This is a genomic window from Pantoea pleuroti (genome assembly GCF_014156615.1).
GTDB classification, from domain to species: Bacteria; Pseudomonadota; Gammaproteobacteria; order Enterobacterales; family Enterobacteriaceae; genus Pantoea; species Pantoea agglomerans.
The window spans coordinates 1-51,986 of record NZ_SBFD01000001.1; the positions used below are offsets into that span (position 1 = coordinate 1).

The window sequence follows — 51,986 nt, forward strand, 5'->3', positions numbered from 1 at the left end:
CGTCCTGGCTAACACCATGGCGCACGCGGTTGCGGGTGCCGTACTGGCGCAGCTGGCGGGCAATAACGCAACAGCAGGTGCGGCAGGTGCTGCGGGTGGCGAGCTGATGGCCAGAGCTATCCTCAACTCAATGTATCCTGGCAAGCAGGCCAGCGACCTGACGCAGGATGAGAAGCAGGTTGTCAGCGCACTCGGCCAGCTTGCTGCGCAATTGTCGGCGGGAGTGGCTTCTGGTTCTGTTGAAGGTGGCATTCAGGGGGCGGTTGCCGGTAAGAATGCGGTTGAGAATAATACGCTGGGAAGTGATGATGATGATGAGTTCCAGTTGGAGCACGGCAATCGGCCTGTAAAAATTATTTCTTTTACTCCGAAGAGAATTGGAGTGGTGGATGATGATGGCGATGTGAAGGGAATGGGCGGCATTATTTCTGGCGGTGTAGCAAAAGCAGTAAATGCAGCCAAGGAACCGGTTCGCTTTATCGAAGGCGTTACAGTAAAAGATATAAAATCAGGGCAAACATTTACTGGAACTGTGGATTTAAAACCTACACTTGATCGAATTGCTAGTGGTGGAACGAATCCACATAAAAATGATGGTTCAGTATTCAGAAATCAACCTGATCGCGCGACAGGAGTATCTGGCTTGCCCACGCAACCTAATTGATACTATAAAGAATATGTTCATCCAACTCCGAACATATCAGGACCAGGGCCTCTACGAATTATTGTTGGACAAAATGGTGAGGCTTATTATACAAATGATCATTATAAAACGTTCATAAAAGTCAGGTGATTACGTAATGAGTGTGTTTAAATATGAAGATAAATCAGTGTGTTATGGAAAGGGCGCTGTATTTTTAGCCAGGATCGATCCAAACATCGCTGACACTGACGAGTTGCTAAGATCCCTCTATTATTTACTTTGGTTTCCCGGGTATTTTGGCTTCAACTGGAACGCCCTCTATGATTGTTTACGCGATCTGGATTGGATTAGTGAAAATAAAGTAATGATTGTACATGAGTCTTTGCCCGGCATTCCCGACTCTGATTTACGTATATATTTAGAAGTTTTAAAAGATTGCATCCTAGATTGGGTTAATGATGAAAAACATCAACTTGAAGTTTATTTCAATGAAAAAGATCAGGGTGAAATAGAAAGATTACTACCATCTTCTAATATTATCAACTAACTCTGACGCCCCGCATATGATCTTAGGCCAGATCATGTGGAGTTGAGTGCGGTTACCTTTATTAGTAGATAAATAAAACCAGCAATAGAAACATAGATATAGATGGTCGTGATATACGTACAGAGTCTGATTCCATCGCATTCTGGCTGAGTTGATGGACTTTGGTCAATATTACGGCAGAAATGGGGATGCTCTCTGCGAACGCCTGAGTAAAGATGTTGTAAACCAATAAAAAAACCAGGTATCACTCAAAATTATTAAGAAAATTCCTAGGGAGGGTTTTGATAGAATAATCAAGGGTTCGAATAGTAAGGTGGCATGATATAAAATTTTCCTGGTAAGTTAAATTTGATACCGGCTTAAATAACCTCTTTTTAATATTTAGTCTATGCGTTGAACAACTTTACTCACTTCTCCTGAATCTAAAAGATAAAAGCCTCATGCTTTAACCGCAGGCTTTTATCTTTCAATGGCATCACGCTTAGTGCATTAACTGACTCACCAGACCGGTAAGATCGGCTTTTTTATCCACGACGCCCGCCGTAGACGCTTTATCCACCAGCTGCGGCAGATATTTCGCCAGCAGATTCAGTGCATCGCTGGTGTTGATGCCCATCCGCGCAGCCAGCTGCTCAATCGCCTCAGAGTTAATCATCTTCTGCACCAGGTCGCTGCTCAGCGCAATGTTCTGCTCATCGCCCAGCCAGGAGTTAACCACCTCACTGTACTCGCCGCTCTGCAGGTGACTCACAATAGTATGTAAACCACCTTGCTGCTCAACCCACTCCAGCACACCTTTCACTTTCTGGCTGGTCTGATTATTCAGGCCGCACATGGCCAGTACTGTTTCCAGTAAACTCATTCTGTTATCCCCTTTAACGTAATCTGTTAAGACTGTTTACACGCTCTGATTTTATGAATGACAAACAGCACAATAATTGAACCCACGGTGGCAATGCCAATGCTGTAAATATTGAAGCCATCGACCTTGCCAAAACCCAGAGCGGTACTGACTACACCGCCAATCAGCGCACCGATAATACCCAGAATAATGGTCATGAAAATGCCCATATGTTCTTTGCCTGGCATAATACATCTGGCGATAATTCCGGCAAGTAATCCGAATACAACCCATGACAATATACCCATCATTAATATCCTCTGTTTTATATTAATTACAGCAACGTTTAGCAGTGGTTTAACCCATGAATTAAAAGCGGGTGTATCGTACGCCGCGTAGTGTTTGCCTGGCAATCCTGTTTTCTTTATTAAACTAAACGTATCAGAAACGATAGGGGAGTAAATATGAGCATTCTGGATAATATTAAAAATATAGGCGATGAGTTGTTACATGCTGTAGATAAAAATGTTGAAGATAAGTCTGTAACCGCCGCAGAGAGTAATCGTACATATACGGTTAAATCAGGCGACACGCTCAGCGCCATCGCAAAGCAGTTTTACAATGATGCGTCCCAGTATATGAAAATCTTTGAGGCGAATAAAAACCTTCTCAGCAGCCCGGATAAAATAGCACCGGGTCAGGTACTGACCATTCCTGATTAATAATTCGTCAATAGTATGAGCCAGCTGGCGCAAATATTGCCCGGCTGGTTTTTTATTTAAAGCCAGCTTGTCATTACACCATTACAGGATTGCGCCAGACAGCCTGCGTTGATTCAGACTTAACGGTGGTCTCGGTAATAGCAGCCGCAGACGAGCTGAGATGAACAGTCAGACAGGAAGAGAATACTGGGATCGCTGAAAAGCAAAAAAACCGCTCAGGTTTCCCTGAGCGGGTTTTTCTAATCTGGCTCCTCTGACTGGACTCGAACCAGTGACATACGGATTAACAGTCCGCCGTTCTACCGACTGAACTACAGAGGAATCGTGTGAACGAGGCGAATATTAACGGCGTCGCTCTAAGGTGTCAACAGCAAAAAATACATTATCATTCAACTGGCTAGCTTTAACGCAAAGCGATCGTGATTTAAGCAGTTTGCGCAGTGTCAGCGGCGATTCTGGGCAGGGGATCCTGCTGGTAAAACTGGCGCAGATGCTGATACATGGCGGGAAAGCGTTCGGCCAGCAGTACCGGAGCCGTAAAGAAATATTCAGAGAGCACGGCGAAGCACTCAGCGGGATCGCTGGCGGCGTAGGGATCGATCGTGGCGGCCTGCTCACCCACCAGTTCAACTTCACTCTCAATCTCCGCCATCGCGGCACGCAAATCCTTCTCCCAGAGTGCGACGTCACGCAGCGACATGACCGGAATACCGCTGGTGTAACCGCTGCCGCGGGCATCCAGCTTGTGCGCAACCTCGTGGATCACCAGATTAAAGCCGGAGAGATCGAACGAGTCCTGAATATCGAGCCAGTTGAGGACTACCGGCCCCTGCGTCCAGCTCTGCCCGGCGTGAACCGCGGGCGCGCTGTGAACCAGCCCATCGTCATCCTGCCACTGATCGTCGACCTCGAACGGCTCGGGATAGATCAGCACATCGTGGAAACCGTCCAGCCACTCCAGGCCCAGTTTCAGTACCGGCAGGCAGAACAGCAGGGCGATCCGCACACTGCGCAGTTCATCCAGCTGAACACCGTCGAGCGGCACCAGTTTTTTCTGTTGCAGAAAGCGCTGCGCCAGCTCAACCAGCGTCTGCTGTTCAGCCTCATCCAGCTGGCTGAATATCGGCTGCGCCAGCCCATGCTGCCATGGCAGCGCGGCCAGGGTGGCGTCGTTATGCGTTTTCCAGGGCCATTTAAACATCGCAACTCCCGCACAGAACCGGACTATTTCGCTATCCTGACGCGGCAGACATAAAAATGCCAGCATCGAAACACCATGCTGGCACTGTTCATCTGGCGACAGGGCTAAGGGCCGTCTATTCAACCCGTTAGCACGGTCGTTGTCTGTGATTCAGCCCGCAAAGCGTGGGGCCGGGGCGTCAGTTGCGCTCAATACGATGAAACTCAATCACCCACACCCAGGGATTCACTTCCCAGCTGGTCGCACCATACTGTTTTTCCCAGGCTTTACGGTACGCCTCTTTGGGCGATTCAGAATTGACGTTCATGGTGAAGAAGTTGTTGAGGAAGTGCGAATCGGTCTGCACGCCTTCCGCCATAATGTCATCTTCACTGATGTCCTGAATTTTCTCGGCGCGCACGCCGGTAATTTCCAGATTGATGCGGCTGGCCCAGCGCGGCATATGAATGGCGGTTTGCCAGCCAAACTGCTCTGCTTCCGGCGTGCTCAGTGCATGCTGGCCCAGCTCGTTGCTGTCTGCACGATACTGGCAATATTCTGGCTGGCGGAAGGGCGTCGGGTCGCGTTCATAGTCGGCCAGATACTGCTCGGGTACCATCGGGCCACGCCAGGTTTCACGCACCCAGAGCACGTCACCCGGTTTACCGTAAGGACACTGATAGCTGATGTCCGTCATCGACATCATTTTATAACCATGCAGATGATTAGCACTCACATCGAAAGCGTGGACGCCCTCGTGATGATCCTGTCCCGGACCGAAAGCCTGAGTTTTCATAATGCGCCGGGTTTGCGTTTGCTGGCCAACCAACAGGGCACGAACACGCTGTTCGGAAAAAAGAATCGGCCGTTCTTTCATGGATTACCTCTTTTTATTAGTAGAACCCGGTTACTGCTGTAAAAGTCCATTTGCTTCACATCTGAGAGTTATCATAAAAGCTTTAAATCATTTTGCTTAATAATTTGTAGGCTGACTGTCACTGTATAATTGTCACTTTAGTAGTTAAAAACCAGCAAAATGCAAAAAGCGCACCAAAGCTTATCACGCAACTGGCAAAAAGCGACGAATAGCCCGGATACAGTACGTTATAACCGTAAAAATAGGAACCTTTTCAGACTTTTTCACCTGTCATAACGTGCAGTTTTACACTTAATCGCGTGACAAAAAAACGCTGAGCATGGGGCAGGAAGTTGGTTAAGATCGAACCAAACATTACGCCTGTTAAACTAATTTTCTTAGCAGCAATTCACTGAGGAAAGACTGAAAACAGCCGAAATTGCGGTTATTGTGTAACAGAGATGCTATACAGATGATCCAGATCTCATTTTTCTGCCCGGAATTGCTGGCAGCGCTGCTCTTTTCAACAGCACTGTAAAAAAAGTGTCATTAGCCAGTCGCTATGATGGCTTGCCGTTTGCGCACTGATCGCGACAGAAAAACTGCTGTCGATCACTACAGGGAGATAGATTATGTCACTTACACTCTGGCAATCTCGCTATGAAAGCTGGTTTCAGGCGAACTGGATCCACGACGACGGCGCGCACGATATCGCCCATCTGCGGCGTGTATGGATGAGCGCACAGCGAATCATGAACGGCACGCCCGCTGATCCGCTGGTGGTGCTGACCGCCTGCTATTTTCACGATGTGGTGAATCTGCCGAAGAACCATCCGGAACGTCATCTCGCCTCTACCTATGCCGCGACGGAAACCCAGCGCATTCTGCAGCAGGACTTTCTCGATTTCCCGGCTGAAAAGATTGATGCCGTGATGCATGCCGTTAAAACCCACAGTTTCAGCGCCGGCATACCGCCTCAGACGCTGGAAGCTAAAATTGTACAGGATGCTGATCGGCTGGAGTCGCTGGGCGCGATCGGGCTGGCGCGGGTCTTCTATACCGCCGGTGCGCTGAATCGGCCATTATTCGACAGCCAGGACCCGCTGGGTAAAGATCGCGAACTGAATGATGTTAAGTGGACGCTGGATCATTTCCAGAAGAAGCTGCTGCGTCTGCCGGAAACCATGCACACCGAAACCGGCCGCATGCTGGCTGAACATAACGCCGATTTCCTGGTGCGCTATATGGCGAAGCTTTATGCCGAACTACAGGGCAATCTGGTGGGTATGGATGAGGGTGTGCTGCGGGACTTCACACCTTTACAAACCGAATATTAAATTTTTGTGACAGTATGTTAATCGAAACGGTCATCCGGTAGCTTGTAGCAATAACAAAAAGGAGCTGCCCGATGACTGAAACTGTTAATTTAACAATTAAAATTGATCCTGAGCTGAAAGAAACGATTAAACAGCTGGCGCTGGAAAATCAGATTTCGATGAGCCAGGAGATTGTGCAACGTTTGCAGGCCAGTCTGGAAACGCATCCACATCCGGCGATTGATAACCAGGATATCACTGAAGAGGGGACTGAGGGATCCAGTGCCGCTGACGTGAAGACCGACGCATTAAGTGCAACAGAGCTGAAGCAGATTCGCCTGCTGCTGAAGAAGCAGAGCAAGAAGAAGAAATAAAACAGAAACCCGTCGCCAGACGGGTTTTTTTCGTTTCACGGTGCTTACGACTTCAGCTGACGGATATGCGGCAGTAACAGCTGAGCCACCGCTGCAAACACCGGCACTACCACCGAGTTACCAAACTGCTTATAAGCCTGGGTATCCGAAACCGGAATGCGGAACGGCTCGCGGCCTGGCACATCAAAGCCCATCAGACGGGCGCACTCGCGCGGGGAAAGGCGGCGGGGCCGACGCGCCATGTTATCGGCATCCTGAAACTCCGCTTCGCCCAGCGCACTGTCCCAGCCGCGATCGATCAGAATCTCTGAGCCATCTTTGTAGTAACGTGCTGACAGCGTACGCACGCAGCAGTCAGGATTACGCGGATCGTTGAGGCCAAAGCCAAAGCCATTGCCTTTGGCTTTATGTTTTTTCGCGTACTGGTAGAGATAGCGCCAGAGCACCGGTGACAGGATATATTTGTCATCCGGCGCACTCTCCAGCAGGCTCTGCAGGCTGGGTACCTGCGCCGGGTAAAAACGTCGGATATCGCGCAGTGTAAAATCCTGCTTTTTCAGATCACGGCGAATACCCACCAGCACAATGCGTTCGCGATGCTGCGGCAGGAAGTGACGCGCATCGATCACTTTGGCATCCGGGCTGCTGGCACCCGCATCCGCAACGTCATACCCCAGCTCATCCAGCGTCTCCATGATAATAGCGAAGGTGCGGCCCTTGTCATGACTCTTGAGGTTTTTCACATTCTCCAGCACAAAGAACGGCGGCTTCTTGGCAGCCAGAATACGGGCCACATCGAAAAACAGTGTGCCCTGTACCTGACACTCAAAGCCATGTGCCCGACCCAGCGCATTTTTCTTGCTGACGCCCGCCAGCGAAAAGGGCTGGCAGGGAAAACCGGCCAACAGCACCTGATGATCGGGGATTGCCGCATCAATCGCGCGGTATATCGCCTCATCGTCGGTCAGACCTTCCGGCTGGGTGACCTGACGGATATCGGTATTGAAGTGATGCTCCAGCGGATCGCTGTAGTGGTTGGCTTTGTAAGTGCGGACCGCCTCTTTATTCCATTCACTGGTGAATACGCACTTGCCGCCGATCGCCTCGAACCCCTTACGAATGCCGCCAATACCGGCAAAGAGATCGATAAAACGAAATTCAGGATTATCATAATGGGCGGGACGGGATGGCAGCAGCCCCTGTAACAGCGACAGTTCCGCCTCACACAACGGTGGCAGGGCGGTTTTACCCTGACGAATCCGGTTCAGGAGTGCCGGCGTCCAGCAGGAAAATCCTGCCTGCTGCAGGCGGGCCGTGAGATCACGAACCGAATAGATTGCCAGCACCTGCTGAAAGAGTTCAGACGCATCAGCAGATGAAAGTGCAGCAGAGAGTGGTTCAGCGAGGGCGGCGGGATGCATGCGTTTTTCCTTAACAGTAAGGTGCCTATGCTATCACTCCAGACGCTGTGAGGAAATTGCCTGGATGTGCCCTGTGCCAGCCCCCCGGAATGTTCTGTTTTTGCGGCACACTGTGTGAAGTCGTCGTGCGGCAGCTTTCGCTTTTCGTGGCGCAGGCTAAAGTTGAAGGACCAGCAAAAAAGGAGAGGTTATGGCTGATGTTCACTCCAGCGAAATACGCAGCAAAAATATGCGTGCCATTCGCGCTCAGGATACGGCCATTGAGCAACGTATTGCGCTGCTGCTGAAAGATCGGGGCTTCAGCTTCCGCGTGCAGGATAAAAACCTGCCGGGACGGCCCGATTTCGTTCTGACAGAACATCAGGCAATTATTTTTGTTCATGGCTGCTTCTGGCATCGTCATCACTGCTATCTGTTTAAACTGCCGGCGACGCGCACAGAATTCTGGACCGGAAAAATCAACAGCAACGTTGAACGTGACCGGCGTTATGTGCGCCAGCTGCAGGAGAGCGGCTGGAAAGTGCTGATCATCTGGGAGTGTGCGCTACGTGGCAAACTGCGCCTGACGGATCAGGATCTGCTGGAGCGGCTGGAGGAGTGGCTGCTGGCGATGCCGGAGAGTGCCGAAGTCGATCATCAGGGCATTCATCATTACAACGCCGATTGCTAATCACAGACATAATTGGTTAGATCTGCGCTTTCTCCGTGGCCAGGAGCCTGAAATGAGCAGCATAAAACTGACGGTAAAACGCCTTTACCAGATTCGTGACGAGCGGATGGTGAATACCAAAGCGACCGCGCGGGTTTACTGCGGCGACAGGCTTGTCGCCACGGAGGAGATCACCGGCATGACCGAAAGCCCGGTCAGCAAATATCTGCATGCTGAAGGAGCAGCAGGCGAGACGGTGCGGGTAGAGTGGGATTGTGAGGGCATCGCCGAGATGACCGTTACGGAAATTGAGCGCTGCCCATGTTGTCAACATAACGAACCAGACTAAGGATAAGATTTTGGCGGGAACCAGTTTACTGACTTTACTTGATGATATTGCAACACTTCTGGACGATATTTCCGTCATGGGGAAAGTGGCGGCGAAAAAGACCGCTGGCGTACTGGGCGACGATCTGTCGCTGAATGCGCAGCAGGTCAGCGGCGTGAAAGCCAACCGTGAACTGCCGGTAGTATGGGGCGTTGCCAAAGGATCGTTTCTTAACAAACTGATCCTGGTACCACTGGCGCTGATTATCTCCGCGTTTGCGCCCTGGCTGATTACGCCGCTGCTGATGATTGGCGGTGCCTATCTCTGCTACGAAGGCGTGGAGAAGGTGATGCACAGTCTGCAGCATGACAAGCAGAGCAAATCACCGGAAGCGCGTCAGCAGCGACTCGATTCGCTGGCGAATCAGAATGCGGCAGAGTTTGAGAAGAAGAAGATCAAAGGCGCGGTGCGCACCGATTTTATTCTGTCAGCCGAAATTGTCGCGATTACCTTAGGCATCGTGTCGGAATCGCCGCTGCTCAACCAGGTGATTATCCTGGCGGGCATCGCAATTCTGGTTACGGTGGGCGTTTACGGCATCGTGGCGGCCATCGTCAAAATTGATGACTTCGGATTCTGGCTGCGTGAAAAACCGTCCCGCCTTGCGCAGGGGTTGGGTAGCGTGCTGCTGGCTGCCGCGCCCTGGCTGATGAAGATCCTCTCGGTGGTCGGCACCATCGCCATGTTCCTGGTCGGCGGCGGTATTGTGGTACACGGCATCGCACCGCTGCATCATCTGATCGAGGAAGTCAGCAGTGGCTTCAGCGGCTGGATCGCTATGCTGCTCAGCAACGGCGCCAACCTGGTGCTCGGCTTTATCATTGGGTCGATCGTGCTGTTAGTGGTCAACCTTATTGCCAGAGTGCGCGGAAAATCGGTATAAAGCGCACTGTGATTTACGGTCAGGAGAATGACGATGAACGACGACATGTTTGAATTTGATATCGACGCACAACTGGAGCAGGCTGAAGCGAAAGCAGAGAAAAAAGCCAGCGAAGTGCCGGATGATCTCGGCGACGAAGCCGATTGCGAAGGCTGTAAAATCTGACGTCAGCGTCAATACTTCATCAAAGCGGATAAGTTTTTTTATCCGCTTTTTTTATTTTCCGCATATCCAGCTGATTAATTCCGAATTTGCCCTTTTTTTGCGTGCCGTAACAGGCAGGAACGTTATTCGCCTGCTATAAAGAAAATAATCACTCAGGTTAATAACACTCAGGTTAATAAAAGGAGCGCATCATGGTTTTCGCAATCAGTGAAGAAGTGCAGCATAAGGAAGAGGGGCAGACGATGGTGGTGACCGGCTACGCGAGTGGCATGGTGGAGTGCCGCTGGTATGATGGCTATGCCGTGCGCAGCGAAGCCTTTCGCAGCGATGAACTCTGCGCTTTGAATCCCGCGCAGCAACTGGCGGGCTGACAGCATCAGGCCTGTGGGTTCTGCGACCCGCCAGGCCCGGTTTCTGCTTTTTCTGGCCCGGCACACTCCCTGTGCCGCCCTGTTTTCAGACGTTTCCGTCGTTATCCTCTTCAACCGCCTGATAGATACGCTGCAGCACATCCGGGAAGGCGGACTGGACGCGACTCCAGCTCGGTATAAACGGTTTATCGTTAGGACGCTCAATAAACGCCTGACCCGCTTCCAGAATCGACTGGGTAAACATCTCTACCGCTGCCTCTTCCACATGCTGATCAAACTTCAGCCCGTTCATAGCCGCCTCGTGGTTATAAGTCTCCATCATATCCAGCGCATTACGATAATAGGTCGCTTTCAGCACCCGGAACGAGTCGCTGGTCAGCGGCACACCCATGGTGGCGAGCTTACGCAGCAGTGACTGGACGATATCGCTGCTCATGCGCTTCAGGCCGCCGGTGCCGTCATCTTCAGCCAGCGGCTGATGCTTGTGATCGTAGTTATCGGCGATCTCAACCTGGCACGACTGGCGGGTGGTGTAGTTACGATAAATCTCCGACAGCACGCCAATCTCCAGCCCCCAGTCGCCGGGGATTTTAATCCCGTTCAGCACATGCGTCCGCATGGCGAACTCCCCGGAGAGCGGATAGCGGAAGCTCGACAGATATTCCAGATATTCTGAATGGCCATAAACTTTCTGCAGCGATCGCAGCAGCGGACCCACCAGCAGACGTCCCACGCGGCCATTAAGCTTGCCGTCCGCGACGCGCGCATAGAACCCCTTACAGAACTCATACTGAAACGCCGGGTTCGCCACCGGGTAGAGCAGGCGTGCCAGCATTCCGCGCTCATAGGTGACGATATCGCAGTCATGCAGTGCCACACAGCTGGTACGGTCTGACGCCAGCGTATAGCCGGTGCAGAACCAGACGTTGCGACCTTTGCCGGGATTGGTGGGTGACAGACCCTCTTTATCCAGCTCGGCATCAATCGCCTTCAGACGCGGGCCATCGTTCCACAGAATGCGATGCCGTTGGGGCAGACGGGAGAAAAACTCGCGGGCAAACAGGAACTGGTCGCGGTCAGCACGATCCAGCCCAATCACAATTTCATCCAGATAGGGCACTTTAGCCAGTTCATCGACGATTTTCGTCAGCGCCGGGCCTTCAAGTTCGGAAAACAGCGATGGCAGGATCAGCCCCATTTTGCGTTTGCGGGCAAAGCGTACCATCTCTTTTTCCAGCGACTCCACGCTACGGTGGGTGAGGTTGTGAAAGTTGGTGATTACGCCATTCTGATAAAAGTCACTCATCGCATCATCCTTTTAATGCCCGTGGGCAGCTTATTGAGGTTGAGTCAAAAAATAGTCAAGTCCTTCACGCCAGCCCTCTGGGCCATGGTGAGCCGTGTGATAGATGTGCTGCTGATCGGAGCGGCTGAGTGTCACCGGTGTTTTACTGTAGCCCTTAATCACGACCGCATAATCAACCGCATCCAGCATCGGCGCATCGTTAGGGCCGTCACCCAGTCCGATGGTCACGCGTGCCTCACCGGGTGAATGCGCCAGCAGCCAGCGCAGGGCTTCGCCTTTGCCGCTGCCCGCAGGCATCACATGCCAGAAACGCCCGCCCTGGGTCAGCGCCAGGCTCTCTGCACGCAGTGCGTCATGGAACTGGTCAAACGCCTCGTCACTGTCGCGCCAGACAATCACTTCTGACGCATCGCGCTGACGCGACAGTTCTGCATCCGCCTCGCTCAGGCCGGTCATCGAGGCCACTTCCGGATCAGAGAAGTCATGGAAGCCGGTAAAACGGTACGCTGTTTTCAAGGCAGCCAGCCGCTGGCAGATAGCGTCATAGGTCAGCGTGTTATCAGGCAGGCGGATCCGCTGCTGATCGTGCGTTTGCACCACGGCACCGTTTTCAGCAATAAACGGTGAACCGCTGATGCCAAGCCTTTTTTGCAGCGGAATAATCTCGGCTGCGGTTTTACTGGAACAGATCACCAGCGGAACAGCGTACTGCCTGAGCGTGGTGAGCCATTCGGTGGCCGCATCCCAGCGATAGGTATGATGGTCAAGTAATGAACCATCCAGATCGGTAATTATCATTAACGGCTGGTGGAGATCGGGCATTAACGGGCTCCTTTCATCACATTCGCGACTAAAGCGGCGATTTTTCAATATTATAGTTGAATATGGCTCACACTTTTTTTCCTGCCACGCTGGCTGGAAATCCAGGATAATTCTTAAAACGAAACCGCAGTAAACGTGGGTATGCAAGAAGTGTGCAGGGCTAAGTGACTGGCGGGCGCGATGTTTTTGGTAACAGCCGCTCCATAATTACCCGATCGGTTGCAGAAACGTGCATATCTGATGCTTGTTTCGGCGTCGGGAAAGGGTAATCTGCAGGGGTGTTAAGAATTCCCTGGTGTAACGAATTGAATTTTTACCCGGCCTTCCCGCCGGGTTTTTTTTGAAATCGATTTCAGCGGTTCGCTTCATAGGCGCGATAATCACAAATATCAATTTCAAACGCCTCCGCCAGTTCGCTATAGGAGTGGAAAACCCGGCCTTCTACTTCCAGCCGTGGTGTCTGATCCTGCTCCATATACTCCCGTACCTCTCCCGACGTTCTGGCCTGAATTGCCGCCAGTAAACCCTCGACATCAATCTGCAGATCGGATGGCTGAGCATCGCCGTGCTGTTTTTCGTCTGTCATTTTCTGACTCCTGAGAGCAAACAGAGTAATCAGTATAGAACGCAGGGCAGAAAGGCGGGAGCGGAGAGATCGCAGGTAAAAAAAAGCCCGCGCTGCGCGGGCAAAATCCTTGTTACTTTCAGGTTGTGGCTGCACCTATGGGGGTGATGCAGTGAGAAGAGTTTAAAGGCCTGACGCGTAAGAAGTCTTGCGGTGAAATGTTAAGGAATTGCAAAAGTTTCTCCTTACTCAGATTTACCTGACTTTTCGACTAAACAGAGCAGATTCAGCTATAGTTGATGATAAAGCTGATTTTTATCAATACCTAAAGGAATGGTTATGGACATCTTACGAATTATTATCGCTATTCTGCTGCCACCACTGGGCGTGTTTATGCAGGTCGGTTTTGGCGGCGCCTTCTGGCTGAATATCCTGCTGACACTCTGTGGTTATATCCCTGGTATTATCCACGCCGTCTGGGTCATTGCCCGCCGCTAACGCGCTGCATCGCCACGGTTCTTCGTTTAGACTGTACTCAGTCAATAATCAGGAGAACCGAAATGAAGGTAAATGACCGCGTCAGCGTCAAAACCGATGGCGGCCCGCGTCGTGTTGGCACCATTCTGGCTATGGAGCCGTTCAATGAAGGCACCATGTTCCTGGTGGCGCTGGAAGATTATCCGCTGGGCATCTGGTTTTTTAACGAGACCCATCAGCCGGATGGCATTTTCGTCGAGCCTTACCAGGAAGCCTGAGCCTGACGCGCAATAAAAAAGCCGCCTTCCCGTTTGCCGGAAAGGCGGCTTTTGGCTGTCGGAGATTACGCGACTGACATCAGCCGCTGACGTTTAACCGCTATGACTTCAGAAGGTTTCCCAGTTATCGCTGCCGCCCGCCAGTGCCGGACGGGGTGCCAGAGCCGGTGTCTTTAACGGTGAAGAGACGCGTGTAGCCACACCTGCGGTTGCAGGGGTGTCCTGCAGGCGGAATGCCGCGACCGCCTGCGTCAGTTTACCCGCCTGATCTTCCAGCGAGGCCGCTGCAGCGGAGGCTTCTTCCACCAGCGAGGCGTTCTGCTGGGTGACGTTATCCATTTCGGTGACCGCCTGGCTCACCTGCTGAATACCGCGGCTCTGCTCGTCCGACGCCGCCGCGATCTCCGACATAATATCGGTAACGCGCCGTACGGCTTCAACAATCTCACCCATGGTGCTACCGGCTGCGCCAACCTGATGCGAACCGTCATTGATCAGCGTAACGGACTCTGCAATCAGCGATTCAATCTCTTTCGCCGCCTGCGCACTGCGCTGGGCCAGATTACGCACTTCGCTGGCCACCACCGCAAAGCCACGACCCTGCTCACCGGCACGCGCCGCTTCTACCGCCGCATTCAGCGCCAGGATGTTGGTCTGAAACGCAATGCTGTTAATGACGTTGGTGATCTCAGCGATTTTTTTCGAGCTGCCGGAAATATTGGTCATGGTTTTCACGACGCTGTTCACCAGCTCGCCGCCGCTGCGCGCTTTACCCGAGGCATCCGCGGCCAGCTGGCTGGCGTGATGCGCATTCTCGGCGTTCTGCTTCACCGTAGCGGTAAGCTGTTCCATGCTGGCTGCGGTCTGCTCCAGTGCCGCAGCCTGCTGCTCGGTGCGTGAAGAGAGATCGGTGTTACCGGCTGAAATTTCGCTGGAGCCCTGATAAATCGCGACGGCGCCTTCACGCACCGTACCAACGGTGGTTACCAGCGCCTGCTGCATCAGTTGCAGGTTATGGATGAGCGTACCAATCTCGCTGCGGCCATGGGGCAGGGGAGCGGAGGTCAGATCACCCTGCGCAATGCGTTCGATACGCAGCACCGACTGACGCAGCGGACTAATCACCACGCGGCGCAGGAAGACAAAGGTCAACAGCACCAGCACCAGGGCGGCACTGAATGCCACGGCCATGGAGATAAAGCCGATGCGCGACTGTTGATCGGCCTGGGCGGTAATGGCATTGGCGCGATCAGTTCGGATCTTGATCGCCTTCAGCAACACCGCGTTATAGTCGTCATCCAGCTTGCGGGTGACATCGGTCTCCTGAGCGATGATGCCCTCAAAGCTGCCCTGTTTACCGGATTCAATCATCGGTATCAGGCCTTTAGTAATGTAATCGTTGAAGCGAGCCTGCAGCGTGGCATCCAGTTCCATATCCGCGGGCGTCTTTACTTCACGTGCCTGATAAATCGCGAAGCCATCTTTTGCCTGCTGGATCCGTTTTTCGGCGGCGGCAATATTGGCGCGAAACTCATCCATTTCACCAATACGCGCGGCGGCACCGGCCTGAATAATGGTCAGGCGCGCAGTACGCAGGTGGTTTGAACTGTTAGAGAGGCCCATACGAACCTGGATTTCGTCCGTGGCATCATCGAGGGAGTGATTGCCGGAAATCAGAAAGTAACTGGCGACACCAATACAGAGTGCGAACAGCAGCAAAATGCCGCCGAAGATCAGGCTAAACAGCGGCACCAGGCGGAGATTCTGCCAGATGCCTGCGCTTTTCTGTCCATTATTATCTCGTGCAGTGTTCATATCCTTGCTCTCTTGAGGCTGTTGTTATAAGGCATAACATCGGCAAAAGAGCGTAAAGGCTTAGCAGTAAGAGTGAGACCTGGATCGCAATTCCGGGCAAAAAAAAACCGGCCAGAGAGGCCGGTTCTTCAGATGTTATGCTCAGCGGATATTAACGTAAATACCTGAAGTCACATTATCCGTTAAACGCACCACATGATAAATAACCTGCTTATTATGGGTTTTGATTTTGCGTTTAATATTACCTTTGTGTGACGATACCGTTTTGGCCTTAATTTGCATTTTATCTGAGATCTGGATGGTGTCATGACCTGACATCCACATCTTCAGCATGTTTGACTCAGTCTGGCTCAGCGTTAATGGATGTACGTCCATGCCCGATGAGATGCGCGCAGACTGGTTAAGCTTCTTCTGCAAATAGGTGCTGAGTAAGGAGTCCAGGGTAGAAGTTTTCATCGATTTTGATGTAATAATCAGGTTCTTACGAACGTAGAGATATTCCTCAAAATGGATGTTGCTAATCGCCATGAATATAAAGAACAGCGTATCAGGGTGCTGCGTAATAATGCTGCGGATACGTTCGCTGGAATCGGATTCATGAATGAAACAATCTTCATTAATAAAGACGACACCAGGGTTTAATTGCTCACATTTTTGCTGTAGTTGCTCAATATCGGAGACAGAAGAGATGTTTTTCTTCTTAACTCCTTTTAAAGACATATAGTCTGATAATCCCAGGCGTGTGTAGTTGCAGGAATCCATAATAATAGTTGGCATAATAGCGACCCTCACCAATTTGTTATCCGTTTAAATCAACGATGAATACGCGTTGCGGTACGAGAGAGATTTCTTAGGTACTTTTTTATTCTGCTCGTGCAGTTTGGCAACGGGCAAACGCCCGTAAAAGTCTTCATCCCTGACCCGTTCTGCAAAAAATTTGTGCTGCCGTGACGTCACACACTCTCCGGCCTTGGCGGGGAATGCCAGTGAAATGTCGGAGGTTAAGTAAGACTCATTTTTTGGGAGCCAGGTCACTATCCCTGAAAACACAGGGTTTTCTGATAGGACAATTCTCAAAAACATTTGTTTTACGAAAGTGTGATGTCTCAGCGTGCGTTGACAATGCCGGAAAAAACATTTTTTAACAAGAAAAATCACCTAAAGATTTTTTTCTTGTAAATTCAGTGTCTTGTCGATTTTGCCTGCACATTCACAGTCTGACAGCTTCTGTGAACCACCCAACTAAAATACGCGAAGCCCGGTTTAATAAGAATTATTTTCAGACTCTCCGCACGTTTATCAGAATTTCCTTAGTTGCATTCTGGAAAACATGGTTCGGAAAATGCACGGATGGTTTTGCGATACTTAAGTATCGTTATGCAAAGATAGTTAGAAACTTAATGTTCAGGGGCGGGATAGTTCTGTCAGGAACACGGCGAGTAAATCAAATACTTCACCGAACAAATGCTCACAGAACGGGGCTAGCAGAGGCATCAGCAAGCTGATGGTTAAAATTCCGACTGATAAGGTAATCGGGAAGCCAATTGCGAAGATTGATAACTGTGGTGAAACACGGTTTAACAAACCCAGTACCAGATTTACCATGAGTAACAAAACGATTAAGGGCAGCGCTAACATCATGCCATTAAGGAAAATTAATCCGCCAGATTTCACCAGTGCCATAAATGCATTGGCATTTAGCGGCTGACCGCCAATCGGCAGCGTATGAAAACTGTCCGCCAGCAGCGAGATCAGCCACAGGTGTCCGTTAAAGGTCAGGAACAGCAACATCGCCAGCATGTCGAGAAAACGGGCCAGCACCGGCATGTTAAGACGGCTGCCAGGATCAAAAAAGGTGGCGAACGAGATGCCCATCTGTAAACCAATCACTTCCCCGGCAAGGCGCACGGCAGCAAAAGCGAACTGCATGGTGAAGCCGAGTGCAATACCAATCAGCATCTGCTGAATCAGCAGCAGGAAGCCTTCAGGGGAAAACAGGGTGACATTGACCGCAGGTAACAACGGCATCAGCAGCCAGGTGATCATCACCGCCAGACCGATTTTGACACGTTTGCTGACGGATCGTTCATTGAGGATCGGTGCGGTGGCGAATAACGCCATGATGCGCACCAGAGGCCAGAAGAACTGGCTGACCCACTGAACCAGCTGGCTGCTGTCGAGAGTAATCATCAGCCGATGATGTAAGGCAGGTTGGTAAAGACGGTGCGGATATAGTCCAGCAGCAGATTCAGCATCCACGGGCCGGCAATGATACCGGTGGTGGCAACCGCCAGAATCTTAGGAATAAAGGATAAGGTCTGTTCGTTGACCTGGGTCGCGGCCTGGATCAGGCTGATCAGCAAACCGCTGACCAGTGCGGCCAGCAGCAGCGGGGCGGCCAGCATCAGGGCGACGCGCATCGCTTCCTGTCCCATTACCATTACTGATTCGGGTGTCATGTGTTGCTCCGGTAAGAAAAGGGGGATCAGGAGTAGAAGCTTTGCGCCAGTGAACCGACCAGCAGTTGCCAGCCGTCGACCAGAACAAACAGCATCAGTTTAAACGGCAGCGCGATGGACGCTGGCGGGACCATCATCATCCCCAGCGCCATCAGCACGCTGGCAACCACCAGGTCGATGATCAGGAACGGGATAAAGACGGTAAAGCCAATCTGGAAAGCCGTCTTCAGCTCGCTGGTGACATAGGCGGGCAGCAGAATACGCATTGGCACCGCTTCAGGACCGGCAATCGGGGCGGTATTCGCCAGACGGGCAAACAGGGCTAAATCCGCTTCACGGGTCTGACGCAGCATAAACTCGCGCAGCGGCTGGGCACCTTTATCAATCGCCACTTCCATGCTGATCTTGTCCTGGCTGAACGGCAGATAGGCATCCTGATAAATTTTGTCGAAGGTCGGTGCCATAATAAAGAAGGTCAGAAACAGGGACAGTCCGAGCAGCACCTGGTTAGGAGGCGCAGAGGGCGTGCCCAGGGCGTTACGCAGTAAACCAAACACAATGATGATACGGGTGAAGCTGGTCATCATCAGCAGCACGGCCGGAATAAAGGTCAGCGCAGTGATAAAGACCAGCGTCTGTACCGGCAGTGACCAGCTCTGACCGCCATTCGGCAGCGAGTGACTCACCAGGCCCGGCAGCTGGGCATGGGCAACCGGTGCCAGTAACAGCAGTGGCAATAAAGGAAGCAGTCGACGCATCATTGTGGTTTTCCGGGACGTTTAACCAGGTTCTGTAAAAGCTGACGAAAATCCTGTGGCGCACTGTTAACCGGCGTCACAGAGACCGGTTCACCCGGCGGCAGAGTGTGCAGATGAGTAATCTGCTGTGCGGTGACGCCCAGTACCAGACGGGCATCAGCGGTATCGACAATCACCACCCGCTCACGCTGGCCCACTGAGACGCTGGCTGTGAGTTTAAGCTCCTGGCCGCTGACCTTTTTCGGCGCGAAGCCGACACGGCGTGCCAGCCAGGCGCAGGCCAGAATCAATAAGATAATCACGGCTAACACGCTGCTGACCTGGGCCAGCATGGAGCCGGTCGAGATCGCCTGAGCGTGCGGTGCAGCCGGTTGCAGCGTTTGATTCTGGCTATTCATAATGTAACTCTTTAGCGACTCAGACGACGCATACGTTCAGATGGGGTGATGATGTCAGTGATGCGTACGCCATATTTGTCGTTCACCACTACCACTTCACCCTGAGCAATCAGGTAACCGTTGATCAGGATATCCAGCGGCTCACCCGCCAGGCCATCCAGTGCCACCACTGAACCCTGCGCCAGACGCAGCAGCTCTTTGATGGTCATTTTGGTGCGACCCAGTTCCACGGTGAGTTTCACCGGGATATCCATAATCAGATCGATATCCTGCAGCGATCCAGCGACGTTGCCGCTGTCGAATGATTTAAAGACTTCGTCGGTCTGCGGCGCACTGCCGCTGCCGACCTGCTCATTCATCGCTTCAGCCCACAGATCGTCCGCAGAGATATCGTCAGACGGTTTATTACTGTCAGTCATGGGGCTGTTCCTCGTTCAGCGAATTCAAAATCGGGTTAATCAGGTGTTCGACACGGAGCGCGTACTGACCATTCATCGTGCCATATTGGCTGGTTAAGACCGGGACGCTATCGACATGGGCGATAATGCGTTCCGGCTTCTCAATCGGCAGCACATCACCGGGTTTCAGCTGCAAAATCCGTGACAGACGCAGTGAGGTTTCGGCAAAGTGAGCGATCAGTTCCAGCTCAGAGTGCTGCACCTGTTTGACCAGGTTATCGCGCCAGTGGTTATCTTCCTGACGTGAGTTTTCGAGCGGTGGATTCACCAGCAGCTCGCGCAGCGGTTCAATCATTGAAAACGGGATACAGATATTAAACTCACCCACCAGGTTACCAATCTCCACCTGGAACGGCGTGTTAACCACGATGTCGTTCGGTGAAGTGGTGATGTTGGTGAACTTTACCTGCATCTCTGAACGTACATACTCGACGTCCAGTGGATAAATGGCCTTCCATGCGTCGCTGTAACCATCCAGCGCCAGCTTCAGCATGCGGCGAATAACGCGCTGCTCGGTATGGGTAAACTCACGGCCTTCGACTTTAGTCGGAAAACGTCCGTCGCCACCAAACAGGTTGTCGACAGCGATAAACACCAGGCTCGGTGAGAACACCACCAGCGCAGTGCCGCGCAGCGGCTTCAGGTGGATCAGGTTCAGGTTGGTTGGCACCGGCAGATTGCGGGCAAACTCGTGATACGGCTGAATCTTGATCGCCCCGACGCTGATATCCGGGCTACGGCGCAGCAGGTTAAACAGCGCCATACGGAAACTACGGGCAAAACGCTCATTAATAATCTCCAGCGCCTGCAGACGCTCGCGAACCACACGACGCTGGGTATTCGGATCGTAAGGACGAATATCGCCTTCCGGTCCGTTTTGTTTCTTTTCTTCTTCCGCACTGCCGCTGTCGCCGTTTAAAAGGGCGTCAATTTCAGCCTGGGAGAGAATGCTATCGCCCATTGATTCACCTCAAAATGAAGGCAGTAAACAGCACATCGTTTACAGCCTGCGGAGGTTGACCTTTTACCAGCGGGGGTGTCAGCGCCTGTTTGATTTGTTCAACAAGCGCCTGCTTTCCTTGCTCTGTCGCCAGCGCCGCAGCGCTCTGACGCGAGAGCAGCAGCAGCAAACGGCTGCGCACCTCAGGCAGATAGTCGTTCATCCGACGCCGGGTATCCTCATCGGGCAGACGCAGGGTAAAGCCTACGTAAAGCACGCGGTCAGGATCGTTGTCGGGATTGACCAGGTTAACCGTAAATGTATCAAGTGCAAAAAAGACCGGAGCGGGAGGCGGTTCAACTTTCGCCACCTCAGGCTTATCGCCCTCATGTTTGTTCATCATTCGCCAGACTGCATAGCCTGCCACGCTGCAAGCGGCCAGCGTCAAAATGAGCAGCACTGGTATTAAGAGTTTACGTTTGCTGCCTTTTTTTGCTTTCGCGTTATCAGACATGGTGCAGTTACTTCCTGTGAATTATGGGCAAGCCTCTCGGCTCACGAGACAGATTATCCGCGTCTTAAGTCAAACCAATGGGTAGAAAAGACGCGGGTTTTACGCTTACCTTCAGCGTTTGCCGCTGTCAGGCGAAAGTGTCGACGGCGCTGTTGCCGCTAACGCGAGCCTGAAGGGCGGCGGGAACGGCGATCGGCGTAATGTCGGTGTCACTGTCCTGGGTGAGGGAGAAGCGGCCATGTTGTCCATCGCGGCGCGCCTCCTGCTGCTGCTGGAATTGCTGGCCCTGCGCGGAACTGTCACTGCTCACCTGACTCTCGCCCAGGTTGATACCGCTCTCTGCCAGCGCGTTGCGCAGCTGCGGTATCGCGGCTTCCAGTGCTGCTCTGACGTGACTATGGCTGGAAACCAGATTAATTTGTGCCTGGTCGTTATCCAGTTTCAGGCTGATCTGGATAGCGCCAAGGTCTTCCGGATGTAAACGCAACTCCGCGTTCTGCTGGCCGTTGCGACTGAACATCACAATCTGCTGACTCAGCGCCTGCTGCCACTCGTCGCTACCCAGCTGTGAGTTCAGCATCGGCGTTGACGGCGTGCTGGTGGTCGCGGAGGCGGTCACCGGCGCGGGCAGGCTGCTGGCGGTAGCGATTGGCGTAGCGTTGACCGCGTTATCGCTGGCTTTAATCGCAGCCTGATCATCCTGCTTAACCATGTTGCTCAGCGCCTGCTGGAAACTGCTGTCGAGCGTCAGGCCGCTGCTGGTCGCACTCTGCGCGGCGTTGTTGCTCTGGCTGGCGGCAGCTGTGACGGCAGGTTTGCTCTGTGCGTCGCTTCTGGCGTCAGACTTTTCATCTTCGCCCGGTGCGTGGCTCTGCTGCGCGCTGTTCAGCAGTTGCGTCAGCGAGGTCTGGCCTTTCCGACCGGTATCGGTCTGGGCGATCGCGTCGCCCGCTTCACTGCTTACCGGGGTCGACGTGGTGGCTGTGACAGGCGCCACACCTGGTAACATGGCGAACAGCGCCTGCATATTCTGCATATCGCTGGCGCTTAAGGGTGCAACGTCCGGCTTGTCTTTATCATCGGCTGATTTTGACCCACCTTTAATATTTTCCGGCTTAAACAGAGCGGTCAGCGCAGCAGGATTTTCCAGTGCTGCCATCAGTGCATTCAGCGGGGCTTTCGGGCGGGCATCATCGGCAGTTTCTGCTTTGACGTCAGCGGATTGCGCCGCTTTTCCCTGCTGTTTAGCCAGGCCGAGTAACTGGTTTCCCAGTGCGGTCAGAAAGTCCTGCGGCAGGGCATCGGCACCCGCAGCAAGGTCAGTTGAGACTGAGGGTTCTGCGTCGGTTTTTACCGTCGCTTTCATAGCAATGTTTGGCAGCGTAATCATTCACCTCTCCTCGATGCGGCCCGTTGGGCAAATTCGTCCATCCGTTTCTGATCGAGACGGTTTTCCTGTCGTAATGCATTTTCCGCTGCGCGCGTAATCAGCGTCTGATAGGCGTTCAGCCGTTGCTGTTTGTCACGCCAGTTGATCAGCGCCTGTTCCAGCCGCTGATTCCAGTTATTAAGCTGGTTGCGGTGCTGCTCAATCGCTTTTTCCAGCGTCTGAATAAACTGGTGATAGTTTGTCCAGCGGGTGCTGGCGATGCCCGTCGACATGTCATCGTTGAGCTTGTTGCGATATTCGTCCTGATAGTCGAGCAGCATCGTCAGCTGCTCGTTTGCGGCGTGCTGTCCGCGACGCATATCGCCTAAATAGATGGCAGCGCGTTCGAGATCCTGCTCCGCTAAGTCGCGCAGCGTATCGATGGCATTTGCAGTTTTCATTGCCGTTACCTCGCGTTAATTCGTATGACTAGCCAAACAGCGCATGCAGATGCAGGCTGGCGTCGTCGTAATCACTGCGCTCAAAGATGCCCTGTTGCAGGAAGGCTTCCATTTGCGGATAGAGCGTGATCGCTTTATCAAGCATTGGGTCACTGCCCGCGGCATAAGCACCGACGCTGACCAGATCGCGGTTACGCTGGAAGCTGGAGAGCAACTGCTTAAACTGGCGCACCCGCGCATAGTGGTTCTCATCGATCAGCGAGGTCATCGCTCGGCTGATCGAGGCTTCTATATCAATGGCCGGATAGTGACCCGCTTCGCCCAGCCGACGCGACAGCACAATGTGGCCGTCGAGAATGGCGCGCGCCGAGTCGGCGATCGGGTCCTGCTGATCGTCGCCTTCGGTCAGGACGGTATAGAAGGCGGTGATCGAGCCGCCACCGTCGATGCCGTTACCGGCACGCTCAACCAGCGCAGGCAGTTTGGCGAATACGGAAGGCGGATAGCCTTTGGTGGCCGGCGGCTCACCAATCGCCAGCGCGATCTCACGCTGCGCCATGGCGTAGCGGGTCAGGGAATCCATAATCAGCAACACATGCTGGCCGCGGTCGCGAAAATCTTCTGCGATACGAGTGGCGTAAGCGGCACCCTGCATACGCAGCAGCGGCGAAACGTCGGCCGGGGCGGCGATCACCACCGAACGGGCGCGGCCTTCAGCGCCGAGAATGTTCTCGATAAAATCTTTTACTTCGCGGCCACGTTCGCCAATCAGACCGACCACAATGACGTCCGCTTTGGTGTAGCGCGCCATCATGCCAAGCAGCACGCTTTTACCCACACCCGAACCGGCGAACAGGCCCATACGCTGTCCGCGACCGACCGTCAGCAGGGCGTTGATCGCCCGCACGCCGGTATCCAGTACGTCGGTGATCGGCGTACGCTGCAGCGGGTTAAACGGAGGAGTGTTCAGCGGCGCGCGATAGCCGGTATCCGGAGACGGCAGGCCGTCCAGCGGACGCCCGCTGCCATCGAGTACGCGGCCCAGCAGTTCCGGCCCCAGCATCATCTGTTTGCCCGCCTGCGGGTTCTCTCCGTTCTGGCGCGCATAGACCCGCGCTCCTGGTAAAATGCCGTCCACTTCTTCCAGTGGCATCATCAGCAGCTTCTGACCGTTGAATCCCACCACTTCGCTTTCGATTTCACTGATGGTTTTGCCATCGTTGCGTTCGATTACGCAGGTCGCACCCAGCGGCAGCTGTAAGCCGGTCGCTTCCAGCACCAGGCCGGTGGCACGGGTCAGACGGCCATAACGGCGCACCGGCTGCACCTGGGCAATGCGTTTCTCAAAGGCGTCGAGCGAGCCGAGCCAGCGATTCAGACGAGTGGTCATTACAGTTCTCCCGGTGCGGCAAGACGGCAGAGTTCCTGCCAGCGCGTCGCGACGCTGGCATCCAGGTCGCCATCTTCTGCGCTGAGTTTACAGCCGCCAGGATGCAGGGTGCTGTCAGCGATCAGCCGCCAGCCGTGCAGATCCAGCGTCGGACCCAGGGTCTGCTCGATGCGTTGTAAGTCATCCGGGTGAACACGCAGTTGCGGTTTGCCGCTGAACATCGGTTCCTGCTGCAGTAAACCCTGAATCTGACGCAGCAGGGCGGTGCCATCCACCGTGGTCGCCTGACCAATCACCGAACGTGCCGCTTCCAGCGCCAGCTGCATAAGACGAGCCGCAATCACGCTGTCCAGCGATTCCAGCGTGTTCTGAAACTCGGTTACCAGCTGCTGCATACGCGCCTGAAGCGGCGCCTGCTGCTGCTGGGCATCGGCCAGACCCTGCTGAAAACCGGCGTCGTAACCGGCTTTCTGGCCTTCGGTTACACCCTGCTGATAGCCTTCGTTGTAACCCTGGCCCTGTGCCTCTTTGCGCATCTGCTGCTGCAGGCGTTCGAGCTGCTGTTGCTGCTCATCAACGCCATCTTCAGTTTCGTAAATTTCTGGCTGCAGCTCCGGTTCAGCAGGCTCATCGAAACGGCCTAAATCAGTGGGCTGCCACAGCTGCCAGGGGCGCGCAGAAAATGCATCAGACATAAGTTTCCTCGCCACCACCAATCACCATCTCGCCTGACTCGGCAAGGCGGCGTACCACCAGCAGGATCGCTTTCTGTTCGTTTTCCACTGCGGACATACGCACCGGACCACGGTTGGCCAGATCGTCGCGCAGGATGTCGGCCGCACGGGCTGACATGTTTTTGAGGAACTTCTCGCGCAGTGGCTGTTCGGCACCTTTCAGTGCAACCAGCAGCTGCTCGGACTCCACTTCCTGCAACAGACGCTGGATGCTGCGGTCGTCCACTGCCACCAGGTTTTCGAACAGGAACATCTCGTCGATAATTTTCTGCGCCAGTTCGCCATCGAAGTCGCGTACGGCTTCGATAACCGCCTCTTCCTGCTGCGTTTTCATCAGGTTGATAATTTCGGCTGCGGTTCTCACGCCGCCCATCTTCGCACGCTTGAGGTTGGTGCCATCCAGCAGGCCGTTCAGTACTTCGGTCAGTTCGGCCAGCGCGGCTGGCTGGACACCACCGAAAGTGGCGATACGCAGCATCACGTCGTGGCGCAGACGTTCGTCGAAAAGCGCCACAATATCGGCGGCCTGAGCACGCTTGAGGTGGACCAGGATGGTGGCGATGATCTGTGGATGCTCGTCGCGAATAAGGTCGGCAGCAGCCTGCGGCTCCATAAAGTTGAGCGTTTCCATGCCGCTGGTGGTTTCGCGCGTTTCGAGAATGTCCTCCAGCAGGCTGGAGGCGCGCTCTTCGCCCAGCGCACGGGTCAGCACAGAACGCAGGTATTCGTTGGAGTTCAGGCTCAGCGCCGCGAACTGCTCAGCATCCGCTTCGAACTCACGCAGCACTTCAGTCAGCTGCTTATGCGACACCTGACGCATATTGGCCATCGCGCCGCTCAGGTGCTGGACCTCACGCTGGTTCAGGTGTTTGAAAACTTCCGCAGCGCGCTCTTCGCCAATGGTCATCATCAGGATGGCGCTTTTTTCGGTTCCGGTCAGACTCATAGCTCTTTACTCATCCATTCGCGAATTACCAGCGCTACAACGCGCGGATCGTTTTCTGACATGTCGCGGATGCGTTGACTCATCACTTCTGCGCTCATGCGGTTGGTAGACTTACGTTCCTGATCCAGCTCATCTTTGCTGAGCTGCACATTAAAGGCTTCTTCTTCCGGCTGCTCAGTCGCTCGGGCGGCAACGGCTTCCGCGGCGGCTTTCTCTGCGGCCTGTTTGCGAACCAGATGCGGACGAACCAGTTTGCGGTAAAGGATGAAGGCTACCAGGGCAATCAACAGCCACTTACCGGCGTTCATCAGCTGATCAAAGAACGACTGCTGTTGCCAGAAGGGCAGATCGGTGGTCACCGGTTCAGTGGTGTTGAACTGCGAGTTCACCACGTTGATGCTGTCGCCACGGTTCTGGGAGTAACCCATCGCTTCGCGGGTCAGATCTTCAATCTGCTTCAGCTGCTGTTCGTTCAGCGCAACCGCTTTGCCTTTATCATCTGCACGGAAGTTCACCACGACCGCAACCGACAGACGCTGTACGTCGCCAACGTTGACCTTGGTATGACGAATGGTGCGATCCAGTTCGTAGTTCACCGTGTCGTCACGACGCGAATTGGTCGGTCCGGCACTGGCCGCTGCGGTGCTGGTGGTCTGGTTAGCGTTATTCGCCGCGTTGTTCTGACCGTTAGCATTCTGACCATTGGCGTTCTGGCCATTGGCGGCATTGTTGTTCGGCGTCGTCACCGGCGCAGTGTTAGCTGGCGCAGGCTGGTTAGAGAGCGCGCCCGGCACGCCGCCCGGATAAGGGCTGCCTGACTGGTCGCTGGTACTGGTCTGACGCGAACGAATCGCTGAGTTCGACGGATTAGCGTTAGGCTGATATTTCTCGTCGGTCTGCTCGGCGGTGTCGAAGTTAATCTGCGCGGTAACCTGCGCATGCACATTGCCCTGACCGAGAATCGGATTCAGGATCGCTTCGATACGTTGCTGGTAGCGTGCTTCAACTTCAGAGGCATACTTGAGCTGTGCATCATTCAGGTCGCGACCGGCGGAGTCAGAGCGGGTCAGCAGGCGACCGGTCTGATCGACCACGGTGACGTTGCCCGGCGGTAAACCGGCGACGCTGCTTGAGACCATGTGGGCGATGGCCTGAATCTGGCCTTCATCCAGCGCACGGCCAGGCTGCAGGGTTAAGGTGACAGAAGCGGATGGCGCTTTCTGCTCACGCACAAATAAGGTTGGTTTTGGCATCGCCAGATGAACACGGGCGCTTTTAACCGGGCCGAGTGATTCGATGGTACGAGCCAGTTCGCCTTCCAGCGCGCGCTGGTAGTTAACCTGCTCGCTGAACTGGCTGATACCGAACTTCTCTTTATCCAGCAGCTCAAAACCCACCGAGCCGCCTTTCGGCAGACCCTGCTGAGCCAGACGCAGACGCAGCTCATGCACGTTCGCTTCCGGCACCATCAGCGCGCCGCCATTTTCGGCGAAGCGATAAGGGATGTTCATCTGCGTCAGCTGCGTGACGATGGCACCGCCATCTTCATCTGTAAGGTTGTTATAAAGGACGCTATAGCTGGGCTGCTTCGCCCAGAGCACCATCGCGATCACTATCGCCACAACGGCGGCGGCAGCGACGATTAAAGGAATACGCGGATTTGCGCGCAGGCGAGCGAGCAGGTCACCGAAGCCTTTCTTTTCTTGTTCTGTTGTGGCGGCTGTACTCGCATTCATGACCGATTCCTGCCTGACGTAATTGACCGGGTAAGTTGAGATGGCAAAACAGACTCCCTGACCTGCGTAGATAAAATTTCCACTTCAATGCCAGGCATTATTAAGTGATAAGGAAAATTCGATGGCTGGATAAGGTAGGTTTTTTGCTGTCATTTAGCGGCTTTGTCTCATTGACAACGTGCTAACTTTTCCCCACAGAAAAAATATCATCCTCCTTTATAAGGTATCGTTCATGTCCATTCAGGCAATTGACGGCGTACTGCAGCAGCTTCAGGCGACCTCACTGCAGGCCAGCAACCGCAGCAGTGAAGCCCCTAATCAGATCGATTTCGGTGCGACTATGAAAGCGGCGCTGGATAAGATCAGCGAGACGCAGACCACCGCCCGCACCCAGGCGCAGGATTTTGAGATGGGGAAACCGGGTATCGCGCTTAATGACGTGATGGTCGATCTGCAGAAATCGTCAATCTCAATGCAGATGGGTATTCAGGTCAGGAACAAGCTGGTGTCGGCGTATAGCGAAATTATGAATATGCAGGTTTAGTGAGCTGATTCCGCTGAACAAGGCACGTCTGCGTGGTGGCGATTAGGGGAGTGGGATGCCCGCATCAACGCGGATCACTTTGCTGAGTCTATGACCCTGTACTGGCGATAATGCAGGTGTCATTGACTATACTGCTCTTTATTACGAGCCGTGCAGCAGGGAACTCACTCTTCGGTGCAGGCGACCCGACACCTCATCACCCATCAGCAGGACGCCAGCCCAATGCTAAAAAAACTTATCCTTATCGCATCGTTAATCAGCTTATCTCTCCCAGCCTTTGCTGCCACGCAGTGCGGGCCGTTCTCTCTTAAACCTGACAAGAGCGGCTGGTTCTCGGTGAATGGAGAACGCGCAAAAACGCAGAAAGTCACCTTTGCGAAAGAGAAGGGCGACTACGACAACGCGACGGTCAAACTGCTGGTGAAAAACAGCAAAGCGCCAGGGATGGTGGATATGGAGCTGACGAACCGTGAGGGCAAAGGGCTGTTAAGAGCTGAAATCGTCCGCACCAGCCAGAGTCAGATCCGCATACGAGGGGCCTATGATTGCGACAAGGTCAGATGATGCCGACGTCAATGACTGCAGGGATTAGCACCTGAAACGCAGCGCTGCAAGCACCCTAATATGAGAAGCGGGGTCAGAGGCTACAGATTCGGCTTGTGCAGCGTCAAGACTGACAGCGATAAAAATTGCTTAGTCGCTACTGCAATCATTTCATTTTGGCCGGGTTGCGTTTACTCCTCCTCAGCATTAATTGGTTAACTGAACCGATTTCATCACAATCAAAAAGGTCCTTTGCATTCCGTAACCATGGCTGAAACTGCCTTATTCATATCTGATGCCTGTGAATCGGAATAGAAAGTGGCAATGATTTGAGACTGGTGGGTCGGACAATCTCAAACTATTCAATCACGGCGTTATCTGGCTGCTCAAAATTGAAACTTTTTATTCCACCCGGCAAAATATCATCCTGCTCCAGCACCAATTTCTGGGCCAGCAGGGCCAGGGCTATAATAAAATTTCTTTATTTTTATGAAGGGTGGGATCTATCCACTGTTTTGTGTAAGAATCTGACCAGCCAGAATTTTCTGTTTTATGTGATTTTTTTACTAATCATGATGCTTTTCTTTTCAATAGTGATATACATAATACACGATATAAACATCACAAGAATGAAAGCAATGAAAAGCGAGTAAAAATAAGGGATCCCTAAACTTTCCAGCAATATGAGAATGCAATATCCGATAACAGAATGCAGTGCATAAAAGGAATAACTTATCTCTGAGAGAAACGACATTACTTTATTCTCTTTGAATTGATTATTCATTAAGTATGCGGTAAAAAAGAATATATACCCATAAATATAGTTTATTCCTGTACCGACAAATTGATTAGCTTGTGGCCCAACTCGCCAGGTTATTGCTATACATAGAGCAACCACAAATGTTGATGCTATAAACTCACCCACAGGGATTTTTTTCTCAAACAGAAAGTTAATCAGAATGCCCAGTACCATATAAGAGACATATGTCATTTCAATTTTTAACGCATCAAACGAAAAATGACCGGGTTCAGAGGAGCCAATTTGGAAATGGCTTGTGACTAAAGTCATTATCATGACCATAAATGGCAATGCCATAACATGTGTTATCTTTGCGCTTTTAATAGCACTATAAAGCATTGCACAGCATAGATAAAATTTTATCTCAATGGACAAAGTCCAGTTAACATAGTCAATACTTTCATAGTTGAATATTGAGGATAGTAACGTGGCATTGAATATAAATCGGGTAAGGCTAATGTCCGGATTGCTTCCCCAATAGTAATGGCTGATTGTATAGATTGAAATCATAATGACAGAGCATGCAATGTAAGTAGGGTATATCCTCATCGCTCTGGCTTTTAAATAAGCAAGTCTGGATTTTTTCTTAATAGAATAAGAAATAACAAAGCCACTAATAAGGAAAAAAATCGAAACTCCAAAAGGACCATAGTTAAAGTAGGGTAATGGAGGCAATAATGCCATATAATATGCTGCATTACCCTCAGCATGGATGGTTGCACCAGTCACACGGCTAATAAACTGATGATCTAACGAGTAGATTCCGAACCAATGGACAATGACTACGCACAAAAATGCAATAGCACGGAGTTGGCCTGCAAACACAACGCGTGACGAGCTGATGGCAGATCCGGCAGTTGCAATCGTGTTGACAGACGGACTATCGATCTCGGGCGTAACTTGCGACATGCAAGTATCCTCAAAATAATCATAATCAAAACGTAAATCTCTGATAATTTGATGTAAAAATCAAGCGAATGATGAGAAAAATCCCATTTTTGAAAAAGAATTTAGCATTCCGATTTTTTTTTGATAAAAAAGCAATTATTTTACAAGGAGTTAGTTTAATTTTGCAGTGTATTGAGATGATGTGATCAGATTTTCTTGACTCCATCATCGCTTATGGGAAATTGGCCAATCATGCCATTTATATGATGATGCCAGGTATGATTTTTTAGCGTACCAGGACTGGTGACTAAGTTCATCTATTCTGGCATCCATCAGTATTTGAGTCAGCAGTATTTGAATACAGAAGTACCAGATTTATGCGGCTGCTACATGATAGAATAATAATGCAATACTATTGGGAAATGATCAAAATAAATACGCCAGGTTAATTTATTAGTTTAGGAAAAATACTACTATTCAATATTTTTTACGCATGATTCAGAAAAGCACACTAAATAGCTTAGTTAAAAAAATAATAGCTTTCCGTGACAATGAGTTAATTTATATAGCGGAGCAGGCAATGTATTAAACAGTCATGCTGAGAAATGTTATGTGCGTTAATTGTTTTATTAATTATTGGAACAGGTTTTTATTCAGAAGCATCTGAAAGGCTGTTATAAACTGTATCGTTTGATGGTATGTCATATCGTTTAGTCTGCTATATTTCGTATTAGAAAAACGGTTTTTCTATTATGAGGTGTAGAATTTTCCGTTATATTTCCTTGAGTCTGCATGATATGAGACTGGTTCAAATAAGCGCGCCCGCATCGGGGCGCGTAAGTACAAGTAATTAACCCGCTTTGTAAGGATCTTTTTTGTCATCCTGGCTGTCATCATTTTTGCGCGGCACTTCGCCATGATCTTTCGGCGCATCAGTGGCAGGATGATCATCTTCCTCGTAAGCATTACCAGCGTTTGGCGCGGCTTCCGGCAGGCTTTTGCTGACATCACCTTCTTTCTTACGTTCTTCATTCGTATTGTGCTTAAACATAACTCTCTCCTTTTATTCCAGTCTCTTAAGTTTAGACCAGCACTGACATCCCGCATGCGCAGCGGATTAAAGAAGAAAAAAAGCCCGCCAGAGGCGGGCTAATCGGAGTTTCTCTCATACTGAACACGTCATTTTCGATGTTTGGGTGTGTACAGCAGGATTATGCTAACCGGGAATCCCTGATGCAGTAATGGACAAACCTGTCATGTCGCTTGCGGCAGGTCACATTCCCGTCGATAAACAGATCGATAAATAAATTCGATTGAACGGATTAACAAAAGGCATATAGTGGCTTGCGTTACCAGGAGATAGAAATTATGTTAAGAGACTATTTAAAGATTGAAGCTGAAGATCAGTTAATCGAACAACGCTCGCTGAGCCTGAAAAATCGTGGTCAGGAAGAGGTCACCGAATGGATTATTGTAAATAGCCAGGGAGTTAAAAAAGGCGGCGTAACCCTGTTCGATAAACTCAGTACCCGCCGCTCATGGCCCGTCAATTACCGCATTATGCAGACCGATCTGCAGGGCAAAGTGGTGGTAGATCAACTGACCGATGCCCTGTAGTTGCCCGGCGATAATCTCAGCCACCGTTGTACAATGAAAAGTGAACCCGCGCCCGGCGGGTTTTTTTATAGCTGGCGGTAGCGCCGCAGTTCCACCAGCGTACCAATCAGCTTCAGGCTGTCCCGGCTGGAATGCAGCTCAGGGAAGTTGATATTGACCGGTGCCAGTTCAAACTGCATGACGCCATTTTCAATGCCGCGCTGACGCCAGGTGCGTAGCAGCGCGGCCTGTTGCTGCAATACCAGCACGCAGTCGCCGGGCTGAGGTGACTGCCTGGGATCGATGATCACCACATCATTCCGCAGAATCGCGGGCGTCATCGCCTGTTCTTCAACCCGGAAGGCAAAGCTCTGCTGCGAAAGCGCCATGTCGTTGTGCATCAGCAATTCATGCCGGACGGAACCGGCCTCGTTCAGCCATTGCGGCACGTCGCGCTGTGCAAGCAGTGGGATCTGGTGCAGACCACTCCAGGCGCTTTCGCTGAAAACAGGTCCATCCCCATCTATCAGAAAAGCCGGTGCGCAGCCCAGCGCTTCAGCGAGCCGCAGCAGGTTCTCACCGCGCGGCAGCGTCTCCTCTTTTTCCCATTGAGAAATCGCCACATGGGACACTTTTACCTGTTGCGCCAATTGCTTCTGCGTTAACTGCAGCGATTTACGTCGGAGTCGGATGCGGTCACCCAGCGTTTCGTTTTTCATAAGCTTGACTTTTTGGTTGAGAGTGACTTAAGTATACTTAAGCCTGGTATTTAAGCAATCTTAAATTTCATGCGGGGGACGTGGCTAAGCAGCACGCAGTAAGTTCCAGAGACCTTACCGTACAAAGGGGTGTGGCATGGAAAGTAGTCTGATTACCAGTATGGGTGCGTTAGTTCTGGGTGGGGGGGCTGCAGCGCTGTTCTGGAAACCGTTATTGGCGGGAATAGCGTCAATCGTAACCAGTAATCGAGCCGGCGGCGAAATTATTACCAGCTACAAAGAGCAGGTGGTGTTGCTGAAAGAGAGCAACCTGCTGATACGGGAGGAGAACGATGAACTACGCGAACGGCACGACAGGAATCTGCGGCGTATCTCGACACTCGAAACGGATCTTCGGTTAATCAAGAATGCGGTAGGGATTTTACTGGCAATGACCGAAACCGATCAGAACGATAAATTTCGTAATGAGATTGATCGGCTTATCTCAACTCTGGAGGATCGCAGTGATGGCCATGATTAATAGCACTAAGGCACCTATGTCTTACCGGCGCAAAGTTATCCTCGGCTGCGTATTGCTGAGCTGTTCGATGATTTGCATCCTGATGACGATCATTTTTCTCTACGTCAGTAACACCGCAAACAAGCGGGTCGAGGAGATTCGGGCGGATTACCGCTTAATTGCGGCGCGGCGTGATGACAGAGTGGAGCTGCTGACCGATCAGGTTGCAGCAATACAGCACAAGCTGGATGCAATACCGGATCGCATAGCCGACAAAACGGTCATAAAAGTCAAAGAGGTCGTCACTGAGAGTGAGGTGCCAGCCGTGAAATCCGGTCATAAACCATAACTTCCGATTATTCTTAATGCGGCTTCGCTATTATCGACTAGTTTTAAATATCCGGGCAACATTTTGTACCTGAATGCAGGCCCGCTGATTGGCCGGTTGATGAACCGCTAAGCCTACTCACTTTGGATAGATGACCAGAAGGAAATTTAGCATGAGCGATTCAACAGAAACCAAGACCAAAACTGAATATCTGCGTGACGTGACTTCTCAGCTAAAAGAGATGCGTCACTATGCTCAGACCAACACCGAAACCCTTTCCAGCCAATGGTTAGCGTTTGATGCCGGTGAGTATAAAGACAAGACCAACGCCGACCGAATCGATGCGCTGCTCAATAAGCAGGGTAAACTGCTGGAAGATCTGGATGCCGCGATTCAGGACATCGAGATTGAAATTAATCACAGCGAGCAGGAGAGCTAAGTCATCTCCCGCTAACTGATGTGGTGGTCGTTAAGGGATTAATCGGCCACCAGCCACATTTCCGCTTCGTCGAACATCTCTTCAACAATCCGCGCAACCGTCGCTTTATCGTTCTTACTCAAATCAGTATCAATCGCATTACGTTCCATCGGCTTGACCTTAACTTCAATGTCAGGAAACACCCGATGCACCCGCTTTTCCAGCTCCTCACGAATCATCTCGCGGGCACCCGGTAAACCGGCAACGTTGCGCTTGTCATAAATCAACTCAACAAACATGATGGCAATCCATTCAGGGCAAAATCGCTGACATATAATACTGTAAATAAAAACAGTGGCAAGGCGGCGTGCCCGATTTCGCGTAAATTTTTATCTCGCATAAACCTCAATCTTCGACTAGCAAAATGCGCACGCATCGCGACATAATGGCGGCTTACTTTTAGGAGGTCCGCGATGCGACAACTGGTAATTGATATTCTGCTAAAACTGGCAAAGATGGACGTCGATGCAAAAGAGTTGACGGCGCAACTTGAAGCGCAGTCTCTGCTGGTTGCAGCGCTGCTGGTGCAGGCGAAACAGGACAACTCGCTGACCATTTCAGAAACGGTGCAGGATGCCATTATTACCGCGTCGAAATCTTCGACCGATTTTCTGCAGTCTGATGTGGATCTGTTGCTGACGCATATTAATCGTCTGCTGGCGGTAGCAAGTTATGTTGAAGTAAAGGGTAAGGCGACGGAAGGTGAGGGGTAGGGGCGGATAAAAAATTCGCCTCTGGAGGTGGAATTGAGACAACACCTGCAGAGGCAGTGCATAAGCACTATTCGTTAAAGGACAATCACGACCTTAGTCGCACGCCGAAGTTATACACTTTCCCCCGGTTAGTACAACTTTATCTGCAGTGCCTGAACTGGTTGGAGGTGTTTGACAAATGCAACTTCAACGCGGCCCTGATTACAGCTCGTTTTTGATGCAAAACTCTTCCCAGCTCATCCCCAGTGACTCAGCATGAGATTTGAGATAAGTCTCGATAGCCTCAGCCGCCACCGCTTTATCCGGCTCAGCGAGCTGAATAGAAAAGATCATTCCATCCAGATTCTTCTGCCGCAAAAAGGCCGCATAGATGCGCTCGGCATGCCATTCGCGCAGCTGTCGCAGTGACAGGTTAGCTGCACGGGCGTCGCTCTCTGTTAATTCATCAAGTGCAGACTGAAAGTCGGGATGCGCGGTAAAAAACATCTCGCGCGCCTGGGCATAGTAGGCTTCTGGCGTTTTCATATTCATATTCCTGAAAGTCTGTTGCAGCGCGTCAGTGTAGCGGGTTGTCTTCCGCTTGTCAGGCGTGACAACGGCGGGGCTTTGCATCAGTTCAGCCTCTGAACTTCCGGTCAAAAACCTGACCGTGAGCCTCGCTGCGGGTTAAATTCTGGCGCAATCAGGGTCTGCGTGGTGTTTGAACACCCAGATACCTTGCGCAACGCGGTGGAAAAATTATAACGTAGCCGCCATTGATGGGATCTTAGGGATTAAACATGAAAAAGTGGATGCTGATTGCCGCGCTGGCACTGAGTGGCTGTGCACAAATCAACGATTATGAGAATGCGGTGCAAACACCGGCGCCTGCTGAACTGCAGGGAACCTGGCAAACCGTCGGCCCACAGAGCAGCCTGATCAGCGATAAGGCGATAGCCAGTGTGATCATCAATGCGGATGGCAGCACGCTGGACTGCCGTCAGTGGATGCGAGTGATTGCGAAGCCGGGCAAACTGACCCGGTTAAGCGGCGATTATGTCAATGTAACGCGTCAGGTGCGGGTGATGCCGCTGGTCGTGGAGAATGGCGAGCTGAGCTATGACAGGATGACCCTGCGTAAAGTGGCGCGTCCGACCGTTGAGTGTCAGCAGGCACTTGACGAGGTGGCGAAGCAGCCGAAAGCCGCGGTGATTCAGAACATCGAACCGCAACTGCTGCGCACACCGATTACAGAAAATAACGCGAAGTCGTAACGGCCGACCCATAATAAAACCGCCCCGACGGGCAGAGCGCACTTTACGCTTCTGTCTGCCGGGGCGGTTTTAGTTTTGAGTCATTTCTTCTGCAACGAGCTTATTCTGCAACCACCCAGACGCTGACACTGCCACCGTTACAGACAAAGACCGCCGTGCCGTGCTCGTCGGCAGTAATGGTCTCTTCACGGTTACCCAGATGATCGCGCCAGACCTTGCCAGCAAAACCTTCTCCCATCGGCACGCTTTTCTCACCGGCATCGCCGTTCGACATGATCACCACACAGCCTGGCTGTGTTTCGGTGCCGCTGCGGCTGAAGGCCACGCAATTTGGGTGATCAAAATAGTCGGTCTGCACGCCCCAGCCATACTGCTGGCGCGCCCGGATCAATCCTTCCAGTTCAGGGATCACCGGCATCTCAATTTTGTGCTTCTCGCCGTCGCCGCCTTCATCTTCATAGGTCGCCCCGAACAGGTCGGGATAGAAGATGGTGGGCACACCCTGTTCACGCAACAGGATCAGCGCATAGGCCAGCGGTTTGAACCAGGCTTCTACCGGTGCTTCCAGCGACTGCAGCGGCTGGGTGTCGTGGTTAGCCACGATCGTCACGGCATGCCACGGATCAGCGACCACCAGCGAGTTAGCAAAGATCTGGCTCATATCGTAGGCGCTGCCCGCAGTTGAGGCCTGGTGAAAGTTCATGTGCAGTGGTGCATCAAACAGCATGGTTTTGCCTTCCACCTGATGCACATACTCCTGCAGCTTCTCCGTTTCAAACGACCAGTATTCCGCGACGATAAACATCGGCTCCTCAGCAACCTCCTGAATATGGTCGATCCACTCTTTGTAGAACCAGGCCGGGATATGTTTTACCGCATCGAGACGAAAGCCGGTGCAGGGCACCTGTTCCATCACCCAGCGCGCCCAGTATTTGAGCTCTTCCCTGACCGCGTTGTTGCGAAAATCGATGTTGGCACCCATCAGATAGTCGAAATTACCCAGTTCGTTATCAACCTGGTCGTTCCAGCCTTCAGCGGTGTAGTCATTGATGATTTTGAATACGCCGTTTCCGTCCGGATTTTCGATGTGGTCTACGCCGCTAAAGCATTTGTGGTCCCAGACAAATTTCGAAAACTCCCCGGCGCGCGCCGGAAAAGTGAATTTCGTCCAGGCCTCGCACCCGACCACCTCGTCGTAGATTTCGTCGCGGTTATCGGGATTGACGCGGTTAACGCTGATCGCCTCTTTCTCGTCGGCACCCATTTTGTGGTTGAGCACCACATCCAGCAGCACCCCAACGTTGTGACTGCGCAGGGCTTCTGTTGCCGCCAGTAACTGCTGTTTGTTGCCATATTTGGTGGCAACACCCCCTTTCTGATCAAATTCACCCAGGTCAAACAGATCGTAGCTGTCGTAACCGACAGAATAGCCCCCCGAATCCCCTTTGTAGCACGGTGGCAACCACGCCATGGTGATACCTATTTCGCTGAGCCAGGCCGCACGATCGGCGACTTCCGGCCACAGTTTGCTGCCATCCGGGTAATACCAATGGAAAAACTGTAATAACGTTGGGTTTTGCATGTACCACACTCCAGGGGATGATGAAAATCAAGTATGGAGTAAGCGGCAAAAAAGAGACGCCGCGCAGAAAAATAAATCTGGCGGCGTGACAGAGCAGGGGATCAGGAGAGGGTTTCGTGCGGCACCATAACAACGCCGCCTTGATTGCTATAAGCGGACATCACCGATTTCTGGCGACTGTTCTGACCCACCAGTGAGGCCAGCTCATCCATCCGCGCCTGCAGCAGACGTTTCACTTCACATTCGTTGTCGAGAATACGGCGCAGCACCGGACGTAACTGCTCCTGAGTCTGTGCCGACGGCGACACGGCTTCTGTCGATTGGGCTAAGTTCTGCACCGCACTGACATACTCCATCTCCCTGCTGATCAATTCATCCCATTCGCCTTGTTCTGCATGACGCAGCATTCCCTGGCTGAGATCGAGTAACTGTTGGTAAACGGTAATCAGATGCGGTGCAGTAGTCATTAAACGGCGTCCTGAATCAGGTTAGGTTGAACCACTTCTTTCCACGCGTCAGCAATGTTGCGCAGCAGGCCTTCGACCTCCTCAACCGCTGCAACATCATTGTTCAGGTTGGCATGCAACAGGCGACGCGTCATGTAGTTGTAAAGATCCAGCAGATTATCGGCCAGCTCATCACCACGGTTTTCTGTCAGGCCCTCTTTCAGGCCGGCTTCAATGATATTGATCGCTTTGGAGATCGAGTTGCCTTTGCCTGCAATATTGCCATCCTGCATAAACAGGCGGGCGCGGATTAACGCGCTCAGTGCACCGTCGAACAGCATCACAACCAGCTGCTGCTGGCTGGCGCTCATCACGGCGCTTTCTACGCCAATTTTTGCATAGGCTTTGGTGCCTGTAGCGCTGTACATGGTCACTCCTATGATTTATTAGAACTTGAGGTATCGAACTGCTGCGTCAGATACGTACTGGTCGAGTTGAGTTTACTGATGGCCAGATCCAGCTGGGTAAACTGTGTTTTATAACGTGCGATATCCGCATCAATGCGATCGCTGGTGGTGTTATAGAGGGCCGTTAAGTTATTCAGTGTTTTGCTGACGCCATCGGTAGCGGCCTGAACAATCCCTTTAGACGACAACCAGCCCGTGACGCTGGTCGCGATTTTGGTGGTAATACCGGTGGTTTTACCGTCGCCCACGATCATCTCTTTCACGCCTGCGGCATCTTTATCCAGCGCGGCACTGACCTTAGTCGAATCAATTTTCAGTTTACCGGTCTGTGGGTCGGTTGTGATGCCAATCTGCCCCAGTGATTTGTAGGATGACGAGCTTTGCGCGTTGGTCAGCATGCTTTTCAGCTGCGTCTCAATCGTCCGTAACGTGCTGTCGCCGATCAGGGCGCCATTGCTGGCGTCCTGTGAATCCGTGTTGGTATCCACTTTGGTGTATTTGGTCAGAGTACTGAACTGATCCAGCAACGTATTGTAGGCATCCACCCAGCCGCTGATCGCGCTGGAGGCTTTTGAGGTGTCTTTAGTAATCGTCAGCGTCTGAGCGCCAGTTGTCTGCGCGGTCAGATTTAAGGTAATCCCTTCCAGCGCATCACTGATCTGGTTGCTGCTGTTCTCAATCGCAACGTTGTTAACCGTGAGCTGGGCATTCTGCGCTTTCACGCTTTCTGTCATCACATTGCTGCTGGAGGATGCGTCAAAGCCCACAATCCCCTGTAGCGTGCTGTCACCGGTGACGGCAATGGTCGCCACGGCATTATCACTGCCGGTTTTGTTGGCGCTCATAGAAAGACGGAAGCTGCCGTCTGACACCTTAATAATGGTGGCGGTGACGCCGGCATTGGCACCATTGATGGCATCACGCATACCGGTCAGCGAGGTCTGATCGCTGGAAAGCGTCACGCTTTTGCTTGATCCATCTTTTAAGGTAATCGCAATGCTGCGGCTGGCCACAGAGCTGTCGCCCAGTGCGGCAGTATTGCTGCTCTGCACCGATGAGGTCAGGACCTGCGCCTGTGCCAGCTGAGTCACATTAATCGCATATTTACCGGCCACGGTGCTGCCAGAGGTGGTGGCGCTGAACGCCGTCGAGCTGCTGGCCGCGGTGGTAGAGGTAAACAGGTCTGCACTGTTCAGCTTGGTGTTTGCGGTCTGGAAAGTCGTCAGTGAGCTTTTCAGCGTGGCATAGGCACTGAGCTTGGACGTGTAAGCCGACTGCTGTTTTGAAATTGGTGTGAGTGACGCTTTTTCAGCGGTGGTCAAACTGTCAAGCATGGTACTGAGTGGCAGGCCGGAGCCCACACCGAGGTTGCTTATACTAGCCATGTTAATTCCTTTATAAGGTCGACAGAGAAATTGATACCTGGGTTATCGGCCTTGAATAAGGAAAGTTTAAGGTTATTTGCCTTAGGGTAATGAGGTAAATAAGCACTATAGAGAAGGGTAATTCCGCGGCTAGAAAATTAATGAATTAACGCTAAAGAAGTTCGGACGGGTGGCGATAACTTAAAACGTGACAGGTTGAAGCAGAAAAATTCGCCTGGTACTAAAAAAATTCTAAAGGTTGTTAAACGGCAGACGATAACAACTTTGACGGCGCTGAAGCCGGCGGGTTGAAGCCCACACCTTAACCGAAAGACTTGATTAACAGGAAAATTCATCATGGCCCAAGTCATTAATACCAACAGCCTCTCGCTGATCACTCAGAACAACATCAACAAGAACCAGTCAGCTCTGTCTACTTCAATGGAGCGTCTGTCTTCTGGTTTACGTATCAACAGCGCGAAAGATGACGCTGCTGGTCAGGCAATTGCCAACCGTTTCACCTCTAACATCAAGGGCCTGACTCAGGCTGCTCGTAACGCCAACGACGGTATCTCTGCTGCGCAGACTACTGAAGGCGCGCTGTCAGAAATCAACAACAACTTACAGCGTGTTCGTGAGCTGACTGTACAGTCTCAGAACGGCACCAACTCTGATTCTGACCTCGGTTCAATCCAGGACGAAATCAAATCACGTCTGAGCGAAATCGACCGCGTATCTGGTCAGACTCAGTTCAACGGCGTGAACGTGCTGGCTAAAGACGGCGCAATGAAAATTCAGGTTGGCGCAAACGACGGCGAAACCATCAACATCGACCTGAAGAAGATTGACTCTTCAACTCTGGGCCTGTCAGGTTTCGGCGTCTCTAAAAACGCACTGAAAACCAGCGATGCAATCACTCAGGTTGGCGCAAGCGGTTCACTGAAAAATGTTGACCTGGCAGCTGTTGCAACTGCTCTGAAAGTAGATGCAAGCTCACTGTCACTGAAAAACGTACAGACTTCAGCTGGCGCAGCGACTGCAACTTACGTTGTCTCTTCTGGTAGCGATAACTATGCAGTTTCTGTTGATGATGCGACCGGTAAAGTTGCACTGAACACCACTGACGTTTCTTATACCGACACGGCGAACGGCGTAACTGCTGGTACCATGACCGGTCAGTTCGTTAAAGTTGGCGGCGATGCAACTGGCGCAGCACAGGGTTATGTGACTGTTCAGGGCAAAGACTACAACACCGCAGCGGGCGCAATCACTGATGGCGGCGCAACAGGTACTACTGCTGTAGCAAGCGCAATCGGCGACATCGCTGATGCGGCTAACACCAACGTGCACACGGGTTCAGCAACGTCTAACCCACTGGCACTGCTGGACAAAGCTATCGCATCTGTTGATAACTTCCGTTCAAGCTTGGGTGCAGTACAGAACCGTCTGAACTCAGCGGTAACTAACCTGAACAACACCACGACTAACCTGTCCGCAGCACAGTCTCGTATTCAGGATGCTGACTACGCAACTGAAGTTTCCAACATGTCTAAAGCACAGATCGTGCAGCAGGCTGGTAACTCAGTATTGTCTAAAGCGAACCAGGTTCCACAGCAGGTTCTGTCTCTGCTGCAGGGCTAATCGCCTTCGACCCCCATTCAAAACCCCGCCTCGGCGGGGTTTTTTTTATGCGTACGATTAACCTGGTTTTTAATCTTTTCTCTGCCAATCAATTTCCTCACTTTAATTTATCCTGACACTCACCCTCTTGCTTTTTAGCACCCTGGTTGAGCAGGTAAAAATGAAAAATATTACTGTTGTGGAACCGCTGTTTGTCACTGCCTTTAAATGTATTGGCAGTGAGTGTCGCGATCACTGCTGCAAAGGCTGGGATATCAATCTGGATAAGCCCACGGTCCGGCGCTATTTAAAAACCTCTCAGATTGAAATCAAAACCCTGGCGACCGAAAACATCGTCATTACCGGAAAAAGCGTTGCCAACTGGGGCACCATGAAGCTGAATTCATCTGGCAACTGTGCTTTTATGGGTGAAGACCTCCTGTGCAAAGTACACGCCAGTCTGGGCGCTGAGGCATTGAGTCAGACCTGCTCTACCTATCCCCGTTCAGCCAGGACGTTTAAATATGAGCGGCAAAAGACGCTGGTGCTTTCCTGCCCGGAAGCCACCCGGCAGTTATTAGCCTCACCCGATGCGATGCTATTCGAACAGACCATTCATACCCAGCCAGAAGCCAATAAAGCCAAAGATCTTGATCAGCACAAGAAGCTGCTCAATCTGATGTGTCTCAATATTGTTAAAATGAGTGGTGAGAAGCTGGATGAAGCGCTGTACGCACTGGCTACCTTTTTGCTGGCTGCTGAAAGAGTTAGTCCTGAGGAGGACTGGCTGGAAAAGATGGAGCGTCATTTTTCTGACGTGCTTGATAATCTGGCACAGGGCGAAATCAGGCGGCAGCTTGACCAGATTAAGCCTGACTATAATCTGCAATGGTCTTTACTGTTGAGATTACAGACCTGGTTCGGCGCAAAGACATACAGGCGTGCCTTTCCCACCCTGGATCACTATCTGAATAAGCTGATTTATATTTTGTCGGAAGGCGCCAAAACCGACAACGTCAGTCAGTCGATGATCCGGCTGGACAACGTCTGGCAGAAGCAGGTTATGCCCTGGCTCGCTGAGCGCCCGTGGATAATGAACAACTATATTCAGTACCGCATTTATGATGAATTTTTCCCTAATGACGAGAGTCGCAGCCCGTTACTGAGCCTGTATCTTCTCACGGCAGAATGGTTCCAGCTTAAGTCATTGATAGCCGCCAGCGTTGAGTTGGTCGGAACGATTGATGAAGAGGATATTATCAATATCATCTACAGCTACCACTCAATAACAAAACACAGTTCACAGTCGGTGAGTGCGTTTCTGGCAGAGATTAACAAGGTTAAGGTCAATGACGATTTGTCGCTGATTTACCTGCTTAAATGAATAAAAGCTCCGCAGTGGCGGAGCCTTTATTCATTACATTCCTGAATGAGACCAGGTTTTCATCGCTGGTCTGGGTTTAGCGCTCTTTTGACGCATTCCGGGTTATGCCACGGGCAGTATGCTGGTCGTTTAAGGCATATTACCTATCCGGAATACAAACCCAGCATGGAAACTTTTATCATCAATCTCGCCTCGTCAACTGAGCGTCGCGCCATTATGGCGGCGCAGTGCGATGCCGCCGGTCTCGATTATGAATTTATTCAGGCCGTGAATGGCAGCCTGTTAACGGAGGCGGAGATTGCGCAGCACACTCGCACCGTTAATTATGCATTCAAGCCGGGCGAAATAGGCTGTGCGTTAAGTCACCTCACTATTTATCGCAAAATGGTGAATGAAAACATTACTCAGGCATTGATTCTGGAAGATGACGCGCTATTAACTCCGGCGCTTTCAGCGGTATTATCCAGTACTGCACTGCAGTTGCCTGATAACAGCCCGACCGTGGTGTTGTTATCTCGCGTGAATAAATATGTCAATAACGTAATTGCGGCGGTGACGGATACGGCCGCTCTCTATCCTGTCTACAGCGCCACTACCGCACATGCCTATGTGATAAATCAGCAGGCGGCTAAGCGACTTCTCAGTCTGCTCTATCCGGTCTGGATGGCAGCTGATAAATGGTGTCTGTTTCAGGAGTACGGCGCGATAAAGCTACTGGCGGTGCATCCTGCCCCGGTGTTGCTGCATGAGGTGGCGAAGCAGACCACAATCCAGCAGATCAACGATATTGCACGGCACAACCAGCGGAAACGCGACATCTGGTCTGGTTTAATGGCAGCCCGACCGATTAGCGTCAGAGTGCGTCATCGCTATCGTCGGGCTGTGGTGCCGCTGCTTCACCGCATCGTCGAGGTCAGCGCCAGTACAGACCGTTAGATGGTAGTGCAGACCGCCCATCGTTGCAGTGACCGGGGCAGGGTGAGGCGTATATGAGCCTGTACCCTGTCGTCCTGCCCGACTCCTGAGTTCGCACCCCGGTTACAGTTCCCCCCCAGACTGCCGATAACTCCTCACAGAACAACATCATTTTTGATTTTAACTTTGTGGAGTGTCTATGCGCTTCAATTATGACCTGTTACCGGGTGAGCGGCTGACCTTTGAAGAGATCGCCCGGCGTTATGCTCTGCAATACCCTGATGATAAAGAGTTGACGGCGCGCGCCTTGCTGAGTCCGTCAACCGGCTTGCGCACGCTGAAAATCCGCGCAGTGTTTGCGCAGGAAGAGAGCAACAGTCCTCTGGAGGATCTGCTGTTCATCTCCCATGACAACGAACGTAAAAATTATCTGCGTCGCTTTGAGCACTACCTTAAGCAGAATCTCTCCTTCCTCTATTTCCGTCGCAGCGATAGCGAGAAGCGCGACAACCTGTGGAAAGTGATGGGCAGCAGCCAGGTCTTCGCGATGATCGATCCGCAATCCGCCACGGCACAGAATCTGCTTAACAGTCGCGGCTATAAACTGGTCCTGATGCATCAGGATGATGAAGACGCTTACTGGCAGCTTTTCAATCCACAGGCAGATCCCTGTTTTCCGCAGTCGCAGCGCATTCAGTTCATCGTGGTGCTGAGTACGCCGCAGCATAAAGTCCCGGCGGCAGTGATGCCGGGAACTGAGGTCGGGCGTCGTGTCAAAGCCCGGGTGCTGCAGCGCGCCAGCCAGGCGGAATTCAGCGCTGGTGTCAAAGCCCGCTACGGCGCCTGTGTGATGACCGGCACCGAGCTGACCGAACGGCATAACTGGCCGTGGGTGGAAGCCTGTCATATCGACACGCAGGAAGGGGATGACGGTGTACTGGCAGATAACAGCATCGATAACGGCCTGTTTTTACGCAGTGATTTGCAGCGGCTGTTTATTAATCGACTGATTAGCATTGATGGTGAATCGGGCGAGATTCTGGTGCATCCTGGCGAGGAGGCGCAGCAGCATCTTGCGCCCTGGTATCAGGAACTGGAAGGTCGCGTCTGCAGCCTGTGGGCTGCAGTGCCGCCCGCCACCCGGCAACGTCTGCGCGCCCGTCGTTAATCCCTGCTGAAGAGTGCAGAAGGATCTGCACTCTGACGTAACAAAAATGAAATAGCCTCGTTTTACCCCGCCTATTCAGCCAATCGAAAACGCTACAGAATTGGATAATCATGCCGATAACTTCATTAACGCAGGGTAGTCAACGTGAACGATTTCTATACCGCCGAAGGCGTGATGGACAAGCATTCGCTCTGGCAGCGCTACGTGCCGCTGGTGCGCCATGAAGCGTTGCGTCTGCAGGTTCGCCTGCCGGCCAGTGTTGAGCTTGACGACTTGCTGCAGGCGGGTGGGATAGGGCTGTTAAATGCCGTAGAGCGTTATGACGCGCTCCAGGGTACAGCCTTTACCACCTATGCCGTGCAGCGTATTCGTGGCGCCATGCTCGACGAGCTTCGTAGTCGGGACTGGGCACCGCGCAGTGTGCGTCGTAATGCACGCGAGGTGGCCGGAGCAATGCACAGAGTGGAACAGTCGCTGGGGCGTTCTGCCTCTGAGCAGGAAGTGGCGCAGCAGCTGAATGTTTCCATGGAGGAGTACCGGCAGATCCTGCTGGACACCAACAACAGTCAACTTTTCTCCTACGACGAGTATCGGGAAGAGCACGGCGACAGCGCGGAGCTGGTGACGGAAGGCCATGAAGAGGCTAATCCGCTTCATCAGTTGCTTGAAGGGAGTCTGCGTGAGCGCGTCATTGAAGCGATCGAAGCGTTACCCGATCGTGAAAAGATGGTGCTGACACTGTACTACCAGGAAGAACTGAACCTGAAAGAGATTGGGGCGGTGCTTGACGTGGGTGAATCCCGTGTCAGCCAGCTGCACAGTCAGGCGATTAAACGCCTGCGTGCCCGACTTGCGGGAGCGCGCTAGCAGTATCAGTTCCTGGCGATTCAAAATTATAAAAAACCGGGGACTCAGTAATGGGAGCCAAGACCAAGGCCAGACCGTTAAGTCGTTATCTTAAAGACTATAAACACAGCCAGAGCAACTGTTCACACTGTGGCAAGGTATTAGATCGAATGGCGCTCGTTTTTCGTGGCCAGATCATCAATAAAGAGGCCATCGCTCGGATGGACCAGATGATTGATGAGCAGCTGTGGCTGAAACTTCAGCCCGAACTGACCGCGCTTTGTCGTTTTTGCAGTGATATTTTTTGTAATACCCATCCTAATTACTTCGACATAATGGCGTTTAAACAGTATCTGTTTGAACAGACAGAGATGAGCCCCAGCACGATTCGTGAATATGTGGTGCGGCTGCGTCGTCTGGATGAGATGCTGAAAGCCAGAAATTTCCCGGCCGACAGGCTTCAGGGAAATAGCTGGCATCAGTGTCTGGAAAGCGATCTGCCCGATGCCGGTAATAACAATTACCGCATCGCGCTGCGCAAGTACGATCAGTTCTTAGGCTGGCAGCAGGGTTAACCCTGATCTGCACCGATTGCTCCCCCGCGTGCCTGCGGCACGTTCCCCTTTTGCCCGCCAGCCGGGTAAAGGGAAGGGGGAGCACGGCGCTTCTTTCCCCTTCATCTTTCACTGCCATCTGTCTCACCGCATCTGCTGACACCTGAATCAGGGTGATCCTTTTCGCATCTTCTGCAACACTGTAAGGATAAATTGAATGTCCGAACGGAGGCAGCATTGTCTTTACATCTGTTACACCAATTCCCGCGTCTTGAACTGCTGGGCGCACCCACGCCGTTAGAACATCTGCCACGGCTCTCTGACTATCTGGGTCGCGATATTTTCATCAAACGCGATGATTTCACGCCGGTGGCGATGGGCGGTAATAAGCTGCGCAAGCTGGAATTTCTGGCGGCGGACGCGCTGCGTGAAGGCGCCGATGTGCTGCTGACCGCGGGCGCAATCCAGTCCAATCATGTGCGTCAGACGGCGGCAGTCGCGGCCCGGCTTGGCCTGAAGTGCGTGGCATTGCTGGAAAACCCGATTGGCACCCACGCTGAAAACTACCTGAGCAACGGCAACCGACTGTTACTGGATTTGATGGACGCTGAAGTGGTCATGGTGGATGCGCTGAATAACCCTGCGGAACAGCTGGCTGAACAGGCCACGCGTCTGGAAGCCCAGGGTTATCGTCCTTACATCGTGCCGGTCGGCGGCTCAAATGCGCTGGGTGCACTAGGCTATGTAGAGTGCGCGCAGGAGATTGCTCATCAGAGCGAAGGTGTGGTCGATTTCGCCGCCGTGGTCGTGGCCTCGGGCAGTGCCGGCACCCATGCCGGACTGGCGGTGGGTCTGGAGCATCTGCTGCCGGAGACCGAGCTGGTGGGCGTCACCGTTTCACGGCAGGTTGAGGCGCAGTTGCCACTGGTGGAGCGGCTGCGTCAGTCGCTGGCGGAAACGCTGGAAGTGCAGGCTAAGGCACCGATTACCCTGTGGGATGATTACTTTGCGCCACGCTACGGCGAACCCAATGATGAAGGCATGGCTGCGGTGAAACTGCTGGCGCGGCTGGAAGGGATCCTGCTGGACCCGGTCTACACCGGCAAGGCGATGGCCGGACTGCTGGATGGCGTGGGCCAGAATCGTTTCCGCCGTGAAGGTCCGTTGCTGTTTATTCATACGGGCGGCGCACCGGCGTTATTTGCTTATCATCCTTCGGTCTGAGACAAGCGAATAAAACAGTTTATACTCCGTGGGTTATCCTTCCGGACTGGCAGCGACAAGCCGTGCTGCCCTTATAAAAACACACACACAATACTGTCAATAATGGGGTGAATATGTCCTTTTCTCGTGCAGGTCGTCAGATGGTGATGGGCGTCATGGCCGTGGCGCTGATTGCTGGCGTCAACGTTAAAACCTTTGCTGCGGAAAATCTGCTGAATAAAATTAAAGAGCGCGGCACGCTGCTGGTGGGTCTGGAAGGCACCTATCCGCCATTCAGTTTCCAGGATGAAAAGGGCAAGCTGACCGGCTTTGAAGTGGAATTCGCGGAACAGCTGGCACAGCACATGGGCGTCAAGGCGAGCCTGAAACCGACCAAATGGGACGGCATGCTGGCCTCACTCGACGCGAAGCGCATCGATGTGGTCATCAACCAGGTCACCATCTCTGATGAGCGTAAGAAGAAGTATGACTTCTCCACGCCATACACGGTCTCCGGTATTCAGGCGCTGACCATGAAAGCCAATGCGAACACCATCACCAAACCTGCTGATCTTGCCGGTAAAAAGGTGGGCGTCGGTCTGGGCACTAACTACGAGCAGTGGCTGCGTGAGAATGTGAAGGGCGTGGACATCCGTACCTATGATGATGACCCGACGAAATATCAGGATCTGCGCTCTGGCCGTCTGAATGCCATTCTGGTTGACCGTCTGGCTGCGCTGGATCTGGTGAAGAAAACGGGCAATACCATGGCGGTCGCGGGTGATGCGTTCTCCCGTCAGGAATCGGGCGTGGCGGTACGTAAAGGCAACGACGACCTGCTGAAAGCGATCGACCAGGCTATTGCTGACATGCAGAAAGATGGCTCGCTGAGCAAGCTGTCTCAGAAATGGTTTGGCGCGGACGTGACGAAATAATGCAGGAAAGTCTTCAACTGGTGCTGGATTCAGCACCTTTTTTATTAAAAGGCGCGCTGTTTACGCTGCAGCTCAGCATCGGCGGCATGTTCTTTGGCCTGCTGCTGGGCTTTATTCTGGCGCTGATGCGTCTGTCGCGCTTCTGGCCGGTTCGCTGGCTGGCGCGGATCTATGTCTCGATTTTTCGTGGCACGCCGCTGATCGCCCAGCTGTTTATGATCTATTACGGCCTGCCGCAGTTTGGCATTGAGCTGGATCCGATCCCCTCCGCGATGATTGGTCTTTCCCTTAATACCGCGGCTTACGCCTCAGAGTCACTGCGCGGCGCGATTTCATCAATTGAGCGCGGGCAGTGGGAAGCGGCGGCAAGTATCGGCATGACGCGCTGGCAAACCCTGCGCAGGGTGATCCTGCCCCAGGCAGCCCGCACCGCGCTGCCCCCGCTTGGCAACAGCTTTATCAGCCTGGTGAAAGATACCTCGCTGGCGGCGACCATTCAGGTGCCGGAGCTGTTCCGTCAGGCGCAGTTGATCACCTCACGCACGCTGGAAGTCTTTACTATGTATCTGGCAGCGTCGCTGATCTACTGGGTGATGGCAACGGTGTTATCTGCGTTGCAGAACCGGCTGGAACAGCATGTTAATCGTCAGGATTCGGAGTCGAAATGAGCGCCATCGAAGTCAGAAAGCTGGTGAAGTCTTTTAACGGCCAGACGGTGCTGCACGACATCGATCTTGATGTGGCCGCCGGTGAAGTGGTGGCCATTATCGGCCCCAGCGGATCAGGTAAAACCACGCTGCTGCGCAGTATCAATCTGCTGGAAGTGCCGGATAGCGGCACCATCCGCGTTGGAGAGATTACCGTTGATGCGGCGCTGGCACAGAGTAAGCAGAAAGAGCAGGTGCGTCGTCTGCGTCAGCAGGTCGGGTTTGTCTTCCAGAACTTCAATCTGTTTCCGCATCGTTCAGTGATGGAGAACATTATTGAAGGGCCGGTTATCGTTAAAGGCGAAGCGAAAGCGGATGCGGTAGCCCGCGCCCGCACGCTGCTGGAGAAGGTCGGGCTGCACGGCAAAGAAGAGAGCTATCCGCGCCGTCTGTCGGGCGGGCAGCAACAGCGCGTGGCGATTGCGCGTGCGCTGGCGATGCGGCCGGAAGTGATCCTGTTCGATGAACCGACCTCGGCGCTGGATCCGGAGCTGGTGGGTGAGGTGCTCAGCACCATTCGCGCGCTGGCCGAAGAGAAACGCACCATGGTCATCGTCACGCATGAGATGAGCTTTGCCCGTGATGTGGCTGACCGCGCCATTTTTATGGATCAGGGACGGATTGTGGAGCAGGGCGAAGCGAAAGCGTTGTTCAGTAACCCTCAGCAGCCGCGTACCCGTCAGTTCCTTGATAAATTTCTGAATCAGTAATCCACACTGCCTTCCCCGGAAGGCAGTTTTAACCCGTTTAAAACCCTCATTTTTTAAGCTGCCACTGGCTATGGTCACGCTATTAGCAGGCGCAATATCATAAATAACTCTACCGCTGTTAAACCTTTTGGCACATCTGACAAATCTTTTCTTTTCATCGGGGATATATTGGCTTTTCCCGTTGCCACTTTCTCTTAATTATATTCTCTGAATTATGAAGCAATATTATCGTTTAGGCAGGCTGCGACGCTGCTAATTAGCGCATTGCGTCGATATTAATAAGTGTAAGGAAACGTTCTGCTAAGTAAATAACTGTGATAACAGGGCCACGCTGCGGCTTTTAAGAGTTTCGCTACATTCATCACCGGTTCAATGGCGAATAATTGCCGGATAATCATAAAAGCAATACTGATTTCCTCGCTTTTACTTTCCAGCATTCTGACCTACACAGCAGGAGTCATTGAATGAACCAGACTAAGTCAGATCAGATATTGTGGGTCGATACCCTTAAGGGCGCCTGCATATTACTGGTGGTCCTGTACCACACGGTTTTACCCGGCTTTGAAGGGACGATGAAATATCTCTCTGCCGGATGGATCCCCGCCGAAATATGGATACAGTTTAATACAGTACTGTCGCCGCTGCGTATGCCCGCCTTTTTCTTTGTCTCGGGATTACTGGCGACCAATGGCATTCTGAACCGGCCCTGGAAGCAGGTGTTTACCAGTCGCATCACCAATCTTTTTTATCTCTATATTCTGTGGGGTTTTATTCAGTGGTGGTCAATTATCGGTATCTCCACTGAAATTACCGGTCAGCGTATTTCGCAGAATCTTAATGCCGCCTATGCGGGTTCCCTATTCGAGTTTCTCAAGCTGACCTTTATGGCCATGAGTACCTCGTGGTATCTGTATGGGCTGGGACTCTATTTCCTCTGTGCCAAAGTTTTCCGTCAATATAAGCTGGCCCTGGTGGCGGTGGCGATCCTGCTGAATTATCTGGCGGCAGAAAAAGTGATCCCGTTCTGGGGACCACAGAGCCTGGCCCAATATTTTGTGTTCTTCCTGTTAGGGGCATTCTGGAGCCAGACGATGCTGCGCCTGAGTGAATGGCGGCGGGAGAATCTGATGCCCTGGGCGCTTCTGGCGGCAGCCGCCGGGATTCATGTGTTATTCGGTCTGGATAAGAGTCTGTTCCTGTGTGTACTGGCGGTGTTATTCAGTATCGCGGCCTGTCGCTGGCTGAATCAGCACTTCAGCATGCGTTATCTCAACTGGGTTGGCCGCAATACGCTGCAGATTTACGTCATCCACCGTATTTTTATCGAGTTTTTTGGTATGTCTGCGATTCTGTTCGCGCAGCGGCATCATCTGTTCGGGCAGGCGTGGTTTTCGTTTCTCTGGGCCTGTTTCTATCCGGTGGCCATTGTGGGTCTCTGCTCGCTCTGTTCAGTGGCAATCTGGTCGCTGACCAATCGCGGAGTCGGGCAGTCGCTGTTTGTGTTCCCGACGTTAATGAAAAGGGCGCCTGGCGGCGCGAGCAGTGGGTAAGTTACGCCTGGCAGCGGGGAAGTTACGCTTTGCAGCGGGCTTGCACTGAGCGGGTTACGCCCGCCCAGGCGATGGGGAGTTTCAGGTCATTTAGCCGCGCCTTAGCACTGAGCGGGTTCCGCCCGCCAGGCGATGGGGAGTTTCAAGTCACTTAGCCGCGCGTTAGCACTGAGCGGGTTCCGCCCGCCAGGCGATGGGGAGTTTCAGGTCATTTAGCCGCGCCTTAGCACTGAGCGGGTTCCGCCCGCCAGGCGATGGGGAGTTTCAGGTCATTTAGCCGCGCCTTAGCACTGAGCGGGTTCCGCCCGCCAGGCGATGGGGAGTTTCAGATTGCCTGTGCAGGCGGACGCGTCAAGGGGCGGACGCCCGCCCCTTAACAATCCCGGCGTCCGG

General features: G+C 52.4%; 63 protein-coding genes, 1 tRNA gene and 1 pseudogene. 32 read left to right on the forward strand and 33 right to left on the reverse strand.

Features of this window, described 5'->3' with window-relative positions; genetic code table 11:
• The 3 genes and pseudogenes from EPG66_RS00005 to EPG66_RS00015 form a co-directional block, all read left to right on the forward strand.
• Window positions 1–664 (forward strand): VENN motif pre-toxin domain-containing protein (locus EPG66_RS00005; protein WP_220495138.1); only part of this gene is annotated, 664 nt, incomplete at its 5' end.
• A gap of 12 nt (window positions 665–676) precedes the next feature.
• Window positions 677–793 (forward strand): annotated as a pseudogene (locus EPG66_RS23210) (hypothetical protein); the annotation flags it as partial.
• Window positions 794–800: 7 nt separating this feature from the next.
• The gene (locus EPG66_RS00015) at window positions 801–1,190 is read left to right on the forward strand and encodes a barstar family protein (protein ID WP_182685590.1); all 390 of its coding nucleotides are present in this window, start codon (window positions 801–803) and stop codon (window positions 1,188–1,190) included.
• A gap of 481 nt (window positions 1,191–1,671) precedes the next feature.
• Here EPG66_RS00015 and EPG66_RS00025 read toward each other — a convergent pair whose 3' ends face one another.
• Window positions 1,672–2,052 (reverse strand): YidB family protein, encoded by a 381-nt coding sequence (locus EPG66_RS00025; protein WP_182685592.1) that lies wholly within the window; start codon window positions 2,050–2,052, stop codon window positions 1,672–1,674.
• 26 nt (window positions 2,053–2,078) lie between these two features.
• Window positions 2,079–2,339, reverse strand: coding sequence for a GlsB/YeaQ/YmgE family stress response membrane protein (locus EPG66_RS00030; RefSeq protein WP_010670865.1), 261 nt, complete (start codon window positions 2,337–2,339; stop codon window positions 2,079–2,081).
• A gap of 156 nt (window positions 2,340–2,495) precedes the next feature.
• Here EPG66_RS00030 and EPG66_RS00035 point away from each other — a divergent pair, with 156 nt between their 5' ends.
• A complete protein-coding gene (locus EPG66_RS00035) occupies window positions 2,496–2,753 on the forward strand; it encodes a LysM peptidoglycan-binding domain-containing protein (RefSeq protein WP_010670864.1) in 258 nt (85 codons plus the stop codon).
• A gap of 245 nt (window positions 2,754–2,998) precedes the next feature.
• On the opposite strand, the gene EPG66_RS00040 is transcribed toward EPG66_RS00035, so the two are convergent.
• The 3 genes from EPG66_RS00040 to EPG66_RS00050 all read right to left on the reverse strand — a co-directional run bounded on the left by EPG66_RS00040 (window position 2,999) and on the right by EPG66_RS00050 (window position 4,810).
• A tRNA-Asn gene (locus EPG66_RS00040) sits at window positions 2,999–3,074 on the reverse strand.
• A 103-nt stretch (window positions 3,075–3,177) separates the two neighbouring features.
• Entirely contained in the window at window positions 3,178–3,954 is a 777-nt protein-coding gene (mtfA, locus tag EPG66_RS00045; RefSeq protein WP_031593189.1) for a DgsA anti-repressor MtfA, read from the reverse strand.
• Window positions 3,955–4,132: 178 nt separating this feature from the next.
• Window positions 4,133–4,810, reverse strand: coding sequence for an ASCH domain-containing protein (locus EPG66_RS00050; protein ID WP_010247721.1), 678 nt, complete (start codon window positions 4,808–4,810; stop codon window positions 4,133–4,135).
• Window positions 4,811–5,421: 611 nt separating this feature from the next.
• Between EPG66_RS00050 and EPG66_RS00055 the strand changes: the two genes are divergently transcribed.
• Entirely contained in the window at window positions 5,422–6,126 is a 705-nt protein-coding gene (locus EPG66_RS00055; protein WP_010670862.1) for a phosphohydrolase, read from the forward strand.
• A 71-nt stretch (window positions 6,127–6,197) separates the two neighbouring features.
• On the forward strand, window positions 6,198–6,479 hold the full coding sequence (locus EPG66_RS00060; RefSeq protein WP_010247717.1) for an Arc family DNA-binding protein: 282 nt from the start codon (window positions 6,198–6,200) through the stop codon (window positions 6,477–6,479).
• Window positions 6,480–6,523: 44 nt separating this feature from the next.
• Here the strand turns inward: EPG66_RS00060 and dcm are convergent, their stop codons facing one another.
• Complete coding sequence (gene dcm, locus EPG66_RS00065) at window positions 6,524–7,900, reverse strand: DNA (cytosine-5-)-methyltransferase (RefSeq protein ID WP_010247715.1); 1,377 nt, start codon at window positions 7,898–7,900, stop codon at window positions 6,524–6,526.
• 190 nt (window positions 7,901–8,090) lie between these two features.
• On the opposite strand from dcm, the gene EPG66_RS00070 reads away from it, so the two are divergent.
• The 5 genes from EPG66_RS00070 to EPG66_RS00085 all read left to right on the forward strand — a co-directional run bounded on the left by EPG66_RS00070 (window position 8,091) and on the right by EPG66_RS00085 (window position 10,356).
• Window positions 8,091–8,570 (forward strand): very short patch repair endonuclease, encoded by a 480-nt coding sequence (locus EPG66_RS00070; RefSeq protein ID WP_010247714.1) that lies wholly within the window; start codon window positions 8,091–8,093, stop codon window positions 8,568–8,570.
• A gap of 52 nt (window positions 8,571–8,622) precedes the next feature.
• On the forward strand, window positions 8,623–8,898 hold the full coding sequence (locus EPG66_RS00075; protein ID WP_010247711.1) for a hypothetical protein: 276 nt from the start codon (window positions 8,623–8,625) through the stop codon (window positions 8,896–8,898).
• 10 nt (window positions 8,899–8,908) lie between these two features.
• Window positions 8,909–9,820: a DUF808 domain-containing protein gene (locus EPG66_RS00080; RefSeq protein ID WP_010247708.1), complete on the forward strand. Its 912-nt coding sequence runs from the start codon at window positions 8,909–8,911 to the stop codon at window positions 9,818–9,820.
• 33 nt (window positions 9,821–9,853) lie between these two features.
• On the forward strand, window positions 9,854–9,985 hold the full coding sequence (locus tag EPG66_RS23145) for a hypothetical protein (RefSeq protein WP_003854444.1): 132 nt from the start codon (window positions 9,854–9,856) through the stop codon (window positions 9,983–9,985).
• 191 nt (window positions 9,986–10,176) lie between these two features.
• On the forward strand, window positions 10,177–10,356 hold the full coding sequence (locus tag EPG66_RS00085) for a YodC family protein (RefSeq protein WP_010247703.1): 180 nt from the start codon (window positions 10,177–10,179) through the stop codon (window positions 10,354–10,356).
• Window positions 10,357–10,441: 85 nt separating this feature from the next.
• On the opposite strand, the gene EPG66_RS00090 is transcribed toward EPG66_RS00085, so the two are convergent.
• From EPG66_RS00090 to EPG66_RS00100, 3 genes are all read right to left on the reverse strand, one after another.
• Complete coding sequence (locus EPG66_RS00090) at window positions 10,442–11,662, reverse strand: glycosyltransferase family protein (RefSeq protein WP_010247700.1); 1,221 nt, start codon at window positions 11,660–11,662, stop codon at window positions 10,442–10,444.
• A 30-nt stretch (window positions 11,663–11,692) separates the two neighbouring features.
• Window positions 11,693–12,484 carry a mannosyl-3-phosphoglycerate phosphatase-related protein gene (locus EPG66_RS00095; protein WP_182685594.1) on the reverse strand — a complete coding sequence of 264 codons (792 nt, stop codon included), beginning with the start codon at window positions 12,482–12,484 and terminating at the stop codon, window positions 11,693–11,695.
• 352 nt (window positions 12,485–12,836) lie between these two features.
• Window positions 12,837–13,070 carry a DUF2525 domain-containing protein gene (locus EPG66_RS00100; RefSeq protein ID WP_010247694.1) on the reverse strand — a complete coding sequence of 78 codons (234 nt, stop codon included), beginning with the start codon at window positions 13,068–13,070 and terminating at the stop codon, window positions 12,837–12,839.
• Between the two features lie 318 nt (window positions 13,071–13,388).
• On the opposite strand from EPG66_RS00100, the gene EPG66_RS00105 reads away from it, so the two are divergent.
• Window positions 13,389–13,547: a YqaE/Pmp3 family membrane protein gene (locus EPG66_RS00105; RefSeq protein WP_010247691.1), complete on the forward strand. Its 159-nt coding sequence runs from the start codon at window positions 13,389–13,391 to the stop codon at window positions 13,545–13,547.
• 62 nt (window positions 13,548–13,609) lie between these two features.
• Window positions 13,610–13,804, forward strand: coding sequence for a protein DsrB (gene dsrB, locus EPG66_RS00110; protein WP_010247689.1), 195 nt, complete (start codon window positions 13,610–13,612; stop codon window positions 13,802–13,804).
• Window positions 13,805–13,912: 108 nt separating this feature from the next.
• On the opposite strand, the gene EPG66_RS00115 is transcribed toward dsrB, so the two are convergent.
• The 15 genes from EPG66_RS00115 to fliF form a co-directional block, all read right to left on the reverse strand.
• Window positions 13,913–15,619, reverse strand: a complete 1,707-nt coding sequence (locus tag EPG66_RS00115) for a methyl-accepting chemotaxis protein (protein ID WP_182685597.1) — start codon at window positions 15,617–15,619, stop codon at window positions 13,913–13,915.
• Window positions 15,620–15,760: 141 nt separating this feature from the next.
• Complete coding sequence (rcsA, locus tag EPG66_RS00120; RefSeq protein WP_010247685.1) at window positions 15,761–16,396, reverse strand: transcriptional regulator RcsA; 636 nt, start codon at window positions 16,394–16,396, stop codon at window positions 15,761–15,763.
• 627 nt (window positions 16,397–17,023) lie between these two features.
• On the reverse strand, window positions 17,024–17,809 hold the full coding sequence (gene fliR / locus EPG66_RS00125; RefSeq protein ID WP_010247683.1) for a flagellar biosynthetic protein FliR: 786 nt from the start codon (window positions 17,807–17,809) through the stop codon (window positions 17,024–17,026).
• Window positions 17,809–18,078: a flagellar biosynthesis protein FliQ gene (fliQ, locus tag EPG66_RS00130; RefSeq protein ID WP_003854466.1), complete on the reverse strand. Its 270-nt coding sequence runs from the start codon at window positions 18,076–18,078 to the stop codon at window positions 17,809–17,811. The genes fliR and fliQ overlap by 1 nt, the downstream gene beginning before the upstream one ends.
• 26 nt (window positions 18,079–18,104) lie before the next feature.
• Window positions 18,105–18,836 carry a flagellar type III secretion system pore protein FliP gene (gene fliP / locus EPG66_RS00135; RefSeq protein WP_010247675.1) on the reverse strand — a complete coding sequence of 244 codons (732 nt, stop codon included), beginning with the start codon at window positions 18,834–18,836 and terminating at the stop codon, window positions 18,105–18,107.
• A complete protein-coding gene (fliO, locus tag EPG66_RS00140) occupies window positions 18,836–19,234 on the reverse strand; it encodes a flagellar biosynthetic protein FliO (RefSeq protein ID WP_010247672.1) in 399 nt (132 codons plus the stop codon). Before fliO ends, fliP begins: the two co-directional genes overlap by 1 nt.
• Window positions 19,235–19,245: 11 nt before the next feature.
• Entirely contained in the window at window positions 19,246–19,653 is a 408-nt protein-coding gene (gene fliN, locus EPG66_RS00145; protein ID WP_010247669.1) for a flagellar motor switch protein FliN, read from the reverse strand.
• Window positions 19,646–20,653: a flagellar motor switch protein FliM gene (gene fliM / locus EPG66_RS00150; protein ID WP_003854473.1), complete on the reverse strand. Its 1,008-nt coding sequence runs from the start codon at window positions 20,651–20,653 to the stop codon at window positions 19,646–19,648. Before fliM ends, fliN begins: the two co-directional genes overlap by 8 nt.
• A gap of 4 nt (window positions 20,654–20,657) precedes the next feature.
• Complete coding sequence (fliL, locus tag EPG66_RS00155) at window positions 20,658–21,146, reverse strand: flagellar basal body-associated protein FliL (RefSeq protein WP_039388789.1); 489 nt, start codon at window positions 21,144–21,146, stop codon at window positions 20,658–20,660.
• A 127-nt stretch (window positions 21,147–21,273) separates the two neighbouring features.
• Window positions 21,274–22,536, reverse strand: coding sequence for a flagellar hook-length control protein FliK (locus EPG66_RS00160; RefSeq protein WP_182685599.1), 1,263 nt, complete (start codon window positions 22,534–22,536; stop codon window positions 21,274–21,276).
• A complete protein-coding gene (gene fliJ / locus EPG66_RS00165) occupies window positions 22,533–22,976 on the reverse strand; it encodes a flagellar export protein FliJ (RefSeq protein ID WP_163657641.1) in 444 nt (147 codons plus the stop codon). The genes EPG66_RS00160 and fliJ overlap by 4 nt, the downstream gene beginning before the upstream one ends.
• Before the next feature lie 28 nt (window positions 22,977–23,004).
• Entirely contained in the window at window positions 23,005–24,366 is a 1,362-nt protein-coding gene (gene fliI, locus EPG66_RS00170) for a flagellar protein export ATPase FliI (protein WP_010247655.1), read from the reverse strand.
• Window positions 24,366–25,061: a flagellar assembly protein FliH gene (gene fliH / locus EPG66_RS00175; protein WP_064691427.1), complete on the reverse strand. Its 696-nt coding sequence runs from the start codon at window positions 25,059–25,061 to the stop codon at window positions 24,366–24,368. The genes fliI and fliH overlap by 1 nt, the downstream gene beginning before the upstream one ends.
• Complete coding sequence (fliG, locus tag EPG66_RS00180) at window positions 25,054–26,046, reverse strand: flagellar motor switch protein FliG (protein ID WP_003854483.1); 993 nt, start codon at window positions 26,044–26,046, stop codon at window positions 25,054–25,056. Before fliG ends, fliH begins: the two co-directional genes overlap by 8 nt.
• On the reverse strand, window positions 26,043–27,782 hold the full coding sequence (gene fliF, locus EPG66_RS00185) for a flagellar basal-body MS-ring/collar protein FliF (RefSeq protein WP_109650620.1): 1,740 nt from the start codon (window positions 27,780–27,782) through the stop codon (window positions 26,043–26,045). The genes fliG and fliF overlap by 4 nt, the downstream gene beginning before the upstream one ends.
• Window positions 27,783–28,014: 232 nt before the next feature.
• On the opposite strand from fliF, the gene fliE reads away from it, so the two are divergent.
• Both fliE and EPG66_RS00195 read left to right on the forward strand, forming a co-directional pair.
• On the forward strand, window positions 28,015–28,326 hold the full coding sequence (gene fliE, locus EPG66_RS00190; protein ID WP_003854485.1) for a flagellar hook-basal body complex protein FliE: 312 nt from the start codon (window positions 28,015–28,017) through the stop codon (window positions 28,324–28,326).
• A 222-nt stretch (window positions 28,327–28,548) separates the two neighbouring features.
• Window positions 28,549–28,890 carry a hypothetical protein gene (locus EPG66_RS00195; protein ID WP_182686011.1) on the forward strand — a complete coding sequence of 114 codons (342 nt, stop codon included), beginning with the start codon at window positions 28,549–28,551 and terminating at the stop codon, window positions 28,888–28,890.
• Between the two features lie 529 nt (window positions 28,891–29,419).
• Here the strand turns inward: EPG66_RS00195 and EPG66_RS00200 are convergent.
• Window positions 29,420–30,577 carry an acyltransferase family protein gene (locus EPG66_RS00200; RefSeq protein WP_182685601.1) on the reverse strand — a complete coding sequence of 386 codons (1,158 nt, stop codon included), beginning with the start codon at window positions 30,575–30,577 and terminating at the stop codon, window positions 29,420–29,422.
• A gap of 829 nt (window positions 30,578–31,406) precedes the next feature.
• Window positions 31,407–31,607: a hypothetical protein gene (locus EPG66_RS00205; RefSeq protein ID WP_095707010.1), complete on the reverse strand. Its 201-nt coding sequence runs from the start codon at window positions 31,605–31,607 to the stop codon at window positions 31,407–31,409.
• A gap of 317 nt (window positions 31,608–31,924) precedes the next feature.
• Here EPG66_RS00205 and EPG66_RS00210 point away from each other — a divergent pair, with 317 nt between their 5' ends.
• Entirely contained in the window at window positions 31,925–32,173 is a 249-nt protein-coding gene (locus EPG66_RS00210) for a hypothetical protein (protein WP_010247633.1), read from the forward strand.
• Window positions 32,174–32,238: 65 nt separating this feature from the next.
• Here the strand turns inward: EPG66_RS00210 and EPG66_RS00215 are convergent, their stop codons facing one another.
• A complete protein-coding gene (locus tag EPG66_RS00215; protein ID WP_083068878.1) occupies window positions 32,239–32,871 on the reverse strand; it encodes a helix-turn-helix domain-containing protein in 633 nt (210 codons plus the stop codon).
• A gap of 136 nt (window positions 32,872–33,007) precedes the next feature.
• Between EPG66_RS00215 and EPG66_RS00220 the strand changes: the two genes are divergently transcribed.
• The 3 genes from EPG66_RS00220 (at window position 33,008) to EPG66_RS00230 (ending at window position 34,137) form a co-directional block, all read left to right on the forward strand.
• Window positions 33,008–33,391, forward strand: coding sequence for a hypothetical protein (locus EPG66_RS00220; protein ID WP_010247627.1), 384 nt, complete (start codon window positions 33,008–33,010; stop codon window positions 33,389–33,391).
• Complete coding sequence (locus EPG66_RS00225; protein WP_083068876.1) at window positions 33,378–33,719, forward strand: hypothetical protein; 342 nt, start codon at window positions 33,378–33,380, stop codon at window positions 33,717–33,719. Before EPG66_RS00220 ends, EPG66_RS00225 begins: the two co-directional genes overlap by 14 nt.
• Before the next feature lie 151 nt (window positions 33,720–33,870).
• The gene (locus tag EPG66_RS00230) at window positions 33,871–34,137 is read left to right on the forward strand and encodes a hypothetical protein (RefSeq protein ID WP_031593418.1); all 267 of its coding nucleotides are present in this window, start codon (window positions 33,871–33,873) and stop codon (window positions 34,135–34,137) included.
• Window positions 34,138–34,175: 38 nt separating this feature from the next.
• Here the strand turns inward: EPG66_RS00230 and EPG66_RS00235 are convergent, their stop codons facing one another.
• Entirely contained in the window at window positions 34,176–34,415 is a 240-nt protein-coding gene (locus EPG66_RS00235; RefSeq protein WP_003854508.1) for a DinI-like family protein, read from the reverse strand.
• Window positions 34,416–34,589: 174 nt separating this feature from the next.
• Between EPG66_RS00235 and iraP the strand changes: the two genes are divergently transcribed.
• Window positions 34,590–34,889 (forward strand): anti-adapter protein IraP, encoded by a 300-nt coding sequence (gene iraP, locus EPG66_RS00240; protein WP_031593419.1) that lies wholly within the window; start codon window positions 34,590–34,592, stop codon window positions 34,887–34,889.
• Window positions 34,890–35,090: 201 nt separating this feature from the next.
• Here the strand turns inward: iraP and EPG66_RS00245 are convergent, their stop codons facing one another.
• A complete protein-coding gene (locus EPG66_RS00245) occupies window positions 35,091–35,414 on the reverse strand; it encodes a DUF6388 family protein (protein WP_008926858.1) in 324 nt (107 codons plus the stop codon).
• Window positions 35,415–35,668: 254 nt separating this feature from the next.
• Between EPG66_RS00245 and yedD the strand changes: the two genes are divergently transcribed.
• On the forward strand, window positions 35,669–36,142 hold the full coding sequence (gene yedD / locus EPG66_RS00250) for a lipoprotein YedD (RefSeq protein ID WP_039388770.1): 474 nt from the start codon (window positions 35,669–35,671) through the stop codon (window positions 36,140–36,142).
• A gap of 100 nt (window positions 36,143–36,242) precedes the next feature.
• Here the strand turns inward: yedD and amyA are convergent, their stop codons facing one another.
• The 4 genes from amyA to fliD all read right to left on the reverse strand — a co-directional run bounded on the left by amyA (window position 36,243) and on the right by fliD (window position 40,022).
• Window positions 36,243–37,724, reverse strand: a complete 1,482-nt coding sequence (gene amyA / locus EPG66_RS00255; protein ID WP_182685603.1) for an alpha-amylase — start codon at window positions 37,722–37,724, stop codon at window positions 36,243–36,245.
• A gap of 101 nt (window positions 37,725–37,825) precedes the next feature.
• Entirely contained in the window at window positions 37,826–38,191 is a 366-nt protein-coding gene (fliT, locus tag EPG66_RS00260) for a flagella biosynthesis regulatory protein FliT (protein ID WP_083068868.1), read from the reverse strand.
• Window positions 38,191–38,598 (reverse strand): flagellar export chaperone FliS, encoded by a 408-nt coding sequence (fliS, locus tag EPG66_RS00265; protein ID WP_010247609.1) that lies wholly within the window; start codon window positions 38,596–38,598, stop codon window positions 38,191–38,193. The genes fliT and fliS overlap by 1 nt, the downstream gene beginning before the upstream one ends.
• Window positions 38,599–38,606: 8 nt before the next feature.
• Window positions 38,607–40,022 (reverse strand): flagellar filament capping protein FliD, encoded by a 1,416-nt coding sequence (gene fliD, locus EPG66_RS00270; RefSeq protein ID WP_115758912.1) that lies wholly within the window; start codon window positions 40,020–40,022, stop codon window positions 38,607–38,609.
• 336 nt (window positions 40,023–40,358) lie between these two features.
• Here fliD and EPG66_RS00275 point away from each other — a divergent pair, with 336 nt between their 5' ends.
• The 11 genes from EPG66_RS00275 (at window position 40,359) to EPG66_RS00325 (ending at window position 51,593) form a co-directional block, all read left to right on the forward strand.
• Window positions 40,359–41,642 (forward strand): FliC/FljB family flagellin, encoded by a 1,284-nt coding sequence (locus EPG66_RS00275; protein WP_010247602.1) that lies wholly within the window; start codon window positions 40,359–40,361, stop codon window positions 41,640–41,642.
• Between the two features lie 160 nt (window positions 41,643–41,802).
• Window positions 41,803–43,005, forward strand: coding sequence for a flagellin lysine-N-methylase (fliB, locus tag EPG66_RS00280; RefSeq protein ID WP_182685605.1), 1,203 nt, complete (start codon window positions 41,803–41,805; stop codon window positions 43,003–43,005).
• Window positions 43,006–43,170: 165 nt separating this feature from the next.
• Window positions 43,171–43,941, forward strand: coding sequence for a glycosyltransferase family 25 protein (locus EPG66_RS00285; RefSeq protein ID WP_031593426.1), 771 nt, complete (start codon window positions 43,171–43,173; stop codon window positions 43,939–43,941).
• Window positions 43,942–44,119: 178 nt separating this feature from the next.
• Complete coding sequence (locus EPG66_RS00290) at window positions 44,120–45,088, forward strand: HNH endonuclease signature motif containing protein (RefSeq protein ID WP_010247595.1); 969 nt, start codon at window positions 44,120–44,122, stop codon at window positions 45,086–45,088.
• A 144-nt stretch (window positions 45,089–45,232) separates the two neighbouring features.
• Window positions 45,233–45,955 (forward strand): RNA polymerase sigma factor FliA, encoded by a 723-nt coding sequence (locus EPG66_RS00295; RefSeq protein WP_003854529.1) that lies wholly within the window; start codon window positions 45,233–45,235, stop codon window positions 45,953–45,955.
• Between the two features lie 50 nt (window positions 45,956–46,005).
• A complete protein-coding gene (gene fliZ / locus EPG66_RS00300) occupies window positions 46,006–46,509 on the forward strand; it encodes a flagella biosynthesis regulatory protein FliZ (protein WP_010247591.1) in 504 nt (167 codons plus the stop codon).
• Window positions 46,510–46,725: 216 nt separating this feature from the next.
• Window positions 46,726–47,712: a D-cysteine desulfhydrase gene (locus EPG66_RS00305; RefSeq protein ID WP_109650587.1), complete on the forward strand. Its 987-nt coding sequence runs from the start codon at window positions 46,726–46,728 to the stop codon at window positions 47,710–47,712.
• A gap of 113 nt (window positions 47,713–47,825) precedes the next feature.
• On the forward strand, window positions 47,826–48,626 hold the full coding sequence (gene tcyJ / locus EPG66_RS00310) for a cystine ABC transporter substrate-binding protein (RefSeq protein WP_033787602.1): 801 nt from the start codon (window positions 47,826–47,828) through the stop codon (window positions 48,624–48,626).
• Window positions 48,626–49,294 carry a cystine ABC transporter permease gene (gene tcyL / locus EPG66_RS00315; RefSeq protein WP_003854540.1) on the forward strand — a complete coding sequence of 223 codons (669 nt, stop codon included), beginning with the start codon at window positions 48,626–48,628 and terminating at the stop codon, window positions 49,292–49,294. The genes tcyJ and tcyL overlap by 1 nt, the downstream gene beginning before the upstream one ends.
• A complete protein-coding gene (gene tcyN / locus EPG66_RS00320) occupies window positions 49,291–50,043 on the forward strand; it encodes an L-cystine ABC transporter ATP-binding protein TcyN (RefSeq protein WP_010247571.1) in 753 nt (250 codons plus the stop codon). The genes tcyL and tcyN overlap by 4 nt, the downstream gene beginning before the upstream one ends.
• 464 nt (window positions 50,044–50,507) lie before the next feature.
• Window positions 50,508–51,593: an acyltransferase family protein gene (locus EPG66_RS00325; RefSeq protein ID WP_069026438.1), complete on the forward strand. Its 1,086-nt coding sequence runs from the start codon at window positions 50,508–50,510 to the stop codon at window positions 51,591–51,593.
• The last annotated feature ends 393 nt before the right edge of the window (window positions 51,594–51,986 follow it).

What these genes read in the sequence shown, in the direction of transcription:
- EPG66_RS00015 (WP_182685590.1), top strand. Translation starts at nt 801, where the DNA reads ATGAGTGTGTTTAAATATGAAGATAAATCAGTGTGTTATGGAAAGGGC.
- EPG66_RS00025 (WP_182685592.1), bottom strand. Translation starts at nt 2,052, where the DNA reads ATGAGTTTACTGGAAACAGTACTGGCCATGTGCGGCCTGAATAATCAG.
- EPG66_RS00030 (WP_010670865.1), bottom strand. Translation starts at nt 2,339, where the DNA reads ATGGGTATATTGTCATGGGTTGTATTCGGATTACTTGCCGGAATTATC.
- EPG66_RS00035 (WP_010670864.1), top strand. Translation starts at nt 2,496, where the DNA reads ATGAGCATTCTGGATAATATTAAAAATATAGGCGATGAGTTGTTACAT.
- mtfA (WP_031593189.1), bottom strand. Translation starts at nt 3,954, where the DNA reads ATGTTTAAATGGCCCTGGAAAACGCATAACGACGCCACCCTGGCCGCG.
- EPG66_RS00050 (WP_010247721.1), bottom strand. Translation starts at nt 4,810, where the DNA reads ATGAAAGAACGGCCGATTCTTTTTTCCGAACAGCGTGTTCGTGCCCTG.
- EPG66_RS00055 (WP_010670862.1), top strand. Translation starts at nt 5,422, where the DNA reads ATGTCACTTACACTCTGGCAATCTCGCTATGAAAGCTGGTTTCAGGCG.
- EPG66_RS00060 (WP_010247717.1), top strand. Translation starts at nt 6,198, where the DNA reads ATGACTGAAACTGTTAATTTAACAATTAAAATTGATCCTGAGCTGAAA.
- dcm (WP_010247715.1), bottom strand. Translation starts at nt 7,900, where the DNA reads ATGCATCCCGCCGCCCTCGCTGAACCACTCTCTGCTGCACTTTCATCT.
- EPG66_RS00070 (WP_010247714.1), top strand. Translation starts at nt 8,091, where the DNA reads ATGGCTGATGTTCACTCCAGCGAAATACGCAGCAAAAATATGCGTGCC.
- EPG66_RS00075 (WP_010247711.1), top strand. Translation starts at nt 8,623, where the DNA reads ATGAGCAGCATAAAACTGACGGTAAAACGCCTTTACCAGATTCGTGAC.
- EPG66_RS23145 (WP_003854444.1), top strand. Translation starts at nt 9,854, where the DNA reads ATGAACGACGACATGTTTGAATTTGATATCGACGCACAACTGGAGCAG.
- EPG66_RS00085 (WP_010247703.1), top strand. Translation starts at nt 10,177, where the DNA reads ATGGTTTTCGCAATCAGTGAAGAAGTGCAGCATAAGGAAGAGGGGCAG.
- EPG66_RS00090 (WP_010247700.1), bottom strand. Translation starts at nt 11,662, where the DNA reads ATGAGTGACTTTTATCAGAATGGCGTAATCACCAACTTTCACAACCTC.
- EPG66_RS00095 (WP_182685594.1), bottom strand. Translation starts at nt 12,484, where the DNA reads ATGCCCGATCTCCACCAGCCGTTAATGATAATTACCGATCTGGATGGT.
- EPG66_RS00100 (WP_010247694.1), bottom strand. Translation starts at nt 13,070, where the DNA reads ATGACAGACGAAAAACAGCACGGCGATGCTCAGCCATCCGATCTGCAG.
- EPG66_RS00105 (WP_010247691.1), top strand. Translation starts at nt 13,389, where the DNA reads ATGGACATCTTACGAATTATTATCGCTATTCTGCTGCCACCACTGGGC.
- dsrB (WP_010247689.1), top strand. Translation starts at nt 13,610, where the DNA reads ATGAAGGTAAATGACCGCGTCAGCGTCAAAACCGATGGCGGCCCGCGT.
- EPG66_RS00115 (WP_182685597.1), bottom strand. Translation starts at nt 15,619, where the DNA reads ATGAACACTGCACGAGATAATAATGGACAGAAAAGCGCAGGCATCTGG.
- rcsA (WP_010247685.1), bottom strand. Translation starts at nt 16,396, where the DNA reads ATGCCAACTATTATTATGGATTCCTGCAACTACACACGCCTGGGATTA.
- fliR (WP_010247683.1), bottom strand. Translation starts at nt 17,809, where the DNA reads ATGATTACTCTCGACAGCAGCCAGCTGGTTCAGTGGGTCAGCCAGTTC.
- fliQ (WP_003854466.1), bottom strand. Translation starts at nt 18,078, where the DNA reads ATGACACCCGAATCAGTAATGGTAATGGGACAGGAAGCGATGCGCGTC.
- fliP (WP_010247675.1), bottom strand. Translation starts at nt 18,836, where the DNA reads ATGCGTCGACTGCTTCCTTTATTGCCACTGCTGTTACTGGCACCGGTT.
- fliO (WP_010247672.1), bottom strand. Translation starts at nt 19,234, where the DNA reads ATGAATAGCCAGAATCAAACGCTGCAACCGGCTGCACCGCACGCTCAG.
- fliN (WP_010247669.1), bottom strand. Translation starts at nt 19,653, where the DNA reads ATGACTGACAGTAATAAACCGTCTGACGATATCTCTGCGGACGATCTG.
- fliM (WP_003854473.1), bottom strand. Translation starts at nt 20,653, where the DNA reads ATGGGCGATAGCATTCTCTCCCAGGCTGAAATTGACGCCCTTTTAAAC.
- fliL (WP_039388789.1), bottom strand. Translation starts at nt 21,146, where the DNA reads ATGTCTGATAACGCGAAAGCAAAAAAAGGCAGCAAACGTAAACTCTTA.
- EPG66_RS00160 (WP_182685599.1), bottom strand. Translation starts at nt 22,536, where the DNA reads ATGATTACGCTGCCAAACATTGCTATGAAAGCGACGGTAAAAACCGAC.
- fliJ (WP_163657641.1), bottom strand. Translation starts at nt 22,976, where the DNA reads ATGAAAACTGCAAATGCCATCGATACGCTGCGCGACTTAGCGGAGCAG.
- fliI (WP_010247655.1), bottom strand. Translation starts at nt 24,366, where the DNA reads ATGACCACTCGTCTGAATCGCTGGCTCGGCTCGCTCGACGCCTTTGAG.
- fliH (WP_064691427.1), bottom strand. Translation starts at nt 25,061, where the DNA reads ATGTCTGATGCATTTTCTGCGCGCCCCTGGCAGCTGTGGCAGCCCACT.
- fliG (WP_003854483.1), bottom strand. Translation starts at nt 26,046, where the DNA reads ATGAGTCTGACCGGAACCGAAAAAAGCGCCATCCTGATGATGACCATT.
- fliF (WP_109650620.1), bottom strand. Translation starts at nt 27,782, where the DNA reads ATGAATGCGAGTACAGCCGCCACAACAGAACAAGAAAAGAAAGGCTTC.
- fliE (WP_003854485.1), top strand. Translation starts at nt 28,015, where the DNA reads ATGTCCATTCAGGCAATTGACGGCGTACTGCAGCAGCTTCAGGCGACC.
- EPG66_RS00195 (WP_182686011.1), top strand. Translation starts at nt 28,549, where the DNA reads ATGCTAAAAAAACTTATCCTTATCGCATCGTTAATCAGCTTATCTCTC.
- EPG66_RS00200 (WP_182685601.1), bottom strand. Translation starts at nt 30,577, where the DNA reads ATGTCGCAAGTTACGCCCGAGATCGATAGTCCGTCTGTCAACACGATT.
- EPG66_RS00205 (WP_095707010.1), bottom strand. Translation starts at nt 31,607, where the DNA reads ATGTTTAAGCACAATACGAATGAAGAACGTAAGAAAGAAGGTGATGTC.
- EPG66_RS00210 (WP_010247633.1), top strand. Translation starts at nt 31,925, where the DNA reads ATGTTAAGAGACTATTTAAAGATTGAAGCTGAAGATCAGTTAATCGAA.
- EPG66_RS00215 (WP_083068878.1), bottom strand. Translation starts at nt 32,871, where the DNA reads ATGAAAAACGAAACGCTGGGTGACCGCATCCGACTCCGACGTAAATCG.
- EPG66_RS00220 (WP_010247627.1), top strand. Translation starts at nt 33,008, where the DNA reads ATGGAAAGTAGTCTGATTACCAGTATGGGTGCGTTAGTTCTGGGTGGG.
- EPG66_RS00225 (WP_083068876.1), top strand. Translation starts at nt 33,378, where the DNA reads ATGGCCATGATTAATAGCACTAAGGCACCTATGTCTTACCGGCGCAAA.
- EPG66_RS00230 (WP_031593418.1), top strand. Translation starts at nt 33,871, where the DNA reads ATGAGCGATTCAACAGAAACCAAGACCAAAACTGAATATCTGCGTGAC.
- EPG66_RS00235 (WP_003854508.1), bottom strand. Translation starts at nt 34,415, where the DNA reads ATGTTTGTTGAGTTGATTTATGACAAGCGCAACGTTGCCGGTTTACCG.
- iraP (WP_031593419.1), top strand. Translation starts at nt 34,590, where the DNA reads ATGCGACAACTGGTAATTGATATTCTGCTAAAACTGGCAAAGATGGAC.
- EPG66_RS00245 (WP_008926858.1), bottom strand. Translation starts at nt 35,414, where the DNA reads ATGAAAACGCCAGAAGCCTACTATGCCCAGGCGCGCGAGATGTTTTTT.
- yedD (WP_039388770.1), top strand. Translation starts at nt 35,669, where the DNA reads ATGAAAAAGTGGATGCTGATTGCCGCGCTGGCACTGAGTGGCTGTGCA.
- amyA (WP_182685603.1), bottom strand. Translation starts at nt 37,724, where the DNA reads ATGCAAAACCCAACGTTATTACAGTTTTTCCATTGGTATTACCCGGAT.
- fliT (WP_083068868.1), bottom strand. Translation starts at nt 38,191, where the DNA reads ATGACTACTGCACCGCATCTGATTACCGTTTACCAACAGTTACTCGAT.
- fliS (WP_010247609.1), bottom strand. Translation starts at nt 38,598, where the DNA reads ATGTACAGCGCTACAGGCACCAAAGCCTATGCAAAAATTGGCGTAGAA.
- fliD (WP_115758912.1), bottom strand. Translation starts at nt 40,022, where the DNA reads ATGGCTAGTATAAGCAACCTCGGTGTGGGCTCCGGCCTGCCACTCAGT.
- EPG66_RS00275 (WP_010247602.1), top strand. Translation starts at nt 40,359, where the DNA reads ATGGCCCAAGTCATTAATACCAACAGCCTCTCGCTGATCACTCAGAAC.
- fliB (WP_182685605.1), top strand. Translation starts at nt 41,803, where the DNA reads ATGAAAAATATTACTGTTGTGGAACCGCTGTTTGTCACTGCCTTTAAA.
- EPG66_RS00285 (WP_031593426.1), top strand. Translation starts at nt 43,171, where the DNA reads ATGGAAACTTTTATCATCAATCTCGCCTCGTCAACTGAGCGTCGCGCC.
- EPG66_RS00290 (WP_010247595.1), top strand. Translation starts at nt 44,120, where the DNA reads ATGCGCTTCAATTATGACCTGTTACCGGGTGAGCGGCTGACCTTTGAA.
- fliZ (WP_010247591.1), top strand. Translation starts at nt 46,006, where the DNA reads ATGGGAGCCAAGACCAAGGCCAGACCGTTAAGTCGTTATCTTAAAGAC.
- tcyJ (WP_033787602.1), top strand. Translation starts at nt 47,826, where the DNA reads ATGTCCTTTTCTCGTGCAGGTCGTCAGATGGTGATGGGCGTCATGGCC.
- tcyL (WP_003854540.1), top strand. Translation starts at nt 48,626, where the DNA reads ATGCAGGAAAGTCTTCAACTGGTGCTGGATTCAGCACCTTTTTTATTA.
- tcyN (WP_010247571.1), top strand. Translation starts at nt 49,291, where the DNA reads ATGAGCGCCATCGAAGTCAGAAAGCTGGTGAAGTCTTTTAACGGCCAG.
- EPG66_RS00325 (WP_069026438.1), top strand. Translation starts at nt 50,508, where the DNA reads ATGAACCAGACTAAGTCAGATCAGATATTGTGGGTCGATACCCTTAAG.